Origin of the sequence: Curtobacterium sp. PhB78, assembly GCF_003751685.1 — a bacterium.
Taxonomy (GTDB): domain Bacteria; phylum Actinomycetota; class Actinomycetes; order Actinomycetales; family Microbacteriaceae; genus Curtobacterium.
Genome location: NZ_RKIA01000009.1, coordinates 1 through 57,671, shown reverse-complemented (window position 1 = coordinate 57,671; position 57,671 = coordinate 1). Strand labels below are relative to the sequence as shown.

Annotated in this window: 45 protein-coding genes and 1 other RNA gene (1 of these 46 running past the window's edge); 29 read left to right on the top strand and 17 right to left on the bottom strand. The window is 71.1% G+C overall.

Annotated elements, in window-relative coordinates; translation table 11 throughout:
* The 3 genes in view from EDF53_RS17810 to EDF53_RS17800 are tightly spaced (at most 25 nt apart) and all read left to right on the top strand, a layout consistent with a single transcriptional unit that may run on beyond the window.
* Positions 1 to 872, top strand: the 3' portion of a protein-coding gene (locus EDF53_RS17810; RefSeq protein ID WP_123294792.1) for a YifB family Mg chelatase-like AAA ATPase. The gene continues 652 nt to the left of window position 1, outside the view; only the last 872 of its 1,524 coding nucleotides appear in the window; the start codon falls outside the window, past its left edge; its stop codon occupies positions 870 to 872.
* A 5-nt stretch (positions 873 to 877) separates the two neighbouring features.
* Positions 878 to 2,116, top strand: a complete 1,239-nt coding sequence (gene dprA, locus EDF53_RS17805; protein WP_185021102.1) for a DNA-processing protein DprA — start codon at positions 878 to 880, stop codon at positions 2,114 to 2,116.
* A gap of 25 nt (positions 2,117 to 2,141) precedes the next feature.
* Positions 2,142 to 3,080, top strand: a complete 939-nt coding sequence (locus EDF53_RS17800; protein ID WP_123294790.1) for a tyrosine recombinase XerC — start codon at positions 2,142 to 2,144, stop codon at positions 3,078 to 3,080.
* A gap of 99 nt (positions 3,081 to 3,179) precedes the next feature.
* Here EDF53_RS17800 and EDF53_RS17795 read toward each other — a convergent pair whose 3' ends face one another.
* Positions 3,180 to 3,770 (bottom strand): M23 family metallopeptidase, encoded by a 591-nt coding sequence (locus tag EDF53_RS17795; RefSeq protein ID WP_123294789.1) that lies wholly within the window; start codon positions 3,768 to 3,770, stop codon positions 3,180 to 3,182.
* 380 nt (positions 3,771 to 4,150) lie between these two features.
* Between EDF53_RS17795 and EDF53_RS17790 the strand changes: the two genes are divergently transcribed.
* The 10 genes from EDF53_RS17790 (at position 4,151) to EDF53_RS17745 (ending at position 12,935) form a co-directional block, all read left to right on the top strand.
* Positions 4,151 to 5,593 (top strand): sugar porter family MFS transporter, encoded by a 1,443-nt coding sequence (locus tag EDF53_RS17790; protein ID WP_235035896.1) that lies wholly within the window; start codon positions 4,151 to 4,153, stop codon positions 5,591 to 5,593.
* Between the two features lie 312 nt (positions 5,594 to 5,905).
* Positions 5,906 to 6,832 (top strand): 30S ribosomal protein S2, encoded by a 927-nt coding sequence (gene rpsB / locus EDF53_RS17785; protein WP_111086086.1) that lies wholly within the window; start codon positions 5,906 to 5,908, stop codon positions 6,830 to 6,832.
* A gap of 82 nt (positions 6,833 to 6,914) precedes the next feature.
* Complete coding sequence (gene tsf / locus EDF53_RS17780; protein WP_111086087.1) at positions 6,915 to 7,742, top strand: translation elongation factor Ts; 828 nt, start codon at positions 6,915 to 6,917, stop codon at positions 7,740 to 7,742.
* A 126-nt stretch (positions 7,743 to 7,868) separates the two neighbouring features.
* Positions 7,869 to 8,588: a UMP kinase gene (pyrH, locus tag EDF53_RS17775; protein ID WP_111086088.1), complete on the top strand. Its 720-nt coding sequence runs from the start codon at positions 7,869 to 7,871 to the stop codon at positions 8,586 to 8,588.
* Positions 8,589 to 8,635: 47 nt separating this feature from the next.
* Positions 8,636 to 9,190, top strand: a complete 555-nt coding sequence (gene frr / locus EDF53_RS17770) for a ribosome recycling factor (RefSeq protein ID WP_111086089.1) — start codon at positions 8,636 to 8,638, stop codon at positions 9,188 to 9,190.
* Between the two features lie 65 nt (positions 9,191 to 9,255).
* The gene (locus tag EDF53_RS17765) at positions 9,256 to 10,200 is read left to right on the top strand and encodes a phosphatidate cytidylyltransferase (RefSeq protein WP_123294841.1); all 945 of its coding nucleotides are present in this window, start codon (positions 9,256 to 9,258) and stop codon (positions 10,198 to 10,200) included.
* Positions 10,201 to 10,290: 90 nt separating this feature from the next.
* Positions 10,291 to 10,839 carry a DivIVA domain-containing protein gene (locus tag EDF53_RS17760; protein ID WP_111086090.1) on the top strand — a complete coding sequence of 183 codons (549 nt, stop codon included), beginning with the start codon at positions 10,291 to 10,293 and terminating at the stop codon, positions 10,837 to 10,839.
* Between the two features lie 60 nt (positions 10,840 to 10,899).
* Positions 10,900 to 11,877 (top strand): lytic transglycosylase domain-containing protein, encoded by a 978-nt coding sequence (locus EDF53_RS19755; RefSeq protein ID WP_248703182.1) that lies wholly within the window; start codon positions 10,900 to 10,902, stop codon positions 11,875 to 11,877.
* Between the two features lie 12 nt (positions 11,878 to 11,889).
* Positions 11,890 to 12,192 (top strand): hypothetical protein, encoded by a 303-nt coding sequence (locus EDF53_RS17750; RefSeq protein WP_235035894.1) that lies wholly within the window; start codon positions 11,890 to 11,892, stop codon positions 12,190 to 12,192.
* On the top strand, positions 12,189 to 12,935 hold the full coding sequence (locus EDF53_RS17745; RefSeq protein ID WP_123294787.1) for an alpha/beta hydrolase: 747 nt from the start codon (positions 12,189 to 12,191) through the stop codon (positions 12,933 to 12,935). The genes EDF53_RS17750 and EDF53_RS17745 overlap by 4 nt, the downstream gene beginning before the upstream one ends.
* A gap of 91 nt (positions 12,936 to 13,026) precedes the next feature.
* Here the strand turns inward: EDF53_RS17745 and EDF53_RS17740 are convergent, their stop codons facing one another.
* Positions 13,027 to 14,865: a hypothetical protein gene (locus tag EDF53_RS17740; protein ID WP_123294786.1), complete on the bottom strand. Its 1,839-nt coding sequence runs from the start codon at positions 14,863 to 14,865 to the stop codon at positions 13,027 to 13,029.
* Between the two features lie 184 nt (positions 14,866 to 15,049).
* Here EDF53_RS17740 and EDF53_RS17735 point away from each other — a divergent pair, with 184 nt between their 5' ends.
* Both EDF53_RS17735 and EDF53_RS17730 read left to right on the top strand, forming a co-directional pair.
* A complete protein-coding gene (locus EDF53_RS17735; RefSeq protein ID WP_148058385.1) occupies positions 15,050 to 16,792 on the top strand; it encodes a hypothetical protein in 1,743 nt (580 codons plus the stop codon).
* A complete protein-coding gene (locus tag EDF53_RS17730) occupies positions 16,789 to 17,796 on the top strand; it encodes a tetratricopeptide repeat protein (RefSeq protein WP_123294784.1) in 1,008 nt (335 codons plus the stop codon). The genes EDF53_RS17735 and EDF53_RS17730 overlap by 4 nt, the downstream gene beginning before the upstream one ends.
* Before the next feature lie 90 nt (positions 17,797 to 17,886).
* Here EDF53_RS17730 and glgB read toward each other — a convergent pair whose 3' ends face one another.
* The 3 genes from glgB to EDF53_RS17715 form a co-directional block, all read right to left on the bottom strand.
* Entirely contained in the window at positions 17,887 to 20,454 is a 2,568-nt protein-coding gene (gene glgB, locus EDF53_RS17725; protein WP_221181234.1) for a 1,4-alpha-glucan branching protein GlgB, read from the bottom strand.
* Positions 20,451 to 22,451: an alpha-1,4-glucan--maltose-1-phosphate maltosyltransferase gene (locus EDF53_RS17720; RefSeq protein WP_185021101.1), complete on the bottom strand. Its 2,001-nt coding sequence runs from the start codon at positions 22,449 to 22,451 to the stop codon at positions 20,451 to 20,453. Before EDF53_RS17720 ends, glgB begins: the two co-directional genes overlap by 4 nt.
* Positions 22,452 to 22,622: 171 nt before the next feature.
* Positions 22,623 to 24,686: a glycogen-debranching protein gene (locus tag EDF53_RS17715; RefSeq protein WP_123294783.1), complete on the bottom strand. Its 2,064-nt coding sequence runs from the start codon at positions 24,684 to 24,686 to the stop codon at positions 22,623 to 22,625.
* A gap of 59 nt (positions 24,687 to 24,745) precedes the next feature.
* On the opposite strand from EDF53_RS17715, the gene EDF53_RS17710 reads away from it, so the two are divergent.
* The 8 genes from EDF53_RS17710 (at position 24,746) to EDF53_RS17675 (ending at position 32,642) form a co-directional block, all read left to right on the top strand.
* Positions 24,746 to 25,927: a cysteine desulfurase family protein gene (locus tag EDF53_RS17710; protein ID WP_123294837.1), complete on the top strand. Its 1,182-nt coding sequence runs from the start codon at positions 24,746 to 24,748 to the stop codon at positions 25,925 to 25,927.
* Between the two features lie 60 nt (positions 25,928 to 25,987).
* A complete protein-coding gene (gene prfB / locus EDF53_RS17705; RefSeq protein WP_111086442.1) occupies positions 25,988 to 27,097 on the top strand; it encodes a peptide chain release factor 2 in 1,110 nt (369 codons plus the stop codon).
* 61 nt (positions 27,098 to 27,158) lie between these two features.
* Complete coding sequence (ftsE, locus tag EDF53_RS17700) at positions 27,159 to 27,914, top strand: cell division ATP-binding protein FtsE (RefSeq protein WP_111086441.1); 756 nt, start codon at positions 27,159 to 27,161, stop codon at positions 27,912 to 27,914.
* Positions 27,911 to 28,825: a permease-like cell division protein FtsX gene (gene ftsX / locus EDF53_RS17695; RefSeq protein WP_111086440.1), complete on the top strand. Its 915-nt coding sequence runs from the start codon at positions 27,911 to 27,913 to the stop codon at positions 28,823 to 28,825. The genes ftsE and ftsX overlap by 4 nt, the downstream gene beginning before the upstream one ends.
* Before the next feature lie 89 nt (positions 28,826 to 28,914).
* Entirely contained in the window at positions 28,915 to 29,391 is a 477-nt protein-coding gene (smpB, locus tag EDF53_RS17690; RefSeq protein ID WP_123294782.1) for an SsrA-binding protein SmpB, read from the top strand.
* A gap of 101 nt (positions 29,392 to 29,492) precedes the next feature.
* Positions 29,493 to 29,869, top strand: a transfer-messenger RNA (tmRNA) gene (ssrA, locus tag EDF53_RS17685).
* A gap of 160 nt (positions 29,870 to 30,029) precedes the next feature.
* Positions 30,030 to 30,845, top strand: a complete 816-nt coding sequence (locus tag EDF53_RS17680; RefSeq protein WP_123294781.1) for a hypothetical protein — start codon at positions 30,030 to 30,032, stop codon at positions 30,843 to 30,845.
* A gap of 129 nt (positions 30,846 to 30,974) precedes the next feature.
* The gene (locus tag EDF53_RS17675; protein WP_221181233.1) at positions 30,975 to 32,642 is read left to right on the top strand and encodes an APC family permease; all 1,668 of its coding nucleotides are present in this window, start codon (positions 30,975 to 30,977) and stop codon (positions 32,640 to 32,642) included.
* 36 nt (positions 32,643 to 32,678) lie between these two features.
* On the opposite strand, the gene EDF53_RS17670 is transcribed toward EDF53_RS17675, so the two are convergent.
* Positions 32,679 to 33,983: an LLM class flavin-dependent oxidoreductase gene (locus EDF53_RS17670; RefSeq protein ID WP_123294780.1), complete on the bottom strand. Its 1,305-nt coding sequence runs from the start codon at positions 33,981 to 33,983 to the stop codon at positions 32,679 to 32,681.
* Between the two features lie 3 nt (positions 33,984 to 33,986).
* A complete protein-coding gene (locus EDF53_RS17665; RefSeq protein WP_111086437.1) occupies positions 33,987 to 35,384 on the bottom strand; it encodes an O-acetylhomoserine aminocarboxypropyltransferase/cysteine synthase family protein in 1,398 nt (465 codons plus the stop codon).
* Positions 35,385 to 35,519: 135 nt separating this feature from the next.
* Here EDF53_RS17665 and EDF53_RS17660 point away from each other — a divergent pair, with 135 nt between their 5' ends.
* Entirely contained in the window at positions 35,520 to 36,806 is a 1,287-nt protein-coding gene (locus EDF53_RS17660) for an amidohydrolase family protein (RefSeq protein ID WP_123294779.1), read from the top strand.
* Positions 36,807 to 36,897: 91 nt separating this feature from the next.
* Here the strand turns inward: EDF53_RS17660 and EDF53_RS17655 are convergent, their stop codons facing one another.
* The 5 genes from EDF53_RS17655 to EDF53_RS17640 all read right to left on the bottom strand — a co-directional run bounded on the left by EDF53_RS17655 (position 36,898) and on the right by EDF53_RS17640 (position 43,458).
* A complete protein-coding gene (locus EDF53_RS17655) occupies positions 36,898 to 37,431 on the bottom strand; it encodes an NUDIX hydrolase (RefSeq protein WP_123294778.1) in 534 nt (177 codons plus the stop codon).
* Between the two features lie 132 nt (positions 37,432 to 37,563).
* Complete coding sequence (locus EDF53_RS17650; protein WP_185021100.1) at positions 37,564 to 38,277, bottom strand: M50 family metallopeptidase; 714 nt, start codon at positions 38,275 to 38,277, stop codon at positions 37,564 to 37,566.
* Positions 38,278 to 38,408: 131 nt separating this feature from the next.
* Complete coding sequence (locus tag EDF53_RS19750; RefSeq protein WP_240347339.1) at positions 38,409 to 38,522, bottom strand: Rax2 family protein; 114 nt, start codon at positions 38,520 to 38,522, stop codon at positions 38,409 to 38,411.
* Entirely contained in the window at positions 38,522 to 40,336 is a 1,815-nt protein-coding gene (glmS, locus tag EDF53_RS17645; RefSeq protein ID WP_123294776.1) for a glutamine--fructose-6-phosphate transaminase (isomerizing), read from the bottom strand. Before glmS ends, EDF53_RS19750 begins: the two co-directional genes overlap by 1 nt.
* A gap of 425 nt (positions 40,337 to 40,761) precedes the next feature.
* A complete protein-coding gene (locus EDF53_RS17640) occupies positions 40,762 to 43,458 on the bottom strand; it encodes a LuxR family transcriptional regulator (RefSeq protein WP_123294775.1) in 2,697 nt (898 codons plus the stop codon).
* Between the two features lie 486 nt (positions 43,459 to 43,944).
* On the opposite strand from EDF53_RS17640, the gene EDF53_RS17635 reads away from it, so the two are divergent.
* Positions 43,945 to 45,435, top strand: coding sequence for an MFS transporter (locus EDF53_RS17635; protein WP_123294774.1), 1,491 nt, complete (start codon positions 43,945 to 43,947; stop codon positions 45,433 to 45,435).
* A 59-nt stretch (positions 45,436 to 45,494) separates the two neighbouring features.
* On the opposite strand, the gene hisN is transcribed toward EDF53_RS17635, so the two are convergent.
* The 4 genes from hisN to aroA form a co-directional block, all read right to left on the bottom strand.
* Positions 45,495 to 46,277, bottom strand: coding sequence for a histidinol-phosphatase (gene hisN, locus EDF53_RS17630; protein ID WP_123294773.1), 783 nt, complete (start codon positions 46,275 to 46,277; stop codon positions 45,495 to 45,497).
* 18 nt (positions 46,278 to 46,295) lie between these two features.
* Positions 46,296 to 47,468 (bottom strand): hypothetical protein, encoded by a 1,173-nt coding sequence (locus EDF53_RS17625; protein ID WP_131879779.1) that lies wholly within the window; start codon positions 47,466 to 47,468, stop codon positions 46,296 to 46,298.
* 360 nt (positions 47,469 to 47,828) lie between these two features.
* The gene (gene rsgA, locus EDF53_RS17620; protein WP_123294771.1) at positions 47,829 to 48,902 is read right to left on the bottom strand and encodes a ribosome small subunit-dependent GTPase A; all 1,074 of its coding nucleotides are present in this window, start codon (positions 48,900 to 48,902) and stop codon (positions 47,829 to 47,831) included.
* Between the two features lie 3 nt (positions 48,903 to 48,905).
* On the bottom strand, positions 48,906 to 50,285 hold the full coding sequence (aroA, locus tag EDF53_RS17615) for a 3-phosphoshikimate 1-carboxyvinyltransferase (RefSeq protein WP_123294770.1): 1,380 nt from the start codon (positions 50,283 to 50,285) through the stop codon (positions 48,906 to 48,908).
* A gap of 111 nt (positions 50,286 to 50,396) precedes the next feature.
* Between aroA and EDF53_RS17610 the strand changes: the two genes are divergently transcribed.
* From EDF53_RS17610 to EDF53_RS17600, 3 genes are read left to right on the top strand one after another with little or no spacing between them, the layout of a single operon-like run.
* On the top strand, positions 50,397 to 51,164 hold the full coding sequence (locus EDF53_RS17610; RefSeq protein ID WP_123294769.1) for a sigma-70 family RNA polymerase sigma factor: 768 nt from the start codon (positions 50,397 to 50,399) through the stop codon (positions 51,162 to 51,164).
* Positions 51,161 to 51,403, top strand: coding sequence for a zf-HC2 domain-containing protein (locus EDF53_RS17605; RefSeq protein WP_111086426.1), 243 nt, complete (start codon positions 51,161 to 51,163; stop codon positions 51,401 to 51,403). The genes EDF53_RS17610 and EDF53_RS17605 overlap by 4 nt, the downstream gene beginning before the upstream one ends.
* 51 nt (positions 51,404 to 51,454) lie before the next feature.
* Complete coding sequence (locus EDF53_RS17600) at positions 51,455 to 51,895, top strand: GNAT family N-acetyltransferase (RefSeq protein ID WP_123294768.1); 441 nt, start codon at positions 51,455 to 51,457, stop codon at positions 51,893 to 51,895.
* An 18-nt stretch (positions 51,896 to 51,913) separates the two neighbouring features.
* Here the strand turns inward: EDF53_RS17600 and EDF53_RS17595 are convergent, their stop codons facing one another.
* Positions 51,914 to 55,654 carry a multifunctional oxoglutarate decarboxylase/oxoglutarate dehydrogenase thiamine pyrophosphate-binding subunit/dihydrolipoyllysine-residue succinyltransferase subunit gene (locus EDF53_RS17595; protein WP_185021099.1) on the bottom strand — a complete coding sequence of 1,247 codons (3,741 nt, stop codon included), beginning with the start codon at positions 55,652 to 55,654 and terminating at the stop codon, positions 51,914 to 51,916.
* Positions 55,655 to 55,820: 166 nt separating this feature from the next.
* Here EDF53_RS17595 and EDF53_RS17590 point away from each other — a divergent pair, with 166 nt between their 5' ends.
* Positions 55,821 to 57,260 carry a GuaB1 family IMP dehydrogenase-related protein gene (locus tag EDF53_RS17590; protein WP_123294767.1) on the top strand — a complete coding sequence of 480 codons (1,440 nt, stop codon included), beginning with the start codon at positions 55,821 to 55,823 and terminating at the stop codon, positions 57,258 to 57,260.
* Positions 57,261 to 57,671: the final 411 nt, after the last annotated feature.

Sequence of the window (57,671 nt, the reverse complement as noted above, 5' to 3'; positions counted from 1 at the left end):
CGCTCCTGCTCGGTCCACCCGGTGCCGGCAAGACGATGCTCGCGGAGCGCCTGCCCGGACTCCTGCCCGACCTCGACGACGCGACCGCGCTCGAGGTCGCCGCCGTCCGGTCCGTCGCCGGACTCGGACCGGCGTCGTGGAGCACGAAGCCCCCGTGGGAGGCCCCGCACCACTCCGCGTCGGCGATCTCCCTGATCGGCGGCGGCTCCAGTGTACTGCGCCCCGGAGCAGTGTCGCGGGCGACCGGCGGCATCCTGTTCCTCGACGAAGCACCGGAGTTCCCCCGTGCGGTGCTCGACGCGCTCCGCCAGCCGCTCGAGTCCGGTCGGATCACCATCCACCGGGCTGCGGGCGCCGCCGAGTTCCCCGCGCGGTGCCAGGTCGTGCTCGCTGCCAATCCCTGTCCGTGCGGCAACGCCGGCGGAGCGCACGGCCAACCGTGTGAGTGTCCGCCGAGTGCGGTCCGGCGCTACCTCGGGCGGATGTCCGGACCGCTGCTCGACCGGATGGACATCCGGGTGCTCGTGCCCCGGGTGACGACCGGGAAGATGCGTGGTGCCGACGGGAGCACGCCGACGACGGCCGAGGCCCGCGCCGGCGTCGCCGCGGCCCGCGCTCGGATGGCGGAACGCCTCCGGGACACCGGGTGGACGAAGAACGCCGAGGTCACCGGAGCCTGGCTGCGGGCGGACGGTCGGATCGAACCCGGTTCGACCACCGAGCTCGACCGGGCGCTCGACCTCGGCACCCTGACCATGCGGGGATGGGACCGGGTGATGCGGCTCGCGTGGACCCTCGCCGACCTCGAAGCGGTCGACCGTCCGAGCAGAGCACACGTCCGGGGTGCTCTTGCCCTGCGGAGCGCACTGTGAGCGGCGTGGGGCCCGGCCACGGCAGCGAACTGCTCGCCGGGATCCGTCGGGTCCTCGGGACTGACGGGGCGTCGGACCCGGTCCAGACCGCCGCTCGGGTCGCGTGGTCCGTGATCGTGGAGCCGGGGGACTCCGTCGCCGGTGAGCTCATGGCGGCCCTCGGGTCGGAGCGCGCCCTCGGCTCGGTCCTGCTGGCAGCCGACGGTGCGTTCGAGGATCTGCTCGACGGGTGTGTGGAGGCCGGCGTACCCGGTGCGGAGGATCCCGATGCGTTCGCCGGTGTCCTGCACACGGCCATCGACCGGTGGCGACCGCGCTTGGTCCGGTCCGACGTGGCCGACGTCGTCGCCTCGGCCGAAGCCGTCGGGGCACGACTGCTCGTGCCCGGGTCCGCTGGGTGGCCGACGGCGATCGACGACCTCGGCCCCCACGCACCACTCGTGCTCTGGACGCGCAGCGCCACGGCGGGTGTCGGCGACGGGGCACCCGCCCTGGCCGTGGTCGGGTCGCGGGCGAACACCATCGCCGGGGCCGAAGCAGCCGCCGAGATCACCTCGTCCGCCGCGGACGCCGGCTGCACGATCGTCAGCGGCGGCGCCTACGGGATCGACGCGGTCGCACACCGGGTGGCGATCGCCGCAGGGGTCCCGACGATCGCGGTCCTGGCCGGGGGGATCGATCAGCTCTACCCCGCCGGCAACGTCCAGCTGCTCCACAACGTCGCTCGGCAGGGCGCCCTGGTGGCGGAGTCGGCGCCGGGGACCCGCCCGACCCGGTGGCGCTTCCTGGCCCGGAACCGGTTGATCGCCGCCCTCGCCGATGCTGCGGTCGTCGTGGAGGCCGGTGCGCGGTCCGGTGCGCTCAACACCGCGCACCACGCCGGGCAGCTCGGTCGCCCGGTGTTCGCCGTCCCGGGAGCGTTCGCGTCCTCGGCGTCGGTCGGGTGCCACCGGCTCGTGGCGCAGGGCCGGGCGCAGCTCGTCGTGCACCCGGGGGACCCGGTCGCCGCGATGCGTCCCGTGCCCCCATCCGCTGCGACCGCGGCGTCGGACGAACCCCTCGTGTCGGTCCAGCGCGATCCCGAGGTCGTCCGGGTCCTCGACGCGCTCGGCCGTCGTGCCCTGCCAGAGGCCGAGATCGCTCGACGGTCCGGGCTGTCCGGAGCTGCGGTGGCGGACGCCCTCGCGCTCGCGCAGTTGCAGGGGCTCGTGGCGCACAGCAGCGGCGGGTGGGGCCGCGCATGACGTCGGCCAGCCGTACGCTGACGACGTGGCGGACCGAGCAGAGCAGAAGGAAGAGCGACTCGTGGCAGCGGTCGACTCGTTCCTCGGGCACGCTCGACACGCCAGGGGGCTCAGCGAGCAGACGCTCCGCGCGTACGCGAACGACCTCGAGCAGTTCGTCGAGTTCGCCGCGCGACGCGACGTCGTCGGCATCGACGGGGTCGACCTCGAACTCCTCCGCGACTGGTTGTGGGAAGCCGACCAGCGGGGGCTCGCACGGTCCACGATCGCCCGCCGGTCGTCGTCGGTGCGGGCGTTCACCCGGTGGGCGAGCGAGACCGGGGTGACCGCGACGGACGCCGGCGTGCGGCTCCGTGCACCGAAGGGCGGCTCACACCTGCCGCGGGTGGTGTCGGCCGACCAGGTCCGTGGGTTGCTCGACGGCCTCGCGGCCCGTGCAGCGACCGACGATCCCGGTGCGCTGCGGGACCTGGCGCTCGTGGAGCTGCTGTACGCCGCGGCGATCCGGGTGAGCGAGCTCGTCGGCATCGACGTCGCCGACGTCGATCGCGGGCGGCTCACGGTCCGCGTGCTCGGGAAGGGCGGGAAGGAGCGGGTCGTGCCGTTCGGCCTCCCGGCCCGTGACGCACTCGAGGCGTGGACGTCGCGGGGGCGTCCGACCCTCGCGGCGCGGGCCGACGTACCGAGCACGGCACTGTTCCTCGGCGACCAGGGTGGTCGGCTCGGGGTGCGGAGTGCGTACCGCGTGGTGGCTCGGCTGCTCGGGGACCTTCCCGGCGAAGGGCCGAGCGGACCGCACACCTTCCGGCACACCGCGGCGACGCACCTGCTCGACGGGGGAGCGGACCTGCGGGCGGTTCAGGAACTGCTCGGGCACGCGAGCCTCGGGACGACGCAGATCTACACGCACGTGTCCTCGGCACGGCTGCGCGAGGTCTACCGGACGGCCCACCCGCGCGCCTGACGGCGCGACCGCCGCGCCTGACGTTCGGCCACACACCCGTCCAGCCACCGGGCCGTCGCACGTGGACGTCGCCCGTCGCCCACCGCTCGTCGCCGACGCTCACCCCGGCCAGGCGGACTCCGGCAACAGGACGGGCCACTCGGCCGCGGGAAGGTACGACGTCGGGTCCACGTAGCGGCCGTCGACCCGCGCGCCGAGGTGCAGACACGGTGCCGAGGCCGGGCAGTGCCCCACGGACACCCGGCCGACCGGATCACCCTGTCGGACGTCGTCCCCGGCAGCGACGAGCGGCTGCACCGAGTCGAGGGTGCTGACGAGCCCGCCGCCGTGATCGACCGTCACGACGCTCCTGCCGCCAACGGGTCCGGCGAACGCCACCGTGCCGTCGTCGACCGCCGCCGCACTCGTGCCGAGCGGCGCCGGCACGTCGATCCCGCGGTGACCGGCGGCGTAGTCGTCGGACGGCGGCTCCCACCCGCGCTCGACCACCCGCGTGTCGGTCGGCCAGACCCACGGCTCGGCAGCACGAGTCGCCGCCGAGCGATCCCGGTGGTCGCGCAGGTCCTCCGGCGCGGGCACGGGTCCGGGCAACGACGCGGTGGCCGTCCAGAGCGCCCCGAGCATCCCGATCACCACCACCATCGCGGCGACCGGAGGGAGCCGAGTGCCGGAGCCGGGGAACGGGAGCATGCCGCCACTCTGTCCGCCACGAACCGGCCACACGACCGAGGTGAGGCGGTCCGTGGAGGGTGGGGCGGGCCTCCCGGCCTGTGGAGGGACGACGCGACCGCAACGAACGAGCATGCGGACGCGTCTCGCGACGAAGCACGAGGTGATCACCGCGTGGACTGTCGGAACGGTCGTGCGCAAGCCCACGCCCACACCCAGACCACCCCGCCCGCGCCCCGCGCCCCGCCCCGCGCACCGAGCGCACCCGGTTATGACCACATCCACCACGAGGAGTACAGTCGGGGCCGCTCCGGACCACGCAACGCCGCACGGACGGCGAACGAGCCGACCGCCGGGGCACCGTGCCCACAGCAGCACGGCCGGCAGAACCCAGGAGCATCGTGTCCAACACAGCCACCGGGCACGGCGAGGACCGTGCGTTCAAGGGGAAGGTCACCGCGTTCGCCATCGCAGCAGCGGTGGGCGGTTTCCTCTTCGGCTTCGACTCGTCGGTCATCAACGGCGCCGTCGAGGCCATCAAGGGCGAGTTCGGCCTGTCCGAGGCGGCGAGCGGCTTCGCCGTCGCGTCCGCCCTCATCGGCTGTGCGTTCGGCGCCTACTTCGCCGGTCGACTCGCTGACCGCTGGGGTCGCACCCGGGTGATGTTCTGGGCCGCGGTGCTGTTCCTGGTGAGCTCGATCGGCTCCGGCTTCGCGTTCGCCACGTGGGACTTCGTCCTGTGGCGTCTCGTCGGCGGCCTCGGCATCGGTACGGCCTCGGTGATCGCGCCGGCGTACATCTCCGAGGTCTCGCCGAAGGCGATCCGCGGGCGCCTGGCCTCATTCCAGCAGCTCGCCATCACGCTCGGTATCTTCGCCGCGCTGCTCTCCGACCAGTTCTTCGCCGTCACGGCAGGCAGCGCGTCCGCCGAGGTCTTCGGTCTGCCGGCCTGGCGCTGGATGTTCCTGGTCGGCGTGATCCCGTCGGTGGTCTACGGCATCCTGGCGATCACGCTGCCGGAGTCGCCGCGCTACCTGCTCGCCAAGGGGCGGACGGAGGACGCCCGCGCGGTCATGACGAAGATCGTCCCGCGCGACACGGTGAACACGAGCCTGGAGGAGATCCAGGACGGCATCAAGAAGGAAGCCAACGAGAAGAAGGGCTCCATCCGGGGCAACCGCTTCGGCCTGCAGCCCATCGTCTGGGTCGGCATCATCCTGGCCGTGCTGCAGCAGTTCGTCGGCATCAACGTGATCTTCTACTACTCGACGACGCTCTGGCAGGCGGTCGGGTTCAAGGAGAGCGACTCCTTCCTCATCTCCACGATCACGTCGGTGGTCAACGTCGCGGTCACGTTCATCGCGATCTTCCTGGTCGACAAGGTCGGTCGGAAGCCGCTGCTCGTCACCGGTTCCGCCGGCATGTTCGTGTCGCTGGCGATGGTCGCGATCGCGTTCTCGCAGTCGACGATCGTGGACGGCAACCCGAGCCTGCCCGGCGCGTGGGGCGTCATCGCGCTTATCTTCGCGAACCTGTTCGTCGTGTCGTTCGGTGCGACGTGGGGTCCGCTCATGTGGGTGCTGCTCGGCGAGATGTTCCCGAACCGCATCCGCGCCACGGCGCTCGGCATCGGCTCGGCTGCCAACTGGGTCGCGAACTTCATCGTCACGATCACCTTCCCGGTGCTGTCCGGCTTCAACCTGACGGTCACGTACGGCATCTACGCGCTGTTCGCGCTGATCTCGTTCTTCTTCGTCATCGCGAAGATCCCGGAGACCAAGGGTCGCTCGCTCGAGGAGATGGGCATCTCCGCCGAGGGCGACACGGTGAACGCGAAGGCGTGATCAGTCGCGTCTGAGACACCCAGAACACCGGACAGGAGGCCCGGATCACTTCAGCCGGTCGGCGCGCGTGATCCGGGCCTCCTGTCTGCTAGCATTTCTCCAGCAGTGCGCTGATGCGCGCTGACTTCGCGTGTCCACAGGGTCGTCAACGGTTCGCCGTCTCCGACCCGGCACCCGACCACCGGTCCCGCTCTCACGAGCGGGCGGTCGCGTGCCAGGACACCAGGGATCACGACCTCCGGTCGTGCTCGACACAACCGCAACAGGGGCACAGCACAGCTGCGCTCCGAGAACACAGAAGGAGGACGGCACATGGCCGTCGTCACCATCCGCCAGCTGCTCGACAGCGGCGTCCACTTCGGACACCAGACCCGTCGGTGGAACCCGAAGGTGAAGCGCTTCATCCTCGCCGAGCGCTCGGGCATCCACATCATCGACCTGCAGCAGTCGCTGGCCTTCATCGACCGCGCGTACGACTTCGTCAAGGAGACGGTCGCGCACGGTGGCACGATCCTCTTCGTGGGCACCAAGAAGCAGGCCCAGGGCTCCATCGCCGAGCAGGCGACCCGCGTCGGCCAGCCGTACGTCAACCAGCGTTGGCTCGGCGGTCTGCTCACGAACTTCCAGACGGTCTCCAAGCGCCTCGCGCGCATGAAGGAGCTCGAGGAGATCGACTTCGACGACACGACGAAGGGCTTCACCAAGAAGGAGCTCCTCATCAAGAAGCGCGAGCTGGACAAGCTCCACAAGACCCTCGGTGGTATCCGCAACCTCACGCGGACCCCGAGCGCGCTCTGGATCGTCGACACCAAGAAGGAGCACCTCGCCGTCGACGAGGCGCAGAAGCTCGGTATCCCGATCATCGGCATCCTCGACACCAACTGCGACCCCGACGAGATCACGTACCCGATCCCGGGCAACGACGACGCGATCCGCTCCGTCGGTCTCCTCACCCGCATCGTCGCCGACGCCGCGGCCGAGGGCCTGAAGACCCGCCACAACGGTGGCGACGACGAAGAGGCCGCAGAGCCTCTCGCCGAGTGGGAGCAGGAGCTCCTCGGTGGCGACGCCGCGACGCCGTCCGCCGACGCCGCTCCCGAGGGTGCGACCGTCGAGGAGAACAACGCTGACGCGCAGGTCGCCGCGAAGGAGATCGGCGAGCCGATCGCCGACGACGCGAAGAACGCGGAGCCGACGGCCGAGGCCGAGGCAGCCGCGGAGACCACCCCCGCCGAGTGACCTGTCGCAGGCGCCGGACCCGATCGGGTCCGGCGCCTGCGTCACCACTCTCCACACACGTACCGTCCAGAAAGGACAGTCAATGGCAAACTTCACCGCTGCTGACGTGAAGAAGCTCCGCGAGGACCTCGGCGCCGGCATGATGGACGCGAAGAACGCGCTCGTCGAGGCCGACGGCGACTACGACAAGGCCGTCGAGCTGCTCCGCATCAAGGGTGCGAAGGCCGTCGCCAAGCGCGACGACCGTGCCACCTCCGAGGGCGTCGTCGTCGCGAGCTCCGAGAACGGCGCCGCCACGGTCGTCGAGCTCGCGAGCGAGACCGACTTCGTCGCGAAGAACGAGAAGTTCACGACGCTGGCCGACAAGGTGCTCGGGGCCGTCGCGGCCGCCGGTGCAGCTGACGTCGCCGCCGCGAACGCCGCCCCCGTCGACGGCAAGACCGTCCTCGAGGTCGTCAACGAGTCGGCCGCCGCACTGGGCGAGAAGCTCGAGGTCCGCACGGTCCGCCGTGTCGAGGGCTCGGCCTTCGAGATCTACCTGCACAAGACCAGCCAGGACCTGCCGCCGCAGATCGCCGTCGTCATCGCGTACGAGGGTGACAACGCTGCCGAGGCCCGCTCGATCGCCCAGCACGTCGCGTTCGCGAACCCGACGTACCTGACCCGCGACGAGGTCCCGGCCGACGAGATCGCCAAGGAGCGTGCGACCGTCGAGGCGATCACGCGCGAGGAGGGCAAGCCCGAGGCTGCGCTCCCGAAGATCGTCGAGGGTCGGGTGAACGCCTACATCAAGCAGGTGTCGCTCCTCGACCAGGACTACGCGAAGGACAACAAGATCTCCGTCGCGAAGGCCGCCGAGAACGCCGGCATCACGATCCAGGGCTTCGCCCGCGTCAAGGTCGGCGCGTAACGAACCCGTGACGGGGTCAGGAACCAACCAGGTTCCTGGCCCCGTTTTTCGCGCCTCCGGGCGCGACACACACGCGACACATCCGCGAGTACATTTCCACGAGACCACGACGAAGGGTGCGATCAGATGACCGACGAGAAGACCGGACGACGCCGCGTACTGCTGAAGCTGTCGGGAGAGGCCTTCGGGGCCGGATCGCTCGGCGTGAACCCCGACGTGATCGGGGCCATCGCCAAGGAGATCGCCGTCGCCGCGCGCGAGGTCGAGATCGCGATCGTCGTCGGCGGGGGCAACTTCTTCCGCGGCGCCGAGCTCTCGCAGCGCGGGATGGACCGCGGCCGTGCCGACTACATGGGCATGCTCGGCACCGTGATGAACGCGCTGGCGCTGCAGGACTTCCTCGAGCAGGCCGGGGCCGCGACACGCGTGCAGTCGGCCATCGCGATGACCCAGGTCGCCGAGCCGTACATCCCGCGGCGCGCCGAGCGGCACCTCGAGAAGGGCCGCGTCGTCATCTTCGGCGCCGGCGCCGGTCTGCCGTACTTCTCGACCGACACGGTGGCCGCGCAGCGAGCACTCGAGATCAAGGCCGACGAGGTCCTCGTCGCCAAGAACGGTGTCGACGGCGTGTACACGGCGGACCCGAAGAAGGACGCCACGGCCGAGAAGCTGCACCACGTGACCTACCAGGACGCGCTCCTGAAGGGTCTGAAGGTCGTCGACGCCACCGCGTTCTCGCTCTGCATGGACAACGGCATGCCGATGCACGTCTTCGGCATGGAGGGCGACGGCAACGTCCAGGCCGCCATCCGTGGCGAGCGCATCGGCACCGTGGTCAGCAACTGACCCGCACCGCTGACTAGACTCGACGCCAGTACCGAAGGAGTAACACCGTGATCAGTGATGTCCTGACCGAAGCCACCGAGAAGATGGCGAAGGCTGTCGAGGTCGCCAAGGACGACTTCTCGACCGTCCGCACCGGCCGCATCAACGCGGCGCTCTTCCAGAAGATCCCGGTCGAGTACTACGGCACGCCGACGCCGCTCGCGCAGCTCGCGTCGCTGCAGACGCCCGAGGCCCGCACGCTCATCGTGACGCCGTACGACAAGACGGCGCTCAAGGAGATCGAGCGCGCCATCGCGACGTTCCCGAACCTCGGCGCCAGCCCGACGAACGACGGCGACATCGTCCGCGTGACGATCCCGGAGCTCACCAAGGACCGCCGCAAGGAGTTCGTCAAGCTCGTGCGGACGAAGGGCGAGGACCACAAGGTCGTCATCCGGAACATCCGCCGCAAGGCCAAGGACGACCTCGACGCACTCAAGGGTGAGATCTCGGACGACGAGATCTCGCGCGGCGACAAGGACCTCGAGGCCCTGACGAAGAAGCACGTCGACCAGATCGACGAGTCGCTGAAGAAGAAGGAAGCCGAACTCCTCGAGGTCTGATGCGCCGCCCGGACCAGGGCGGTGAACGCCCCACAGCAGAGCACGGACCCGACCACACCGGGCCCGTGAAGAAGGGGCTCCGCCAGGACTTCGATGCGCGTGCCCGAGCGGCCCGCACCGACTTCGAGGCGCAGCTCCGGCAGCGCAAGGCCGACTTCGGTGCGCGCAACGAGGCCCTGACGGCGCGCACCGGGCGCAACCTGCCGGCGGCGATCGGCATCGCGCTCGCGTTCGCCGTGGTCATGCTCGGCACGCTCCTCATCTGGCCGCCGTCGTTCATGGTCGTGGCGGCGTTCCTGCTCGGCGTGGGCGTCTACGAGCTCACGAGCGCCATGCGCTTCGCCGGCCGGGACGTCCCGCGGATCCCGAGCGTCGCCGTCGCGATCGCGATCGTGCCGGCGGCGTTCCTGCTCGGGCAGGTCGCGGCACTCTTCACGCTGCTCGGCGGCATCGTCCTGATCAGCCTCTGGCGTCTGGTCGAGGTCGCGCTCTCGCGGCAGAAGCCGTCGGCCGGCGACGTGTTCCGCGACGTCACGAACGGTCTGTTCGTGCAGGCGTACATCTCGCTGCTCGGCGCCTGTGTCGTCCTGCTCTCCGCGCAGTCGCAGGGCAACCTGTGGGTGATCGGCTTCATCCTGGTCGTCGTCGCCGTCGACACCGGTGCGTACGCCACCGGGTTGAACCTCGGCAAGCACCCGATGGCGCCGCGGATCAGCCCGAAGAAGACGTGGGAGGGCTTCGCCGGATCGGTCGCAGCGAGCATCATCGTCGGCATCCTGGTCGCCTGGCTCATGCTCGGCCTGCCGTGGTGGACCGGCGTCGTGCTCGGCGTGCTGATCTCCGGGTCCGCGACCCTGGGTGACCTCACCGAGTCGATGATCAAGCGCGACCTCGGCATCAAGGACATCTCGTCCTTCCTGCCCGGGCACGGCGGACTGCTCGACCGCATCGACAGCATCTTGCCGTCGGCCGCCGTCGCCTACGTGCTGTACCTGATCGTCAACCACTGACCGACCTCGATCGACCTCGTCGGCCCACCCTGAGCGCCACCCTCAGCGCGTCCAGGTTGTGCCACGGGTCGGGACTGGCAGAATGACGCCGTGGCCACCACCTTCCCGACCGCAGCCCGCTCCGCCCTCGGATACGACGTCGACGAAGTCGAGCGTTTCCTCGAGGACGCCCGTCGTGCGTACTCCGCCGACGACAGCGCCCCCGGCATCGAGGCTGCGAAGATCCGCGCCACCGCGTTCTCGATGCGCAAGGGCGGCTACTCCACCTCGCACGTCGACGCAGCGCTGGAGCGCCTCGAGGACGCCTTCGCGGCCCGGGAGCGCGAGCGGGAGATCGGGGACGCCGGACAGAAGGCCTGGTACGCCGAAGCCCGCACGAAGGCCTCCGACGTCGTGGCCCGCCTCGAGCGCCCGGACGGACAGCGGTTCAACCGGGTGAGCGTGCTCGGCACCGGCTACCACCCGAAGGACGTCGACGCGTTCGCGGCCCGCCTCGGTGGCTACTTCCGCGAGGGCAAGCCGTTGAGCCTCACCGAGGTGCGGTCGATCGTGTTCCGCCCGAAGCACGGCGGCTACCGCGAGGGCCAGGTGGACGCGCTGCTCGACGCCGTCGTCGAGGTCATGCTCGCCGTCCGCTGACGACGCGCTGCACCCAGGTGCTTCGCTTTCCGTGATCGTTCCGTTACCCTGGTCCTACTCATGGGCAGGCACACGGCAGACCACAGCTCCGACCGCGATCCCCGCGAGCACCTCAGCCTCCAGGCTTCGGGTGAGCGCCGCGCGGCACTGAACCGAACCCGTACGGCGGACACCTCGGTGCTCCCGGCGAACCCGCAGGTCCTGCCGGAGACCGGTCCCGTCGCGACGCCGAAGTCCGTCGCAGCGAACCGCGTGTCCGACGAACGCATCGTCGCGTTCGCGCACGAGGCCCCCGCGGCCCGGGTGGACCCGCGTGCCGCGAAGCAGCGCACCGCGACGGCGCAGCAGCCGAGCCGTGGCGCAGCCGCCGCGGTCAACGCCTTCGCACGGAAGCGTTCCTCGGTTCCGGCGTTCTCGTTCGTCGGGGTCTTCCTCTTCGTCGGGGCGTCGCTCTTCAACCCGCTCCAGGCCGACGTCGCGCAGGCCGCGGTCGACACCCCGGTGCTCGTGAAGACGCCGCAGGCCCCGCAGCAGTACACCGCGCACGGCACCTACGGCGACGCCGCTGCCGACCGTGACGGCTACGGCGTGACCGTGCCGGCGCCCAAGGTCGTCAAGCCCGTCGTCGAGGAAGAAGCCGACGACGCCACCACCGACGAGACGACCGACGCCGCCGCGACCGAGACCGAGACCGTCTCCGCCGCGAACACGCTGGCCGCCGTCGCCGCGACGCCCGACGCGGGCAGCGCACAGGCGATCGCCCTGCAGCTCGTCACGGCCCGGGGCTGGGGCACCGATCAGTACAACTGCCTCGTCTCGCTGTGGAACAAGGAGTCCGGCTGGCGGGTGAACGCCTACAACCCCAGCGGTGCGTACGGCATCCCGCAGGCACTCCCTGGCAGCAAGATGGCGACCGCCGGTGCCGACTGGCAGACGAACCCCGCGACGCAGATCACGTGGGGTCTCAACTACATCGCCGGTGTCTACGGCACGCCCTGCGGCGCCTGGGGCCACAGCCAGGCGAACAACTGGTACTGATCGGCAGTTGGGGTGCCGCGCAGCAACCGGCCGCGGCGTCCCCGTGGTCGCGACGTCGAGCCTGACGAGGACACCGGCCTCGACCGGCTGATGAGCTCGTGGAAGCGCACCGAGGTGCGCCGCGGGCGGGAGTACCTCGTCCAGCCCGTCTCCGCGGCCTCGGCGCAGAAGGAGTACGTCTGCCCCGGGTGCGGCGGTACGGTCCTGCCCGGCACCGCACACGTGGTGGTCTGGCGTTCCGACGGGGTCCTCGGCGACGCTGCCGACCTGGCATCACGCCGTCACTGGCACAACCACTGCTGGAGCATCGCATGAGCGAGCACACCGAGCCCGACGGCGAGATCCGCTCCGCCACGCAGCTGCCCGCTCGCCGCACCGACGTCGAGCTCGTCACCGACGACCACCTCACCCTGGTCGGGGAGCTCGCCGAACCGGAGTCGCGCCCGGCACGGGGCACCGTCGTGACGCTGCACCCACTGCCGACCGCGCACGGCTTCATGGATTCGCACGTCCTCAAGAAGGCCGCCGCGCGTCTGCCGGCCCTGGCGGACATCGCGGTCCTGCGCTTCAACTTCCGGTCGGTGACGTCACCACGCGGCACGTCCGAGGGTGTGTTCGGCGAGGGCGTCTCCGAGGGCTTCGACCTGCGAGCCGCCGTCGCCGAGGTGGTCGACCGTGGTCTGCCGACGCCGTGGTTGGTCGGGTGGTCCTTCGGCACCGAGGTGATCCTCAAGCACGCGCTGGAACACGTCGAGGCCGGCACCGTGGCGGGCGTGGTCCTGCTCTCGCCGCCGCTGCACCGCACCACGGAGGACGAGCTCGCGCGCTGGGCAGCCGTGGACGTCCCGGTGGTGGCCCTGGTGCCCGAGCACGACGACTTCCTGCAGCCCGACGAAGCGATCGCCCGGTTCGCCGTCGCCCCGAACGTCCGGGTCGTCCCGATCGAGGGCGCGAAGCACCTGTGGGTGGGGGAGCGCTACGTCCGGATCGTCCTCGACGCCGTCGCCGACCTCGTCGTGCCGGGCAGCGCGCCGCTGCCGACCCACTGGCCGGTCTGACGGCACTCGCCGGTCCGACGCACGGTGCGTGCCCACCTCGGTGCGGTGGGCCGACCAGGAGGCGCGACCCGCGCCTCCTGGTCGGCTCGCGTCAGCGTTCGGTCGCGTCCACTGCGTCGTCGGCCGCTCCGGGCGCGGTACCGGGTGCGGTCCCGAGCAGGCCGGTCGCGTGCGTGAGCACGCCGCGCAGGTTCTCCAGGTAGCCAGCCACGGCCTCGCGCTCGGTGCGGATCGCCGACAGTCGGTCCTCCGCCTCGGCGGTGATGGCAGCCGTGCGCTCCTCGGCATCGGAGACCATCCGGTGCACGCGGTCCTGGGCATCGGCGACGATGGTGCGGGCGTGCTCCTGCGCGTCGGCGGTGCTGGTGCGCTCGAGGTCGTCGGCTTCCTGCTGGAGCCGCTCGGCTCGCTCGCGGGCCTCGGTGGCACGGCGCGTGGCCTCGGCGAGCTGCAGGTTCGCCTCGTCGAGGTACTTCTGCGTCTCGGTGACGGTCTCGTGGTGCTTCTGCAGGTAGTCCTGCTCGGCGTCGTCCCGGCGTGAGGCGAGCTCGGACTCGAGCGTCGTGCGGGCCTCGTCACGCTCGCGGGCGACCTCGGCACGGGCCTCGTCACGTTCCTTCGCCAGGTCGGCGCGGGCGGTGTCGATCTCCTGACGGAGGGCGGTGCGCTCGGACTCGAGCGTGTCGAGCTCGGCGGAGCGGCGGTCGGCGATCTCGGTGTCGACCTCGGCGTGCTCGCGTTCGCGGCGGGCGGCGAGCGCGTTCTCGTGCTCGCGGTCCGCGCGTTCGGCAGCGGCGTCGGCCTCGGCGCGCTCCCGCTCGATGCGGGTGTCGTGCTCCTCGAGCTCGCGTGCGATGCGGTCGGCGGTCTCCTGCACGAGGCGCTCGTTCTCGACGCGCGTCTGTTCCTCGTCGACGCGCAGCTGCGCACGCGACGCTTCGGCCTCCTGTGCCAGGGCGGTGCGAGCGGAGGCGAGCTCCCGGTCCCACTCGGCACGGGTTGCGGCGAGTTCCTCGTCCACGACACGGCGGCGGTCGGCGAACTCGCCGTCGATCTCGGCGCGACGTCGGTCGACCTCGGCCTGCAGCTCGGCGCGGCCGGTCTCGATCGCCAGGGCGTGCGCCTGCTGCTGCTCGTCGCGCTCGCGGTGCCACGCAGCACGCCCCTCGGCGACCTCGCGCTCGAGTGCCTGACGGCGGGTGGACTCCTCGTGGTCGAGGTCCTCGACCCGGCGGGCGTGGTCGGCCTCGAACACCGAGCGGCGGTGCTCGGTCTCGCGGTCGAGGTCGGCCGCGGCGGTGCGGGAGTCGGCCGACTCGCGCTGGGCGATCTCGCGCAGCTCGGCGACCTCGTGCTCGACCTGGGCGCGCAGGGCGTTCGTCTCACGGATGGCGACGGAGCGGACCTCGGCGGCCTCGGTCACCGCGGCACCCCGGATGGCCGCGGCCTCGTTGCGGGCGTCCTGGGTCAGCAGGCCGGCTTCGGCACGGGCACGCTCGACGGTGTCGGCGGCCTCGGCACGAGCACGGGTGAGTTCGTTGGTGGAGCGGGTGCGCGCGTCCTCGAGGGTGTCGCGGGCCTCTTCCTGTGCCTCGCGCACGGTGCGGTCGGACTCGGCCCGGCTCGACGCCCGCAGGCGCTGTGCGTCGATGTCCGCCTGGCTGATGAGACGGGTGGACTGCTCCTCCGCCACGCGCAGGGTCGACTCGAGTCGCGTGCCCAGGCCGCTGTAGGTGGGGGTGCCGGCCTCGTCGAGTTCGCCCTGGAGCTCGGAGACGCGGGACTGCAGGAGACGGATCTCCTTCGCGGCGTCGGCACGGTCGGTGTTCGACTTGATGAGCTCACGGCGCAGGTCGTTCAGTGAGCGGTCGACGTCGTCGCGGCGGTACCCGCGCAGCTCGGTCCCGAACTCTGCCTCGTCGTTCGCCACGTGTCGCTCCTGGGTGCTCGGCGGAGGGCCCGATCCGGCCCGCGGTCGATTGTAGTGGTGGCCCGACGGGGTCGTCTGAGTCCGACGACAGCCCGGATGGATGCGCTGCTCAGCCATGCTCGCTATCCTGAGTCGCTGATTCGCGCGCCGACATCCCCACCCCGGCGCGGTAGGGAGAGTGTTCGTGCGATTCGTCCTGGCGATCGTCAGTTTCGTCATCGGCCTGCTGCTCGTCGCGTTGGCGGTCGGACAGCGGACCGTGTTCGCTCCGCCGTCCTCGCTCGTCGCGGACAGCTCGACCACCAGCTCTGCTCCGGTCACCGTGATCCCCGGTTCGACGCTCAACGCGAACCCCGGCTACCAGCGCATCAACGTGTCCGGCTCCGGCAAGGTCTTCGCGGCGTACGGCAAGACGGCCGACGTCGACGCGTGGGTCGGTGACGCCGAGCACACCACGCTCCGGTTCGACGCCGAGAGCGCGAAGCTGGTGGGCAAGACCACCGGCTCCGAGGCGTCCGTCCCGTCGCCGAAGGGCAGTGACCTCTGGTACCAGGAGTACGACGGCTCCGGGCAGTTCACGGTCCGCCTGCCGCAGGACGTCTCGGTCCTCATCGTCAGCGACGGCACCGCCGCGGCCCCGAGCGACGTCTCGGTCACCTGGCCGAAGGACACCGCGACGCCGTCCGTCGGGCCCCTGCTGGTCGCCGGTGGCGTCTTCGCACTCGGCGGCATCGTGCTGTTGATCCTGGCGTTCCTGCACCAGCGCCGCGGTCGTGGGCCGCGTCGTCGCAGCGGTGGCACCCGACCGCCGCGCGTGCGGGCCTCGCGTCGCGCCGCCGCCGCCGGCGCACAGGTCCCGACCCGGGGCCGCCGCGGATCGCGCGCGTTCATCGCGGTCCCCGTGGTGCTCGTCGGCACGCTCGCCCTGGCCGGCTGCTCCTCCGACTACTGGCCGCAGGGCGGGGACCCCTCGCTCGCGACCCCGACCCCCACGGCCAGCGCGACCGGCGCGGCGGAGACCACCGAGCCCACGGCGGCGACCAAGCAGCAGATCACCCGGGTCGTCGAGCGGATCGCCACGGTGGCGAAGCAGTCCGACGGCGCCCGCGACCGTGACCTGGCGAAGACCCGCTTCACCGGTGCCGCGCTCGACCTGCGCCTGGCGAACTACTCCATCCGCGGCAAGGACTCCGACGCCAAGGCACCGCCGGCGATCTCGGCCGGTCAGGTGTGCGTCGCGTTGCCCCAGCAGACCGACACGTGGCCGCGCACGGTCTTCGTGATCGTCGCCGAGGACTGCGACGCCAAGTCGGCACCGCAGGCCCTGACGCTCGTGCAGGACACTGCGCGCGACCCGTACAAGGTCGCCTACGACGTCTCGCTCGAGGCCGACGCCAAGATCCCGAGCCTCGCGCCGACGTCGATCGGAGCGGCGCTCCTGGCTCCGCAGTCGAAGCTCCTCGCGATCGCCCCGGACCAGGTCGCGACCGCCTACGGCGACATCCTGTCCAAGGACTCGAAGAGCGAGTACGCCGACCTGTTCGCCACCGAGGGTGACGGCCTCCGCACCACCATCGGCAAGGCGTACAAGGACAAGAAGGCGAAGTCCCTGCCGGACACGGCGAAGATCGAGTACTCGTCCGAGGCCCCGGAGGACTCCGCCGTCGCGATCGCGACCGACGACGCCGGCGCGCTCGTCTCCGCCGACCTCAACGAGATCGAGAAGGTGACCCCGACCGCCTCCGGCGCCGAGGTCAACACCGAGGGTGCCGTCAAGGCACTGTCCGGGGTCGACACGAGCAAGAAGGGCATCAGCGCCACGTACGGCGTCCAGCTGCTCTTCTACGTGCCGCCGGTCGCCTCGGATGACAAAGTGGTCCTGCTCGGGTTCACGCAGGGCCTGACCGCAGCGAGTGAGGTGCAATGAGCAACATCCCCCCGACCCCGTCCGGGCTCCGCGGAGCCGTGGACCTGTCGTCCCTCGTCGACCGCGCACAGCGGCCGCCCCAGCCGCCCGCCGGTGCTCCGGCGCAGGCGGGAAGCCCGACCGGTGCAGCAGCGCCGGGCACCGAGACCGGCGGCGACCTGACCGTCCCGTCGCTCGTGCTCGACGTCACCGACGACACGTTCCAGGACGTCCTGGAGCTGTCGTCCGTTGTGCCCGTCATCGTCGACATCTGGGCCGAGTGGTGCGGGCCGTGCAAGCAGCTCTCGCCGATCCTCGAGCAGCTCACCGCCGAGTACGGCGGGCGCGTGCTGCTCGCCAAGGTGGACGCCGACACGAACCCGCAGCTCGTGCAGGCGTTCCAGGCGCAGTCGATCCCGACCGTGGCCGCGCTGATCGGCGGGCGCCCGCTCGGGCTCTTCGTCGGCGCGCTGCCCGAGGCGCAGGTCCGCGACGTGTACGAGCAGGTCCTCCAGGCAGCCGAGCAGAACGGCGTCTCCGGTCGCGTCACCGTGGACGGTGCTGCCGCGCCCGAGGACACCGCCGAGCAGGGCGAGCGGGAGCCGGAAGCGCTGCCGCCGCACCACCAGGCCGCGTACGACGCGATCGAGCAGGGCGACTACGCCACGGCGATCACCGAGTACAAGACCGCGATCCTGCAGGACCCGAACGACCAGATGGCCGTCGCGGGGCTCGCGCAGGTGTCGCTCCTGGACCGGCTGAACGGTCACACCGCCGACGACATCCGTGCCGCCGCCGGTGCGGGTCCGAAGGACGTCCAGGCGCAGCTCGCGGTCGCCGACCTCGACATCTCCGGTGGCCACGTCGAGGACGCCTTCGGGCGCCTGCTCGACCTGGTGCCGACGGTGTTCGGCGAGGACCGTGAAGCCCTGCGCGTCCGCCTGGTCGAGTACTTCGAGCTCATCGGGACCGACGACCCGCGCGTGGTCGCGGCCCGCCGTCGCCTGGCGAGCGCCCTGTACTAGACGCCTGCAACGAGCAGACGGGAGGCCCGGTGCCAGCTGGCACCGGGCCTCCCGCCTGTCTGCCGGCCGCGTCCAGGACGCGGGCCACAGCTAGCGCTCGAGCTTGAGCCAGACGGCACCGAGCGGCGGCACCACGAGGTGCGCCGACGCGGGGCGGCCGGCCCACGGGGTGTCCTCGGCGGTGACGACTCCGAGGTTGCCGACACCGGAGCCGCCGTACTCCGCGGCGTCGGTGTTGAGCACCTCGTGCCACTCGCCGGCGCTCGGCAGGCCGAACCGGCGCTCCACGGGCACGCCCGAGAAGTTCACGAACACCGCCAGCCGGTCGTCGCCGTCCTTGCGCAGGAACCCGAGCGTCGAGTGGGGTGCGTCGCCGCCCTCGATCCACTCGAAGCCGTCGGCAGTGCTGTCGTGCGTCCAGAGCGCGGGCGTGTCCTTGTACACCCGGTTCAGGGCGGCGACGAGGTCCTGCACGCCGCGGTGCCCGGGCTGGTCGAGGAGCCACCAGTCGAGCCCCTTCGCCTCGGACCACTCTGCGGGCTGGGCGAACTCCTGCCCCATGAAGAGCAGCTGCTTGCCGGGGTGCGCCCACATGAACGCCAGGTAGGCCCGGACGTTCGCGAGCTTCTGCCACTCGTCGCCGGGCATCTTGCCGTAGAGGGAACCCTTGCCGTGCACGACCTCGTCGTGGCTGATCGGCAGGGTGAACTGCTCACTGAAGGCGTAGACGAGCGAGAACGTGATCTCGTCGTGGTGGTAGCTGCGGTACGCGGGGTCGCGCTGCACGTACTCGAGCGAGTCGTGCATCCAGCCCATGTTCCACTTCTGGCCGAAACCGAGACCACCTGCGCTCGTCGGCTGGGTCACGCCGGGCCACGAGGTGCTCTCCTCGGCGATCATCACGATGCCCGGGTAGCGCTTGTAGGCGGTGGCGTTCGTCTCCTGCAGGAACGCGACGGCGTCCAGGTTCTCGCGGCCGCCGTGGATGTTCGGCAGCCAGTCGGTGCGGGAGTAGTCGAGGTACAGGATCGAGGCGACGGCGTCGACGCGCAAGCCGTCGATGTGGAACTCCTCGAGCCAGTACAGGGCGTTGGCGACCAGGAAGTTCCGGACCTGCGGCTGCCCGAAGTCGAACACGTAGGTGCCCCAGTCGAGCTGCTCGCCGCGGCGGGGGTCCGGGTGCTCGAACAGCGCGTGGCCGTCGAAGCGTCCGAGCGCCCACTCGTCCTTCGGGAAGTGTCCGGGGACCCAGTCCATGATCACGCCGATGCCGGCCGAGTGCAGGCGGTCGATCAGGTAGCGCAGGTCGTCGGGGGAGCCGTAGCGTGCGGTCGGGGCGTAGTACCCGGTGACCTGGTAGCCCCACGAGCCGCCGAACGGGTGCTCGGCGAGCGGCAGGAACTCCACGTGCGTGAAGCCCGTGTACTGCACGTGCCCGATCAGCTGGTCGGCGACCTCGCGGTACGACAGCCCGGGACGCCACGAGCCGAGGTGGACCTCGTAGACGCTCATCGGCTGGTCGTGCGTGGTCGTCTCCGCGCGGCGTTCCATCCAGGCGCGGTCGCCCTCGGACCACGTGTAGCTCGACTCGGTGATGACCGAGGCGGTGGCCGGGGCGATCTCGGCCTCGCGGGCGAACGGGTCCGCGCGCTCGACCCAGCCCGAGTCGGTGAGGATCTGGAACTTGTACCGCTGTCCGGCGACGGCTCCGGGCCAGAACAGCTCCCAGACGCCGAGGTCGCTCAGGCGCCGCATCGCGGTGGTCCGGCCTTCCCAGCCCTCGAAGTCGCCGATCACGCGGACGGCCGTCGCTCGGGGTGCCCACACGGAGAACGCGACGCCGTCGACGCCGTCGATCGTGCGGACGTGCGCGCCGAGGTGGTGCCAGAGCTGCTCGTCGCGGCCTTCCCCGAACAGGTGCAGGTCGAGCTCGCCGAGCGTCGGGGCGAACCGGTACGCGTCGTCGGTCGTCCAGGTGGCGTCGTCCTCTTCCGAGGACTCGTCGAAGTCGTAGTCGGCCTCGACCCGGTAGCGCCCGAGCTCCTCGGTGGTGGCACCGGCCCAGAGACCGTCGCCCTCGTGGGTCAGCTCGACGTCGTCGCCGTCGAGCCGGACGAGCCGGACCGCCTGTGCCAGGTGACGCACCACGCGGACGCTCGTGCCGCCGTCGACGGCGTGCGGGCCGAGGACGTCGTGGGGCTGCGACCAGCGGCCCTCGGCGACCTGTTGGCGCAGCCACTGGTCGACCGGTGCCGGACGCGGGCCGGTGCCGTCGGCGGTGGCGGGCTCGGGATCCGATGGCGTCGGGAGGGCGGTCGACGGCGCGACGGTGGACGCGTCTGCCGCGTGGCCGACGGCGGGAGTCCGAGCGGACGAGACGGCGTCGACGGACGGAACCCGCGGGTGCGTCGCGTCGGCGGCGTGCCCCGCCAGCGTGGCGGACTCGGCGACCCCGCGGTCGGGCGCCTCGCGCGGTGCAGCAGGCGCACCGGGCAGGTCCTCGTCGGGGGCGGAGACCCGCGGCTCGTACCGCGGCTCCGGCTTCGCGTCGGACGGCGTCCGCGCGGGCACGGGTGGCGGCGGAGGCGGCACCGGCGGCACGGCGGGCCCACGGCCCGAGGCTGGGGGCGGCTGGGGTGCGGTCGGGTCGTTCGTCATCGGTGCAGTCCTTCCACGACGAGCAGGTGCACGGGTTCCTGGAACGCGTCCAGGCGGACGTAGTTCGACGCGCCCCAGACCCAGCGCTGCCCGGTCACGACGTCACGGACGTCGAACCGGCTGTCGGCCGGCAGGCCGAGCGCAGCGAGGTCCAGGTGCACGGTGGTCTCACGTGCCGAGTGCGGGTCGACGTTCGCGACGACGATCACGGTGTCGGCGTGCCCGGAGCGGATGAACTCGCCGGACAGGTGCTTCGAGTACACGACGGTCGCGGGGTCGTCGGCGGCGTGCACGTGCAGGTTCCGCAGCTGGCGGAGCGCGGGGTGCGCGGCACGGAGCCGGTTGAGCATCGTCACGTACGGGGCGAGCGACGCGCCCTCGGCCTCGGCCAGGGCGAAGTCCCGCGGCTTGTACTCGTACTTCTCGTTGTCGATGTTCTCTTCCGAGCCGGGTCGGGCGACGTCCTCGAACAGCTCGTACCCGGAGTACATGCCCCACGTCGGGGCGCCCGTCGCAGCGAGCGCGGCACGCACCTTGTAGCCGGCGCGGCCGCCGAACTGCAGGTACTCGGTGAGGATGTCCGGCGTGTTCACGAACAGGTTCGGGCGCAGGTAGTCGCTCGTCTCGTGCGACAGCTCCTCGAAGTAGGACTCGATCTCTTCCTTCGTGTTCCGCCACGTGAAGTACGAGTACGACTGCTGGAACCCGACCTCTGCCAGTGCGCGCATCATCGCCGGACGGGTGAACGCCTCGGCCAGGAACACGGCGTCCGGGTGCTCGTCGCGGACTTCGCGGATCACGCGCTCCCAGAACCAGAGCGGCTTGGTGTGCGGGTTGTCCACCCGGAAGATCCGGATGCCGAAGTCGATCCAGTGCCGCAGGACGCGCAGGACCTCGGCGACCAGACCCTCGGGGTCGGAGTCGAACTGGATCGGGTAGATGTCCTGGTACCGCTTCGGCGGGTTCTCGGCCGTCGCGATCGAGCCGTCGGCGCGCTGCGTGAACCAGTTCGGGTGCTCGGTGACCCAGGGGTGGTCGGGGGAGCACTGGAGCGCGAAGTCGAGCGCCACTTCCATGCCGGTGTTCTTGGCGGTCTCGACGAAGTCGCGGAAGTCGTCTTCCGACCCGAGGTCGGGGTGGATGGCGTCGTGCCCGCCCTCGGGGGAGCCGATCGCCCAGGGGCTGCCGGGGTCGTGCGGCCCCGGGGTGAGCGTGTTGTTCGGGCCCTTGCGCGCGGTCGTGCCGATCGGGTGGATCGGCGGCAGGTAGACGACGTCGAAGCCCATCCGGGCGACGGCGGGCAGGCGGCGGGCCGAGGTGCGGAAGTCGCCGCTCTTCCACGAGCCGTCCGGGTTCTTCTTCGCGCCTTCGCTGCGGGGGAAGAACTCGTACCAGGCACCGACGCCGGCACGGGTGCGTTCGACGTCGAGCAGCTGCGTCGGGGAGTGCGTCCGGAGCGAGGTGAGCGGGGCTTCCTCGACCTCGGCCACGATGCGCGGGTCGTCGACGGCGGCCAGGCGCTCGGCCGGGTCGAGGTCGGTGTCGCGCACCTTGGCTGCCGCACGGGTGGCGGCGGGGGAGTCGGTCTCGTCGGCCAGTCGGTCGAGCAGCAGGGCGCCGTCGAGGAGCGTCGCCTCGGTGTCCACCCCGGCCGCGATCTTCAGCCGTGCGGCGTGCAGCCACGTGGCCCAGTCGTCGGAGTAGGACTCGACGTGCCAGGTCCAGACGCCGACGTGGTCGACCTGGACGGTCACCTCGTACCGGTCGGTCCCGGGCGCACCGAGGGCCAAGGGGACGGTCCTGGTGCCCCCGTCCGGGCGTTCGAGCAGGAGGTCGGCCCCGATGATGCCGTGTCCTTCTCGGAAGACGGTCGCACCGAACGTGATCACCTCGCCGTCGAACGCCTTGCCGGGGAAACCGTTCGGCGTCCTCGGGGCGAGTTCGGTGATCGGGATGCGCCCGATCTTCGGTCGGCGGGGTCGGTCTGCGGTGGCCACGGAGGCGACGCTACCCGGCGAGCGCCTCCGCGTTCCCCGGAATCCGCCCGCTGTGGACGGTCGGGCGCGCCGTGGACCTGTGGAGGAACCGGACGGGAGGCCCATTGCGGGGCCGCCACGGGCCTCCCGTCCGCCCGCTGGTCGCGTTCCGGGCGCGGGCCGGATCGCGCGCTACGCCGGCTCGAACAGGTGGATGCCGGGGCCGTAGGCGGTGAACACCTGACCGGCGGGGCGGAGCCGCTCGTGGTCGCGGTGCTTCTCGCTCGACCACGCGAGGCGGTAGCCGAGCACGTCCTCGCGCACCGGCAGCGTCAGGTCACGTGTGCGCCCGCTGCCGTGCACCACGACCAGCACGCGGTCGTACGGCTCGTGCTCGGGCGTCGACTCGGCGAAGTACTGCAGGACGCGGTGCACCGGCTGGTCCCAGCCCTCGACGGTCATCGGGTGCCCGTCCGGCCCGTACCAGGACATCCGTGAAGCCCCGGGGGTCTCCTGCCCCTCGATGCCGAACCGTGTCGGCCGCAGCGCCGGGTGCGCGGCGCGGAACCGGGCGAGCGCGGCGACGGCCTCGGTCATCGACTCGGCGTCCTCGTCGTCGGACCAGTCCACCGGGGTGAGGTCGTCGGAGACCACGTAGGCGTTGTTGTTGCCGTGCTGCGTCCGGCTCCGTTCGTCGCCCGCGGTGAGCATCGGCACGCCGGCCGAGAGCAGCAGCGTCGCGGCGAGGTTCCGCATCGAACGGCCGCGCGCCGCCCGGACGCCGCGGTCGGCCGTGTCGCCCTCGATGCCGTGGTTGAACGAACGGTTGTCGTTCGAGCCGTCGCGGTTCTCCTCACCGTTCGCCGCGTTGTGCTTGCCGTCGTACGACACCAGGTCGAGCAGGGTGAACCCGTCGTGGGCCGTCACGAAGTTGACGCCCGCGAGCGGACCCCGGTCGGCGCCGAACAGGTGTCGGGAGCCCGTCAAGGCGCCGGCGAGCGCGCCGATGCCCGTGTGCGGCATGCCGTTTCGGCGTTCCTCGGCGATGTCGGTGAGCCAGAACTGCCGCACGGTGTTCCGGAACCCGTCGTTCCACTCGCTGGTCCGGGCGCCCGCCGCGCCGAACGAGCCGGTCTTCCAGCCGTCGGGGCCGACGTCCCACGGTTCGGCGATGACCAGGGTGTCCTGCAGGTCGGGGTGGTTCCGGATCCGTTCGAGCAGCGGGTGCTGCGGGTCAAACACGTGGTGGGCGTCGCGGGCGAGCGCGGCCATCAGGTCGAAGCGGAAGCCGTCGACCTGCACCTCGCGGGCCCAGTAGACCAGGCTGTCGACGATCAGGTCGGCGGTGGACTCCACCGAGGTGTCCAGGGTGTTCCCGCAGCCGGTGGTGTCGTAGTAGGTGTCCCGGAACGGCGGTTCCCCCGTGGCCCACCGGTACCGGTTCGCGCCGTCGATGCCGCGCAGGCTGGTGGTGGGTCCGCCGAGGCCCTCCTCCGCCGTGTGGTTGTAGACGACGTCGAGCACCACCTGGATGCCCGCTTCGTGCAGCAGTCGGACCATGCCCTTGAACTCCCGCAGGACCGCGGACGCGCCCTCGGCCCGTGCGGGTGCGGAGGCGTGCGCGGCGTGCGGCGCGAAGAACCCGAGCGTGTTGTAGCCCCAGGCGTTCTCGCGACCGGCGTCCCGCAGCCAGTTCTCGGTGTCGAAGGCCTGCACCGGCAGGAGCTCGAGCGTCGTGACACCGATGCGGTGCAGGTGCGCGATGGTGCTCTCGTGCGCCACCCCGGCGTACGTGCCGCGGAGGTGCTCCGGCAGGTGCGGGTTCGCGGCGGTCAGGGTGCGGACGTTCGCCTCGTAGACCACGGCGCGGTCGAGCGGGACCGTGGGCTTGACGACGCCGCCCCAGTCGAAGGCGTCGTCCACGACGACGCTCGTCCAGCGGGGCGTCCCGGGCCCTGTCGGTGCGATGCCGCGGGCGTACGGGTCGAGCAGGGGGCGTGTCGGGTCGAACTCGTTCCGCGGTCCGACGGGCCCGTCGACGAGCAGGTGGTAGCGGTCACCCGGGGCGGCGCCGGGGGTCTCGGCCGTCCACAGGTCGGTCGCCGGCAGCCGCTCGAGCGGGTACCGGACCGGCTGCCCGTCCGCTCGCTCGACGACCACGACGACGGCCGTGGCGGTGGCGGACCGCAGGGAGAACCGCGGGACGTCGGCCCCGAGGTCGAACCCCGGGGTGTGGTCGATCGCTGTCTCGTGCACCCGACAAGGGTACGAGGACCGACGCGTATCCTGGACACCGCTCGTTCCAGGGGGTGCAGATGCCGGTCTACCTCGACCACGCCGCGACGACGCCGATCCTGCCGGAGGCGCTCGCCGCGTTCACCGACGCGCTCGGAACCGTCGGCAACCCGTCCTCGATCCACAGCGCCGGGCAGCGCGCCAAGATGCTGCTCGAGGACGGCCGCGCCGCCGTCGCCCGGTCGCTCGACGCCGACACCGTCGAGGTCGTGTTCACCTCCGGCGGCACCGAGAGCATCAACCTCGCCGTGAAGGGCCTGTTCTGGGCTCGTCAACGCGACCGTGCCCGCCCCCGCATCGTCGTCCCGGGTGGCGAGCACCACGCCACCGTCGACACCCTGACCTGGTTGGAGACGCACGAGGGCGCCGTCATCGACGTGGTCCCGTTGGACGCGCAGGGTCGCGTCGACCTCGTCGGACTGGAGGCACGACTCGCCTCCGCCGACGACGTCGCCCTGGTCACGTTCCTCTGGGCGAACAACGAGGTGGGCACCATCCAGCCCGTGTCACGGATCGTGGAGCTGGCGCACGCCGCCGGCGTGCCCGTGCACAGCGATGCCGTCGCCGCCTACGGCCAGGTGCCGGTGTCGTTCGCCGCGTCCGGCCTCGACGCCCTGAGCGTCTCCGCGCACAAGGTCGGCGGACCGGTCGGCATCGGTGCGCTGGTGCTCGGGCGGAAGGCCACCGTCGAGCCCCTCATCCACGGCGGCGGGCAGCAGCGGCAGGTGCGGAGCGGCACCCAGGACGCCCCCGCTGCAGCATCGTTCGGCGTCGCGGCCACGATGGTCGCCGCCGAGCCGATGCCGCACCCGTCGCTCGTCGCCCTGCGCGACCGGCTCGTCGCCGGAGTCCGTGCGGCCGTGCCGTCCGCCGTGCTGATGGGCGACCCCGACGACCGGCTGCCCGGCAACGCGCACTTCACGTTCCCGGGCTGCGAGGGCGACTCGCTGCTGTTCCTGCTCGACGCGGCCGGGGTCGCGGTGTCGACCGGGTCGGCGTGCCAGGCCGGCGTGCCCGAGGCGTCGCACGTGCTGCTCGCGATGGGCCTGTCGGAGCAGGACGCCCGCGGTGCGCTCCGGATCACGCTCGGACACACCTCGACCGATGCGGACGTCGACGCCTTCCTGGCGGCGTTGCCCGACGCGGTGGCGCGGGCCGGGGCTGCGGGCATGGCGTCGCGGGAGCCGTTGCTGGGGCGGTAGCGCGCCCGCCGGCGCGGGTGCGACGCCGACCGGCCTGCCGCGCCGGTAGGATCGGTGACCATGGTCGAACTGGACTTCACCGAGCAGCTCTCCGCCCTCCGAGAGACCTTCGGCAACATCCGCTCGGTGGTCGACGTCGACCGCCTGCAGCGTGAGATCGCCGACCTCAGCGAGCAGGCGGGCGCCCAGGACCTCTGGGACGACGTCGAGCACGCGCAGCAGGTGACGAGCGCGCTCTCGCACCGGCAGTCGGAGCTCAAGAAGATCACCGACACCGAGCGTCGCATCGACGACCTCGAGGTGCTCGTCGAGATGGCGAACGAGGGCGACGACCAGGACTCGGCCGACGAAGCCGTCGCCGAGCTCAAGGCGATCCAGAAGACCATGGGCGACCTCGAGGTGCAGACGCTCCTCGACGGCGAGTACGACGACCGCCCCGCCGTGATCACCATCCGCGCCGGGGCCGGCGGCGTCGACGCCGCGGACTTCGCCGAGATGCTCATGCGCATGTACCTGCGGTACGCCGAACAGCACGGCTTCAAGACCACCGTGATGGAGACGTCCTACGCCGAAGAAGCGGGCATCAAGTCCGCCACGTTCGAGGTCGACGCCCCCCACGCATTCGGCACCCTGTCGATCGAGGCCGGCACCCACCGACTCGTCCGCATGTCGCCGTTCGGCGCAGCGGGCAAGCGGCAGACCTCGTTCGCCGCGGTCGAGGTCATCCCGCTCATGCCGGAGACGATGGTCATCGACATCCCCGAGAACGACATCCGCGTCGACGTCTTCCGTTCGTCGGGCCCCGGCGGGCAGTCCGTCAACACGACCGACTCCGCGGTGCGCCTGACGCACATCCCGACCGGCACCGTCGTCTCCATGCAGAACGAGAAGTCGCAGATCCAGAACCGTGCGGCCGCCATGCGCGTGCTGCAGTCGCGCCTGCTCCTCCTGAAGAAGGAAGAGGAGAACGCGAAGAAGAAGGAGCTCGCCGGCAACATCACGGCGAGCTGGGGCGACCAGATCCGGTCCTACGTGCTGGCGCCGTACCAGATGGTCAAGGACCTGCGGAGCGAGCACGAGGTGAACAACCCCTCAGCCGTGTTCGACGGCGACCTGGACGGCTTCATCAACGCCGGCATCCGCTGGCGCAAGCAATCCGTCGACGCGTAGGGGTTCGTGAGCCGCGCGCCTCGCTTGCTTTCCAAGCGGGGCGACCTACCCTGATCCGGTCATGATCAAATTCGACCAGGTCACCAAGGTCTACTCGGGCAACCCGAGTCCGGCGCTCGACAACCTCACCCTCGAGATCCTCAAGGGCGAGTTCGTGTTCCTCGTGGGCGCCTCGGGTTCCGGCAAGTCCAGCTTCCTGCGCCTCGTGCTCAAGGAGGAGAAGCCCTCCCGCGGCCAGATCCACGTGCTCGGGCAGCGCCTCGGGTCCCTGGCGTCGCGGAAGGTCCCGTACTTCCGGCGCAACCTCGGCGTCGTGTTCCAGGACTTCCGACTCCTGCCCAACAAGAATGTCTTCGACAACGTCGCGTTCTCACTGCAGGTGATCGGCAAGAGCAAGGGCTTCATCAGCGAGGCCGTCACCGACGTGCTGAAGCTCGTCGGACTCGCGGGCAAGGCGACCCGCATGCCGCACGAGCTCTCCGGTGGTGAGCAGCAGCGCGTGGCGATCGCCCGCGCCGTCGTCAACAAGCCGGCGATCCTGCTGGCCGACGAGCCCACCGGCAACCTGGACCCCACCACGTCCGCCGGCATCATGGCGCTCCTCGAACGCATCAACCAGGGAGGCACCACCGTGCTCATGGCGACCCACGACGCCAGCATCGTGAACCAGATGCAGCGTCGGGTCATCGAGCTGTCGAACGGCACGGTCCTCCGTGACGAGCAGTCCGGCGGCTACCAGACCCAGGCGGTCCCGATCCAGCGCGGCACCGTGTCGAACACCACCGGCATCCAGACCATCCCGGGGCTCATCCGATGAGGCTCGGGCTCGTCATGTCCGAGGTCGGCTCGGGCCTGCGGCGCAACGCGTCGATGGTCGTCTCCGTCGTCCTCGTGACCTTCATCTCGCTCACCTTCGTCGGGACCGCGATCCTGCTCCAGATGCAGATCAACCAGATGAAGGGGTACTGGTACGACCGGGCGCAGGTCGCCGTCTACCTGTGCACCGACACCGACACCACCGGCAACTGCACGGGTGCCAAGGCCACCGAGGACCAGCGGAAGCAGGTCCAGGCCCAGCTCGAGTCGTCCACCCTCAAGCCGTACATCGAGAAGACGTACTACGAGGACCAGGACCAGGCGTTCACCCGCTTCAAGGAGCAGTTCAAGGACTCCGCGGCGACCGAGTTCGTCAAGCCCGAGTACCTGAACGAGACGTTCTGGGTGAACCTGAAGAACCCGTCGCAGGCCGACGTCCTCGTCGAGAGCCTGTCGAAGGTCGCCGGTGTGCAGAGCGTCGTCGACCAACGCGGCTACCTGCAACCGATCTTCAACCTGCTCAACGCGTCGTCGTACACGGCGATCGGCATCGCGGCGCTGATGCTCGTCGCCGCCGTGCTCCTCATCGCGACCACGATCCGGTTGTCCGCCTTCAGTCGCAGGCGAGAACTCGGCATCATGCGGCTGGTCGGTGCGTCGAACCGGTTCATCCAGACGCCGTTCGTGCTCGAGGGGGTGATCGCCGCCGCCATCGGAGCCGTCCTGGCGGGTGGCGCCATCACCGCGGTGGTGTGGTTCTTCGTCCGGAACTTCCTGGCCGAGCGCTTCACCGGCACGGCGTTCATCGGCATGGGGGATGCGGCCATCGTGGTGCCGTCGGTGATCGTCATCGGGGTGTTGCTCGCCGCGGTGTCGGCGTCGATCGCCATCCGCCGCTACCTCAAGGTCTGATCCGCCGCGCCGGGAAGGTGCGTGAGGCGCCTGCTGTTGGGTAGTCTGTAGGGCTGCGCAGCGCAGTGCCCGGAACGAGAGGAGTCGTCATGGCGAAGGAACGCGGTGAGAAGATCGTCGCGACGAACCGTCGCGCCCGACACGACTACCTCATCGAGGACACGTACGAGGCCGGCATGGTCCTGTCCGGCACCGAGGTGAAGTCCCTGCGCATGGGACGTGCCTCTTTGGTCGACGGGTACGCCTACATCGACCGGGGCGAAGCCTGGATCGATGCGGTGCACATCCCCGAGTACACCGAGGGCACGTGGAACAACCACGCACCTCGGCGCAAGCGCAAGCTGCTCCTCCACAAGCAGCAGATCGTGAAGATCTCGCACAAGACGGCCCAGGGCGGCTACACCCTCGTGCCGCTGCAGATCTACTTCCACGACGGTCGGGCCAAGATCGAGATCGCGGTCGCCAAGGGCAAGCGCGAGTTCGACAAGCGTCAGGCCATGCGGGAGAAGACCGACAAGCGTGAGGCCGAGCGGGCCATGCGCACGAAGAACCGCGTCGGCGAGTAGCGGCCTCGTACCTCGGTCAGCTAGACTGAGGGACTGCTCCGATCGGAGCAGTCGCAACACAACTCAACAGCGTGACAGCGGCTCGCACGTCCGGCCCGCATGGGGATGATCGGTTTCGACATTGCCTGTGTGCCGACGGGAAGCGGGCCGAGGACCCACGGTTATCTCGTGAACGATCCGTGGAAAACAACAAGTGCCAATTCCAAGCGCACTGACTTCGCTCTCGCTGCGTAAGCAGCCCAGCACATGAAGTCCGTCGGCCAGGTGACCGTCCCCTAACCTGATCCCGGCGTCATCCAGAGGACTTGCTGCACGGTTGCGCCTCAGGGCCGTGCGGGACTTGCACTGAGACTGGGCCCGTCGTCCTAGAAGCCGGTAGCAAAGGACGGGGCCGAGCAGAACGAACTATCCGGATACGCCCGTAGAAGACGTCGAATTGCAGCGATGGACGGGGGTTCGATTCCCCCCATCTCCACCATTCGCCGGTCGTCGAGCCGCTGTCACCACGTGTTGCACGAACGCCCCGTCACCGTCCCTGGACGATGCCGGGGCGTTCGCTGTCTCGCCACGTCCGGGGACTACGCTCCGGAGGAGGCGCAGGGAAACGCCCGCGCCGACCCCGAACGGAAGGCCCCCACGTGGTGCAGGAGATCGCGATCCGAGTCCGTCTGCGCGAGCAGGAGCGAGTGGTGCTCGCCGACTACGAGCGGATCGTGGGGTCCGTCGCGACCGTCGCTGCCCTCGCCGCCTGGCTGCCCACGCCCGACGCCCGCCTGGTCGTCCGCGGCCGGGGTGCCGAACCCGTCCGCCTCGAGACCGTCACCTACGGCTCGGTCGTCGAGATGCTCGTCGTGCTCGACCAGCGTTCGGCTGCTGTCGAACGGGGTGCAGCAGCGATCGCGGCGCTGATCGAGTCGGTGCGGCACGAGCACGTCGCCGATGACGTGGCCGGGGTCGCCGGTGAGCTGGACCGCCTGGACCGCGCTGCACCGCGTGGACGGTCGGTCGTCGAGCGCACGCTCCGCACGTTCCTCGAGGGTGCGCGCGCCGACGTCCTGGCACGCAAGACCACGACCCGGGTGCGGACCGCGCAGGCGCTGTTGCGGCTCGCCGAGGATGACGCGGTGCTCACCGTGGAGCGGGTGACGGACGCGCTCGCGCCCGTGCTCGAGGAACACGCGGTCGACGTCGCGCTGGACACGGGTTCCGCCGTGGTCGTCGAGCCGATCGACGGGGTCGAGTCGCCGGAGCTGACCCCGGTCCTCCCGCTGCCCTCGGGGGGAGCGAAGCCGAAGAAGTCGGACGAGAAGCCGTCCAAGAAGCAGGACGACGGCAAGAAGCAGAAGAAGGACGCCAAGAAGCCGTCCAAGAAGAAGGACGACGGCAAGAAGAAGTCCGACAAGAAGAAGTCGGACAAGAAGGCCGACGGCAAGAAGAAGAAGTCCAAGAAGTAGCAGCCTGAGTACTTATACAGCACAATTGTTTCCGGCATGTTAAAGAATCCGGCCAACCCGCTGTCCCGGTGCCAGAGTCGATGAGCGCGACCCCCGTTCGTGGGGCCCGCTCACTCGACGGGAGCAGCAGTGGCTACAACGACGACGCCGGCGTTGCCGGACTCCGGCCTCAAGCGGAACGTGGGCTTCATCGGGCTCATCTGGGCCTCGACGGGGTCGATCATCGGCTCCGGTTGGCTCTTCGGGTCGCAGGAGGCCCTGAAGACCGCCGGCCCGGCCGCGATCATCTCGTGGCTCATCGGCGGTGTGGCGATCCTCGTCCTCGCCCTCGTGCACGCCGAACTCGGCGGCATGTTCCCGATCGCGGGCGGGACGGCACGGTTCCCGCACATCGCGTTCGGCGGCATCGCCGGCGCGTCGTTCGGCTGGTTCTCCTGGTTGCAGTCCGTGACCGTCGCCCCGATCGAGGTCGAGGCGATGATCAAGTACGCGCAGCACTGGCAGTTCGCGCACCCGTGGCTGCACACGACGACGGTGGACGGGGAGACGCAGCAGCTGCTCACCGGCGCCGGCATCGCGGTCGCCGTCGTCCTCATGGCGGTGGTCACCGTGATCAACCTGCTCAGCGTCCGGATCCTCGCGAACACGAACTCGGCGGCGACGTGGTGGAAGGTCGCCATCCCGCTGCTGGTCATCGTCGTGCTGGCGTTCAGCGGGTTCCACGGCTCGAACTTCACGGCGGCTGACGGCTTCATGCCCGAGGGTGCCAAGGGGGTCCTGGCGGCGGTGTCCACCTCCGGCATCATCTTCGCCTTCCTGGGCTTCGAGCAGGCCGACCAGCTCGCGGGTGAAGCGAAGAACCCGCGGCGGGACATCCCGCGTGCCGTCATCGGCTCGGTGCTCATCGGGCTGGTGATCTACCTGCTGCTGCAGGTCGTGTTCCTCGGGGTGCTCCGGTCGGATGCGATCCAGGGGTCCTGGGCCACCGCCGACTTCACGAAGTACACGGGGCCGTTCGCCGACATCGCGATGGCCGCGGGCATCACGTGGCTGGCGGTGGTCATCTTCATCGACGCGATCATCTCGCCCGCGGGGACCGGGCTGATCTACGTGACGGCGACGAGCCGCATCTCCTACGGACTCAGTCGCAACGGGTACTTCCCGAAGGCGTTCGAGTGGACGACGAAGCAGGGCGTGCCGTGGGTCGGGCTCGTCGCGGCGTTCGTCGTCGGTTGCGCGTGCTTCGCACCGTTCCCCTCGTGGCAGGGGCTGGTGAGCCTCATCACGAGCGCGTCGGTCCTGATGTACGCCGGTGCCCCGTTGGCGCTCGGTGCGTTCCGGAAGCGGATCCCGGAGATCGAGCGCCCCTACCGGATGCCCGCCGCAGCGGTGCTGTCACCGATCGCGTTCATCGTCGCGAACCTCATCATCCTGTGGACCGGGTGGGACACCGACTGGAAGCTCGGCGTCGCGATCCTCATCGGTGCCGTGGTGATCATCCTGAACAACGTGTTCCGCGGTGCCTCGAGCGTCCGGCCGCGCTGGGACTGGAAGGCGGCGCAGTGGCTGCTGCCGTACCTGATCGGCATGGGGCTCATCGTGTTCCTCAGCGACTTCGGTCCGCTGACGCACCCGGTGTTCCCGCTGTGGATCGACATCGTCGTGGTCGCGGTGTTCTCACTGGTGATCTACTACTGGGCGATCAACTCCGCGTCGGACCGTGCGGAGATCCTCCGCACGGCCGAGGACGTCCGTGACGTCGAGGAATCAGGCGTGGTCGAGCCGGTCCACCACTAGTCGAGCCGGTCCACCACTAGTCGAGCCGGTCCACCACTAGAAGTCGAACAGGTTCGCCCGGATGCCCCCGGCGCCGTACTCCCGCCGCAGGAGCCCACGGCGCCGGAGCACCGGCACCAGGTCGCCGAACATCCGGTGGATCTGCGCCGGGTGCAGGTCGCCCGAGAAGATGATGCCGTCGTTGTCGGCGTCCGACCCAAGCTCCTCGATGAAGTCGGCGAACTCGTCGGCGGTCCCGACGAAGCCCTCGCGCGAGGAGACCCGCCCCTTGCGGGCCTTCCGCTCCAGGAGCGAGCGCAGGGGAGCGTCCGGGGTGTCGCCGAGCAGCCCGCGGATCGTGCCGGCGGAGACGTGGTCGCCGAAGGTCCCGTCCGGCACGGGTGCGTCGAGGTCGAGCGCGAGCAGGTCCGTCTCGGAGTCGCTCGACCACGCGATCGCCGCGGTCCGCAGGTCGTCGTCGGACGGGTGCCGGGACGCTTCGACGATCCGGTCGGCCTCGTCGGACGACGAGACGATCTCGGGCTTGAGGACGAACAGGATGCGCAGGTCGGCGGCCGTGCGTCCGGCGGCCTGCGCTGCGGCGATCACGCGACCGCGGTAGTCCACCACCGCGGCGGCCGACAGCGGCGCGAGCGCGAGTTGCACGTCCGAGTGGGTCCCGGCGAACGCGAGGCCCCGACCGGAGCCACCGGGGGAGACGACCACCGGGTCCGAGTCGAGGGGCAGCGCGTTGAGCGGGCCGTCGGCGGTGAAGTACGCGCCCTCGTGGTGGAAGGCGTCGAGCGCGTCCCCGTCGGCGAAACTCCAGTCCGATCGGTTCCCGATGAACCCGGACCCCCACGACCCCCAGAGCCGGCGGAGCAGCGTGATCCACTCCTCGGCCCGGTCGTACGCCTGGTCGTGCGGCAGCGGCGGCAGACCGGCGTGCCGGGCACTGCCGACGTCGGTCACGACGTTGATGCCGAGCCGCTCGGAGGACAGGTGCGCCAGCGTGGCGAACTGTCGTGCAGCCAGGTACGGCGGCGTGAACCCGGCGTTCACGGTCGGCGCGATGCCGATGTGCGAGGTCGCCGCGAACAGGTACGGCGCGAGCAGCAACGGGTCGTGCTTCGGGCCGCCGTACGCCTGGCGGATGCGCAGGTCGAGCGTCGACGGGTTGCCGAGCGAGATGGCGTCCTCCGCGATCACCAGGTCCATGCCGGCCTGCTCGAGCGTGCGGACGGACTGCTGGTACAGGTCGGGCTTGGTCCAGTCGTGGCCCCAGTCCCAGTCCGAGCGCCCCCACGCCTGCGGGCCGAACCCGCGTGAGAAGAAGTACCCGAAGTGTTGCGGTCGTGCCATCGTCTAGAGCTCCTCCGAGATCACGTGCGTGCCCGGGACCGAGTGTTCCAGGGACGCGCGCTCCGCGTCGGACGCGCCACGGGCCTCCAGACCGACTCTGCCGTCTGCAGAACGCAACGCGGCGAACCCGCGTTCCAGGTCGCGGAGCAGGTCCGCGACGTCCTCGATGCCGACCGACAGTCGGATCAGGCCGTCGTCGATGCCCTGGTCGGCGCGCTCCGCGGCGGTCTTGCCGGCGTGCGTCGTCGTCGCGGGGTGCAGGATCAGCGAGCGGACGTCGCCCAGGTGGGTCATCCGGCTGAACAGCTGGACGCTGTCGATGAAGGTGTGCGCGGCGGCTTCGCCGCCCGCCAGCGTGAACGCGAAGACGGAGCCGGCTCCGCGCGGCAGGTAGCGCTGGGCGAGATCGTGGAACGGACTGGAGGCCAGACCCGCGTGGTCGACGCTCGTCACCTCCGGCTGTGCTTCCAACCACTGCGCCACCGCCAGCGCGTTCGCGCTGTGGCGTTCCACGCGCAGGCTCAGCGTCTCGATGCCCTGGCGGATCAGGAACGCGTTGAACGGCGACGGGGTGGGCCCGATGCGCGAGGCGACGACGTCACGCGCGAAGACGACGAACGCCCGGTTGCCGTAGCGCTCGACGTAGCTGTCGCCACCGAGCGACCGCTCCGGGCTGGTGAGGTGCTGCCAGCGCTCGGGGGAGGCGGACCAGTCGAACGTACCGCCGTCGACGACCACGCCGCCGAGGCCCGCGCCGTGGCCGGACAGGAACTTCGATGCCGAGTGGATGACGATGTCGGCACCGTGCTCGACCGGGCGGACCAGGTACGGCGTCGCCAGGGTGTTGTCCACGATCAAGGGGACCCCGGCACGGTGCGCGGTGTCGGCGACGCCGGTGATGTCGAGGACGTCGTTCTTCGGGTTCGGGATCGTCTCGGCGAAGAACGCCTTCGTGTTCGGGCGGACGAGCCGTGCCCACTCGTCGAGGTCGCGCTGGTCGGCGACGAAGTCGACCTCGATGCCGAGGCGGCCGAGGTTCTGCACGAGCAGCCCCTTGGTGCCCTCGTAGATGCTGCGGGCGGCGACGACGTGGTCGCCCGCCTGCAGGAGCCCGAGGAACGCGATGGTGGCGGCTGCCTGGCCACTGCCGACGAGGATCGCCTCGACGCCCCGCTCGAGCAGGGCGACGCGGCGCTCGACGTCGGCGTTCGTCGGGTTGCCGAGGCGGGTGTAGGTGTAGCCGTCCTCGGTGCCGGCGAAGCGGTCGCGCGCCTGGTCGAAGTCGTCGAAGAGGAAGCCGGAGGACATGTGGATGGCCGGGATCCGTGCGCCGTGCCCTGCGTCGGGCACGAAGCCGCCGTGCACCTGTTCGGTCGAGAAACCGTGATCGTCGTTCGCCATGGGACACCTCCGGGAGTCGTCTGGCGGTAGCCTCGCAGCCTTCGCTGCGTGGACAGGCGATTGCGGCGTTCCGTTACGCGGAACCGGGGTGCGGTGGGGTCGCGGCGGGGCCCTGGCGGCTGCCACGATGGGAGCATGGCGACCGACGAAGCGACCCTGATCATCCGCGATGTCCGTCCGTGGGGTGGTGCACGGTCGGACATCCGGGTGGCGGACGGCCGCATCGTCTCGGTCACCGCGACCGGAGCGGGCGACGGCGTCGCGGGCGGTGCCAGTGCCAGTGCCAGTGCCAGTGGCGGTGCCGGTGCCGGTGCCGGTGCCGGTGCCGGTGCTGGTGCTCGGGTCGTCGACGGGCGCGGCCAGCTCGCGCTGCCGGGGCTCGTCAACACGCACGCCCACGTCGACAAGAGCTGGTGGGGGCACGAGTGGGAGTCGTACGGCGGCGAGCCCGGCACGCAGGGGCGCATCGCGCACGAACGGGCTCGGCGTGACGCCCTCGGGATCCCGAGCGAACCCGTCGCCACGCGGGTGCTGCGCGAGGGGCTGCGCACCGGCACCACCCGGGTCCGCACACACGTCGACGTCGACCTCGGCGTCGGGCTGCGGGGGATCGAGGCCGTGCATGCGGCGGCCGACGCGCTCGACGGTGCGGTCGAGGTGTCGATCGTCGCCTTCCCGCAGGACGGCGTGCTGCGGCGGCCCGGTGTGCTCGACCTGCTGCGGCAGGCGGCGACGGCCGGAGCGGACCACATCGGCGGGCTCGACCCGTCGCTCATCGACCGCGACCCGGTCGGGCAGCTCGACGGCCTGTTCGCCATCGCCGCCGACACCGGGTGCGGCATCGACATCCACCTGCACGAGCCCGCCGAGCTCGGTGCGTTCGCGTTCGACCTGGTGCTCGACCGGGTGGAGCGGCTCGGCATCGCACCGGGCAGGGTCAACATCGCCCACGGGTTCGCGATCGTCGACGTCGATCCCGTGCGTCGCCGCGACCTGCTCGCCCGGATGGCGTCGCTCGGCGTCACGATGACCACCGTCGCCCCGGTGCGGATGCGACAGCTTCCCCTGCACGAGTTCGACGAGGCCGGCGTGCGGTTCGGCTTCGGCACCGACGGCATCCGTGACCTGTGGAGCCCCTACGGCGACGGCGACCTGCTCGGCATCGCGTGGCAGTACGCGCGGGCCGGCGGTGTGGTGCGGGACGAGGACCTGACCCGCGTGGTGGAGCTCGCCACGCGCGACGGTGCCCGGTTCGTCACCGACGAGGCGCACGACCTCGTGGCGGGGGCGCGTGCCGACGTGGTGCTGCTCGACGCCGAGAACCCGATGGACGCCCTGGTGCGACGGGTGCCGCGGTCGCTCGTCGTCGCCGGCGGCCGGGTGTTCGACCCCGCCGAGCTCGCGCAGCGCCCCTGGGAGTAGGCGCGGGGCTGCGCACCCGTTCTGCGACATTGCACCAGTCGATCACCGTGTGGATCGTCGCGGACGTGGTGCGAGCAGGATGCGCGAGGCGTCAGCCGCGGTAACTGACCGATGCGACGGCCGCCGACAGCCGGCCCGGCAGCCCCGGCGGGATCTCGGCCGGCAGGTCGTCGAGCGCGAACCAGCGGACGTCGTCACTCTCGTCGCTGACGGCCGTCACCGCCGACGGGTCGGCGAGGGCGACGAAGCCGACGTCCCAGTGCGCCGCGCAGGCGAACCCGGCGCCGAGCTCGTGCCGGTCCAGGTCCGCGATGCGGTCGTCGACGAGCTCGAGGTCGGTGATGCCGGACTCCTCGCGCGCCTCGCGACGAGCGGCGTCGGCCAACGAGGCATCCGACGGCTCGAGGTGCCCGCCGAACTGCACCCAGAAGCCGCCCTTGCGGTGCAGGCAGAGCAGCACCCGGACCAGGTCGGGCGAGAACACGAAGCACGACGCGGTGAGGTGCTCCGGGCCGCCGTCACGCCACAGGGAGGCGTCCCGTCGGGCGGCGACGAACGCGGCGAACCCATCGCGGTGCCGATCGTCAGCGGTGGCGAGGGCGGTGGTGACGGTGTCGAGCAGCACCGCACCATCCTCCCAGGTGTGGTGAGGGGGACGCGGTGGTGGCGACGACGCGGTGGTGGCGACGACGCGGAACGACGAGGTCGACGTCGTACGACATCGAGGGCGTCGTTCCGGGTCGACCACGGCACCCTGTCAGAAGAGCGCGCGCACGCCCGCCACCACGGTGTCCCAGACCTCGAGCAACGGGACCCGTGCGAGCCACACCGCCAGGCCGTTCACCAGCACGAACAGCACGAACCAGACCCCGGCCGGCACCCGCGTCTCGGCTGCGGCGATGTGGAAGTCCGTCTGCACGCGGGCGCCGGTGAGCAGCCACCGTGCGACCTGCACGACGGACCGCAGTCCGTCGACGACGAAGAACGCCCCGACGGCGGCGACCACGAGCACCGTGGTCTCGGACGGACGCAGTGCCACCCACAGCGCCAGGACGTCGAACCCGAGGACGACGAGCAGCCCGAACCAGTTCCGCACGAACACCAGCGCCACGAGCCCGATGACCCCGAGCACGGCGACGGGCAGCCACCGCGAGCCGTGCAGCACCCCGGTCACCAGGAGCACCCCGGCCCAGAGCGGCGCGCTGTACCCGGCGTAGAGGTTGAGGATCCGGACGAGCCAGCGGATGCCGCCGGGGACCCGACCGAGCTGGACCCAGGCCTCGCCGGAGCCGTCCGGGTGCAGGTCGATGCGCTGGATGCGGCCGCCGAACGGGACGACGACGATGCAGTGCCCGACCTCGTGCGCGATGGTCGCGGCGATCCGTGCGACGCGTCCGACGAGCGGCAGGAACGGCAGGAGCGCGCCGACGACGAGCGCGACGAACACGAGGGGCGGGGCTGCGGTGGTCAAGGGACCAGCATCGCAGCCGTGTCCCGCGAACTGCCCGAGACCCGGCGTCGAGGACGATGTGGAACGACACCCTCGACGTCGTACGACATCGAGAACGTCGATCCGAGTCGGCGCCCGCCCGCGCGCCCGGCTCAGCCCAGGACGGTCGGCCCCGCCACCACGACGACGAGCACCGTCGTCATGGCGATCGCGAACGCCGTGAGCACGACCAGGAACGTCGTCAGGTGGTTCATCCGACCGCGCATCACTCGACCGTCACCGACTTCGCCAGGTTGCGCGGCTTGTCGACGTCGCAGCCGAGCTGCAGCGCGAGTTCGCGGGCGAGCATCTGCAGCGGCACGACGGCCTCGAGCGGACCCCACGGCGCCGCCATGGCGCCCCAGGCGAGTCCGCCGGTGCCGCGGCTGCCGAGCGCCGGGATGTCGGAGCCTTCGCCGCCGATGGTGATGACGAACCCGCCGCGGGCCCGGACCTCGGCGATCGCCGACTGGATCTTCGGCTCGCCGTGGTCGATCACGACGACGGGGGTACCTTCGTCGACGAGTGCGAGCGGACCGTGCTTCAGCTCGCCCGCGGGGTACGCCTCGGCCCAGCGGTAGCTGAGCTCCTTGAGCTTGAGCGCGCCCTCGGCGGCGTACGGCAGGCCGGCACCGCGGCCGAGGAACAGGAAGCCGGTGGCCTCCTTCACGCTCGACACCAGGAGCGGCATCCGGTCGGCGGACACCTGCGTGGCGTGCTCGATGCGTGCCGGCAGGTCGAGCAGTTCGTCGACGAGCGCGTGGGCACGTGCGACCTCGATGCGGCCGGACGCCACGAGCGCGGAGATCACCGCGGCGACTCCGACGACGACCTGCGCGGTGAACGTCTTCGTCGCGGCGACGCCGATCTCCGGACCGGCGTGGCAGTCGAGCACGGCGTCGGCGCGACGGGCGAGCGAGGAGTGCATGTTGTTCGTGAGCGCGAGCACCGGGTGGCGGTCCTCGAAGCGGTCGAGCGCGCGGAGGACGTCGGCGGTCTCGCCGGACTGGCTGATCGCGACGACCAGGGTGTCGGGGCCGAGGACGGCCTGGTCGGCCTCGCTGGCGACGACGATGTCGGTGGGGACGCCGCCGATGCCGCGCAGCGCGGTGGCGATCACCTGGCCGGCGTTGAGCGAGGTGCCGCAGGCGACGATCGCCAGGCGCTGGAAGGCGGGCAGCCCGAGGCCGACCCACATGCTGCCGTCCGCGGTGCGGCGGGCGATGCGGTCCAGGATCGTGCTGACGACGTCGGCCTGCTCGCCGATCTCCTTCGCCATGTGGTCGGGGTGGTCGCCGAGGTCCAGCGCGGTGGCGGCGAACGGCGACGGGGTGGGGAACGGCACGGGGACGGTGATCCCGTTCGACGACCAGGTCCAGGCCTCGCCGAGCTCGACGACGTCACCGTCGCGGAGCGCGACGAAGGTCTCGCACCACTCGGCGATCGCGCCGATGTCGCTCGCCACGAAGTCACCGCGGGCGGACCGGGCGACGACGAGCGGGGAACGGTCCGCGGCAACGACCATCCGGCCGTCGCGGGCGTCGAGGACGACGATCGCCCACGACCCCTCGAGCTGCGCGGTCGCGATCTGCACGGCGAGCATCAGGTCCGGGTCGACGGCCAGGGCGCGCTCGACGAGGTGCGCGATGACCTCGGAGTCGACCTCTGAGCGGAACCGATGGCCCTGCGCCGTGAGCATGTCGCGCAGGCGGTCGGCGTTCTCGATGATGCCGTTGTGCACGATGCTGATCCGGCGCGAGCAGTCGGCGTGCGGGTGGGCGTTCGCCTCGCGCACGGCACCGTGCGTGGCCCAGCGGGTGTGGCCGATGCCGACGCCGGTCAGGGCGTCGCCGGACCGGGCGGCGACGAGCGTGCGCAGGTCCCCGACGCGGGAGACCGAGCGGATCGTCTCGGTGCGTCCGGCGGCGGTCCGGACGGCGATGCCGGCGGAGTCGTAGCCGCGGTACTCGAGTCGTTCGAGTCCGTCGAGCAGGTAGGGCGTCGCGTCGTCAGACACGCGGGCCGCGATGATGCCGCACATCGGCTGTCCCTTCGGGGGAACGGGGTGGGGGAGTGGAGCGGGGTTCGGCACCGACCGCCGTCGGGTCTGCCGCGCGTCCGGGCCCTCGCGGTCCTGACCGGCGCCCGTCCTCGGATCAGGCGAGGACGGACGACGGAGTGGGTGGGCCACGAGGTTCGGGTACCGGACGGGGTACCGCGGTCTGGCCCCTCGGGAGGGGCACGGCGGTCGGTGCATGAGAAGCCTCACCCGGCGACGCCGCCACGGCAACAGTCGTCGGCTGCTCTTGCGGTTCCCCGCGTGCGGGGGACGCCGCGGTGCGGTCGCGTGCGGACTCCCGCAACGTGCGCGCGCGACGCACGCCGCGTCCTGGACAGCGAAAAGGCGGACGGGAGGCCCGGTACCAGCTGGTACCGGGCCTCCCGTCCGCCTTGTGCTCGCGTCGACTACGTGAGCAGCGCGACCAGGTGGGAGCGCGACCGCGCGCCCACCTTGCGGTAGATCTGCGTGAGCCGCAGCTCCACCGTGCGCTGCGACATGAACAGCGACGACGCGATCTCGCGGTTGCGGTAGCCCTCCGTCACCTTCTGCACCACGGCGCGCTCCTCGGCCGTGAGCGAGGTGAGCACCGCAGAGGCGTCCGGAGCGCTCCGGGGCGTCCCCGGCATCGACGCGGACAGCACCGGTGCGGACCGGAGCGACGGCCCCGTGCCGAACTGCGGCATGGCCGCTGCCGGTGCGGGGGTGACGAGGGGACGGCGCATGCCGGCCGCCTCGTACGCCGCCGCTGCTGCCGCACCGAGACGCGGACGCTCGGCGGGGTTGCCGACCGTCGCGAGGGCCGCGAACGTCCGTGCCCGCTCGAACTGCGAGTCGTGCGGCTGGAACAGCTCCAACGCGCGGCGACGGGCGGTGTCCCGGGTGGTGTCGTCAGCGACGAGCGCGAGGCTCCTCGCCAGCACGAGCGCACCCCAGCGACCCGGTCGGGCGTGGTGGTCCGCAGCGAGCCGCGCGGTGATGGTGCGGGCGTCGTCGATCCGTCCGAGGCGTGCGTACGCCTCGACCAGGTCGCCGAGGTGCCGGAGCACCGCGGGGTTCCGCAGGGACCGGCCGATGGCGTCCGCCGCTTCGAGTGCGGCGGCTGCCTCCTCCAGTCGGCCGTCGAGCAGCAGGACCCGACCGCGGAGCGCGTGCAGCTTCGCCGTCGCACCCCACAGGCGGCTCGTCGAACGGTGCTCGAGGCACCGGTCCACGACCGCCAGGGCATCGGCGGAGCGCCCCTCGGCGAAGTGCCGCCAGGCGATCGCGATGGCCCGCGACGGCTCACGGAGCCGTTCGACCACCGAGGAACCGGCCTCCCACACGTCGATCGCGCGGAGCGCCTGCCGGAAGTTCCCGGAGCGCACCTCGTTCTCGGCGGTCAGGTAGCGGGCTGCCTCGGTCCACACCGGCGCCGTCTGCGGGCCACGGGCGAGGACGAGTGCGAACACCCGACGCGCGCTCCGGTACCGCTCGGCGATGCTCAGCGCGTGGGCGAGGAGCAGCAGGGCCGGGTCGGACATCGCCAGCAGCACCGACGTCGCGAGCCCGTCGTGCAGGTCGGTGTCCGACGGCAGGGTGCCGTCGATCGCGGCGATGAGCTCCCGCGCGGTCGTCGTGATCTCCAACGTGTGCGGAGACGCCGACGCCTCGAGGGGCTCGACGCGGTGCAGCAGGTCCTTCGCCTGGTCGAGCTCCCACGCCTCGGCACGGAAGCACGCCACCATGGCCATCAGCCCGGCGACCGCGTCCACGTCGGCCGGCTCGGTCGCGTCCACCGACACGAGGAGTTCGTCCGCGTGCACGGCGTCGCCACTGAGGTACTGCGCCGAGTACTGCAGGCGCAGCCGGCGGACCTCGTGCGCCGTCGTCCGGAACGGACGGAGCGCGGCGAGGTAGCGCGCGGCGAAGCCGAGCAGCCGGTTGCCGAGCAGGGGCTCAGCGACCCCGAGCAGCGCGACGAGCTCGTCCTCGGTGCCACCACCGACGTGCAGGGCACGCTCGGTGAGGGCGATCGCGGCGTGCACGTTGCCGTCCACCACGTAGGACCGTGCGGCGCTGAGCAACGCGACCACGTCGGGGACGTCGTCGACGAAGCTCCGGTGCCACGCGGCTGCCCGCGGGTCGGACTCGGCGCTCGCCGTGGCCAGCGCGGCGTGCGCCGCGCGGCGGTCACGGGCGGGCATCCGCCAGTACAGCGCGGACCGGACCAGGGGGTCGCGGACCGTCACGCTCTGGCCCCGCACGGTGGCGAGGCCTGCTCCGACCAGGTCGTCCAACTCGTCGCGGTCCCAGGCCGTGGTCTTCGCGACCGGCACCAGGGCGAGTTTCGCGAGGACGTCCAGATCTCGTCCCGCGGCGGACCCGAGTGCGAGGGCTGCGAGGGCCTCGGTCGTCGGAGTGGGTCGGAGCGGGAGCACGATCGGCTCCGCGCCGGTGAGCTGCTCGCGGCTGAGCACCGCGAGTTGTTCGCGGAGCGCGCCGGGGTTGCCACCGGTCTCCGCGGCGAGGACGGCGAGGACGCCGTCGTTCGCTTCTTCCGGTGCCATGGTCCGGGCGAGGATGAGTGCCTCGTCGGACGGCAACGGCTCGATGCGGAGCGCCGGCAGGGCCGCGAGCGGACCGTCCGACGGCACCGAACGGACCGTCGCCACGACGCGCAGGGCGGTGCCTGCGAGTCGGCCGGCGAGGAACGCGATGAGCTCCTGGCTCTCGACGTCCATGCGGTCGAGGTCGTCGATCAGCACGAGCGTCGGCGGCAGGGTGAGGGCGTGCACGGCGTCGAGGAAGTCGTGCGCCGCCGCCAGTCCGGCGGTCACGGGGACCGCCGTCTCACCCGTCTGCAGGAGATGGGCGATGTGGGCCGTCGCACGAGGGTCGTCGAGCGCGGTGAACAAGGAGGTCACGCCGGCCAGCGGCCAACGGGATTCACTCCCGTTGACACCGACCCGCACGACGGGGAGGGAAACGCGGTTCGAGACCGCGTCGAGGACGCTGCTGCGTCCGGAACCAGGGTCGCCGACCACGACCATCGCGGACTCCCGAGGGAGTACAGCGAGGGTCGCGATCCGGTCGACCTCGAGGCGTCGACCGGTGAGTGCCATGACTCACCGGCCTCCGGGCCCGGAAGCGGATCCTGCGGAGAGGTCGTCGGCGAACGCTGCGAGCGCTGCGACGGGGCGCCGTGAGGCGGACCGGACTGCTGCACGGTGGGTGGCCGTGTCGGAGTGCGGACGGATGGCGGCGACTGCGCGCGCGCCGGAGCTGTCGTGGATTGGATGCGGTCGACGAGTGAGGGTGCACTCGGTTCCGCTCGGGAACGATGATGTCATCGTCTGTATCACCCCTCGGGTTAGGGTCTTCGGACGAACACGGGAGGCCGTGCACGTGCACTCGGATCTAGGGAATCCAGGTGCTTGCGTGACCTTCCGTACGAGCACGATAACTCAGGTCCTGACCATCTGAGCCGCCCCGCGCACCGCGTATCCGGCAACGGTGCCCCCAGTCCGGGGGGCCACGACGAGGGGGTGTCACCCACCCGGGGGTGGGTCTCGCCCGCCCGGAGGCCGGTCGGTGTACGAACGATGGTGATGTCCAGCGCTGACCCGACCGACGCCCGCCTCGACGACCGCACGCGTTGGAGGGCCTTCGCCGTGTGCGTCGCGGTGGCCGCCCTGACGATCCTCGACCTGTCGAAGGTCAACGTCGGGCTGCCGTCGATCGAGAAGTCCCTCGACGCCACCAGTTCATCCCTGCAGCTCATCGTGGCGGGGTACGCGCTGGCGTTCGGTCTCGCCCTCGTGCCCGCCGGTCGGCTCGGCGACCTGAAGAGCCGCCGTGCCCTGTTCATCATCGGACTCGTCGCGTTCACCGTGTCGAGCCTGCTCTGCGCCGTGGCGCCGAGCATCGAGGTGCTCATGGTCACACGGATCCTGCAGGGCTTCGCCGCCGGCACCCAGATGCCGCAGGTGATCGGACTCGTGCAGCAGTTGTTCCGGGGCCCGGAGCGCGGACGGGCCTTCGGGCTGTTCGGCGCCATGATCGGCATCTCGACGGCGCTCGGCCCGACGATCGGCGGTGGCCTCATCGCGATCGGCGGCGAGGAGAACGGGTGGCGGCTGCTGTTCTGGATGAACGTGCCGCTCGGACTCGTCGCGCTGTTCTTCGCGATGCGGCTGCTGCCCAAGGGGGCGCAGGGACAGGCGAAGGACCGCGAGCTGGACATCGTCGGCATCCTGCTGCTCGGCGCCGCCATCATCACGCTGATGCTGCCGTTCGTGCTCACCACGGGTGCCGGCGACTCCGGTGCCCGGTGGCTCTGGCTGATCGCCTTCGTCGTGTTCCTCGGCCTGTTCGTGCTCTGGGAGGTCCGGTACAAGCAGCAGGGCAAGTCACCGGTGGTGCACTTCGAGCTGTTCCGGCTGTCGTCGTACCGCAACGGGCTGTCGATCGTGGCCGTCTACTTCGCGGCGATCCCGGCGTCCTTCCTGATGGTGACGCTGTTCCTGCAGGAGGGGCTCGGGCTGTCACCGCTGTTCGCCGGCATGGTGAGCATCCCGTTCGCGGCCACGAGCGCCGTGGGGTCCTACATCGGCGGACGGATCGTCGACCGGGTCGGACGGGCCCTGGTGGTCTTCGGGCTGTTCATGGTCGTCGTCGGCTTCGTGCTCCTCATGCTCGCCGCGGTGCTGACCCCGCCGGAGGTCACGCCGTGGGCGATGGCCGGGGCGTTCCTGGTCGGCGGGCTCGGCGGCGGGTTCGTGGTGTCGCCGAACCAGACGCTCACCCTGGCCGAGATCCCCGTGGAGCAGTCCGGGGTCGCCGGGTCGATGCAGCAGCTCGGGCAGCGCGTCGGGACCGCGATCGGGACCGCGGTGGCGACGAGCATCTTTTACGGGATCGTGCGGGGTGCTGCTGCCGGCGACTCCGGCGGGAGTCGGCTCGATGCGTACCACGACGCGTTCCGGAGCGGCACGACGTTCACGGTCTCGCTGATGGCCCTCGCGCTCGTGCTGGCGGTCGGGGACCTTATGGTGCGGCGGCGTGCGGCTCGGCGTGAGGCGGCGGCTGCGGCCGCCTGATCGACTCGGAACGACACCCGCGACGTCATCCGACGTCGAGCGTGTCGTTCGGGGTCGTGCTAGCGGCGGATGACCTCGACGACGGCGTCGTGCACCAGGCCGTTCGTCGCGAGTGCACTGCCGTGCCAGGCCCCGGGGTCGCCGTCGAGCGAACTGAAGCGCCCGCCGGCTTCCTCCACGATGGGCACGAGGGCCGCGATGTCCCACGGCTTCAGGTCGGGTTCGCCCGCGATGTCGATGACCCCCTCGGCGACCAGCATGTACGACCACATGTCGCCGTAGGCGCGCGTCCGCCAGACCTTGCGGGACAGGTCGACGAGGGACTCGAGCCGGTCGTCGTCGTCCCACTGCTGGATGCTGTTGTAGCTCAGGCTCGCGTCGGACAGGTCCGCGACGCCGGAGACGCGGAGGTCGCCGTCGAACGAGTGCGCGCCGAGGCCCTCGGCCGCCCACCAGCGCTTGCCGAGCGCGGGGGCGCTCACGACGCCGAGCACGGGGCGGCCGTCGACCGCCAGGGCAATGAGCGTCGCCCACACCGGCACGCCGCGCAGGTAGTTCGCGGTGCCGTCGATCGGGTCGATGACCCACTGACGGTGCCCCTCGCTGGTCGCCTCGGCACCGGTGTCCGCCGTGGTCTCCTCGCCGAGGAACGCGTCGTCGGGGCGTTCGGTCGCGATCCGCTCGCGCAGGGCGTGTTCGACGGCCTGGTCGGCGTCGGTCACGTGCGTGCTGTCGGCCTTCTTCGACACGTGCAGGTCGGCGGCGCGGAACCGCTCGAGGCTGATCGTGTCGGCGATGTCGGCGAGCGAGCGGGCGAAGTCCAGGTCGGCGCTGAGGTCCACGGGTCGAGCGTAGCGGGGCTACGCGGCGACGACCTCTTCCTCTTCGAGGCGGGTGACCTCACGCTCGCGAGCGATGCGGGTGCGGCGGGCGACGAGACCGTGCACGACCACGCAGAGCAGGACGGCCGCGGCGAGCCAGAGCGCGAGCACCAGGGACGACCGGCCGAGCGAGGCGTCCGGGAAGTACTGCAGGTCCTGTGCCGCCTGCAGCCACGCGGCGCCGCTCCAGAAGGAGTGGAGCGCGGAGAAGAACCCGGGCACGAACGACGCCTGGAAGATGCCGCCCGACGACGTGAAGTTGAGCATCACGAACAGCATGGTGAGCACGGGGGTCGTCCACCGCCCGAGGACCGGGTGCAGGCCGACGCCGATCGCGACGATGATCGCGTCGTACAGCCAGGCGAACAGGAACACCTGCCAGTGGTGCGTGGTGATGACGCCGTAGATCGGCCCGGCGACGATGATCCCGATGCCGGCGACGACCCCGGCGGTGGCGAGGCCGACCACCGCGGTCCACACCGCGCGGAGCTTCGTCGCGACGGACGCCACGGCGATGGCCGATGCGTAGCCGCCGACGCTCAGGGCGACGAGCAGGAAGAACAGCCCCTGGCCGGTGCTGTCCTGTTCGCCCGTGGGGACGACGTCGACGACCCGGAACGGCACGTGCTGCTCGTACGCGATCGGCAGGAAGACCTTCTGTGCGGCGCTCGCGGTCGTCTCCGATGCCGCGGTCGAGACGTAGAGCGTCGCGCCCGTGGTGGTCGGGGCGTACACGGCGGCCAGGTCGCGGTCGCGGATCTGCCGCTCGGCGTCCTTGGTCGAGGCGACGACGTGGGCGACGAGGGCCCCGTCGGACTCGTCGGTGACGGTCTGGGCGAACACCTGGGTGGCGGCGGACTGCCCGACGATGCCGACCGGCAGCTCCTTCGGCGCGGGGGCGTGGAAGGCACCGAGGTACGCCAGGCCCATGCCGGCGGCGAGGAACAGCGGCACGAGGATGTGCGTGGCGAAGGTCAGGAGCACCCGTCCGAGGCCGGCCGGGCGCAGGACGCTGTCGGTGCGCTGCGGTCGCGGTGCTCGGGAGGACTTGTGGGTGGGGGAGTGGTGCGCGTGCGACGTCGTTGTCGTGCTCGAGGACGGGGCGTCGACGGCGGGGGTCGGCGCAAAGTTGTACTTTGCAACTTCAGACACGAGGGTTCACTGTACAACACCGCTGCACACTTGTCGACGCGTGCTGGGTGGGGGTGCGGTCGGGCCGGGCGCGGTGGGACGAGGCGCCACGCCCGAGCGCTCTCCGCCGAGGTTCCACAACATGCCGCACGCGGTTCGCCGAGGTTCCACGAACGGCCCGAACCACCGCCGAGATGTGCAGATTTCGGAACCTCGATGGGGCGGGTCGGGGCGCCGGAGTGGTCACGACATGCCGTGCGTCGGAGGTCGAGCGGCCACGAACCGTTGAATGCTGCTCCGTCAGGCGACAGTTCGTGACCCATCGGCGCACGCCGATGGGCGCGGGCGCGACGGGGCGCGGGCGCGGGAGCGCGCCGCGGGCTACTCCAGGCCGGGGTCGGAGGCGCCCATGCCCGTCAGGAGCGCGCGGAACGAGTCGAGCCGTTCGACGCCGGTGACGCCGAGCTCGCCGTCCTGCACCCGGTCGACGATCTCCCAGTCGTGGGCCTGCGCCAGGGGGATGCCGTCCCGAGCGGGGCGCACCGGGATCGCGTGCGAGGCGAACGCGCGGAACACGTTCGCGGGATCGACGTGCCCGAGGCCGAACGACCGCACGCCGGGGGTGTCGATGATCCACCCGCCGTCACGGACCCGCAGCGCGATCGACGACGACGAGGTGTGCCGCCCGCGCCCGGTCACCGAGTTCACGACGCCGATCGCCCGGGTCGACCCGGTCAGGGCGTTCACGAGCGTCGACTTGCCGACACCGGAGTGCCCCACGGTCACGGTGACCTTGTCGTCGAGCAGGTCGTGCAGGGCCTCGAACGGGACGTCGTCGGACCGGCTCGTCACGATCCGGAGGTCCAGGCACGCGAAGTGCGCCAGGAACGGTGCCGGGTCGGCGAGGTCCGTCTTCGTGATGCAGAGGATCGGGTCGAGCCCGGCGTCGAACGCGGCGACCAGGTACCGGTCGATGAGCCGGGTGCGGGGCTCGGGGTCGGCGGCCGCCACGACGATGAGCATCTGGTCGGCGTTCGCCACGATGACGCGCTCGACCTCGTCGGAGTCGTCGGCACTGCGGCGGAGCAGCGTGGTGCGCTCGGCGACCTTCACGATGCGCGCCAGTGACCCGGGGTCACCCGAGACGTCGCCGACGAGTGACACGTGGTCGCCGGTGACGACCGACTTCTTGCCGAGCTCGCGGGCCTTCGTCGCCGTGATGACGTGCTCGGATCCGGAATCGGAGCCGGAGCCCGTCCCCACCAGCACGCCGAAGCGCCCACGGTCGACGTTCGTGACCCACCCCACGGGCGCGTCGTCGTACGTCGGCCGGGTCTTCGTGCGGGGCCGGTTGCCCTTCGGGTTCGGACGCACCCGCACGCTCGACTCGTCGTACTGTCCGTACGGTTCGTCCGCGTCGGAGTCGTCACCGTCGACGTCGTCCCACCAGCTCATGCGTCAGGCCCCCGCGTCCCCGGTCGAGACCAACGCCGCCCACAGCTCGGGGAACTGCGGCAGCGTCTTGGCCGTGCACCCGATGTCGTCGACGGCGACGCCGTCGACGACGAGGCCCACGACGGCGCCGGCCGTCGCCATCCGGTGGTCGTCGTACGCGGCCCAGCCGCCGCCGTGGAGCGCGGCAGGCTCGATGCGCAGGCCGTCGTCGAGTTCGTGCACCGCGCCTCCCGACCGGTTCACGTCCGCCGCGAGCGCGGCGAGACGATCCGTCTCGTGCCCACGCAGGTGGCCGATCCCGGTGATCTCGGTCGGCCCACCGGCCAGCGCGGCCAGCGCGACGAGCGCCGGTGCGAGCTCGCCGCCGCGGCTGAGGTCCAGGTCGAGACCCGGCAAGGAGGCCCCGCCCCGGATCCCGACGCCGCCGTCGACGACCAGGTCGTCGCCGTCACGGGCCACGGTCGCGCCCCACAGGGGCAGGAGCGTCTCGAGGTCGGCGCCGACCTGCGTGGTCTCGCGCGGCCAGGTGCGGATGCGGACGGTGCCACCCGCGACGAGCGCGGCGACCGCGAACGGCGCGGCGTTCGACAGGTCGGGCTCGATCGTGACGTCGCGCGCGCCGATCGGACCGGGGTGGACGACCCACTCACCGACCGCGGGTTCGTCGACGGTCACGCCGCGGGCACGGAGCGCGGCGACGGTCATCTCGATGTGCGGCAGGCTCGGCAGGCGCTCCCCGACGTGGGTGAGGTGCAGGCCCTCGTCGAAGCGGGGCGCGGAGAGCAGCAGGCCCGACACGAACTGCGACGACGCCGATGCGTCGATCGACAGGGCGCCACCGCGCACCGAACCGGTGCCGGTGAACGCGAACGGCATCGAGCCGTCGCCGTCGTCGGTGACGTCGACGCCCAGGTCGACGAGCGCCCCGATGATCGCGTGCATCGGACGCTTGCGGGCGTAGGGGTCGCCGTCGACGACGACCGGGCCGACCGCCAGGGAGGCCAGCGGCGGCAGGAACCGCATCACGGTGCCGGCGAGGCCGCAGTCGACGCGGACGTCGCCGTGCATCGGTGCCGGGGTGATCCGGAGGTCCGGGCCGTAGGGGTTCGGCTGCGCGCCCGGTGCCGGCTCGACCTCGTCGATCCCGACGCCGAGCTGCCGGAGCGCCGCGATCATGAGCGCCGAGTCGCGCGAGTGCAGCGGCAGGCGGATGACGGAGGGGCCGTCGGCAAGGGCGGCGAGCACGAGCTCGCGGTTCGTCAGCGACTTCGAGCCGGGCAGCGCGACGTCGCCACGCAGGGGACCGCGCGCGAGCGGGGCGATCCAGGGGGCCGGGTCCGCGGCGGCCTGTGCACCGCTCTGGGAATGCGTCGTGTCTGCCATCGGTTCACAAGACTACTGAAACGATCGGGAGGACCCTTGGCGACAGCACTCGCACCCTCGCGGACGCGCCTGCCCGGCGTGTCCACGTCGCTCGCTCTAGACTGGCCCGCGATGACGACCGACGAGCCGCAGGCAGCACCGCACGACCTGGTCGAGGAGACCGAGGAGCAGCTCGACGCGGTCGAGGCGGAAGAAGCGGACGACGAGTCCTTCGTCGACGCCAAGACCGTGTCGGCCGACGAACTCCGGGCCCTCTTCGAGACCCAGGCACTGCCCTTCATGGACCAGCTCTACGGTGCGGCGATGCGGATGACCCGCAACCCGGCCGATGCGTCGGACCTCGTGCAGGAGACCTTCGTCAAGGCGTTCGCCGCGTTCCGCCAGTTCAAGCAGGGCACCAACCTGAAGGCCTGGCTGTACCGGATCCTGACGAACACGTTCATCAACACGTACCGCAAGAACCAGCGGAACCCGTACCAGGGCACCATCGACGAGCTCGAAGACTGGCAGCTCGGCGGCGCGGAGAGCGTCACCCAGTCGATCTCCGCACGGTCCGCCGAGGCCGACGCGATCGACCACCTGCCGTCGTCCGCCGTCAAGGACGCCCTGCAGGCCATCCCCGAGGACTTCCGGATGGCCGTGTACTTCGCTGATGTCGAGGGCTTCTCGTACCAGGAGATCGCCGACATCATGAAGACCCCCGTGGGGACGGTCATGAGCCGTCTGCACCGTGGTCGCCGGCTCCTCCGGGGGCTCCTGGCGGACCACGCCCGTGAGACAGGCATCGTCCCGGACGCAGCGTCGACGGCGACGATGCGCGGACGAGGCCGGAAGACTGCCGCGACCGAGGGTCGCGTCGATGGGAAGGAAGCACGATGAGCGGCTGCGACTGCTCCAAGGCGAAGGCCGAGCTCGAGGAGTTCCTGCACGGGGAGCTCTGCCGCGAGGACGCGGCGGACATCCGTGAGCACATGGACGACTGCGAGGACTGCACGACCGAACACCGCGTCGGCGTCGTCCTGATCGAGACCGTGCGCCGCGCGTGCAAGGAGACCGCTCCGGAAGAACTGCGTGGCGAGATCCTCGCGCGCATCCGGCTGGAGCAGTCGACCCACTGAGGTCCTCGGCTCCGTCGTCACACGGCGGGTCGGGTCGGTAGTGTCACGGACATGACCCTCCTCGTCGAGTCGATCACCACCTGGTCCGACACGGACGTCTCCGACGTCGCTGCCCTCGTCCGCCTGCTCGGCCACGAGGTCGACGACGCCGCGATGCGCGCACGCCTCGAACGGCTCACGCCCGAGGCCGGACACCGCACCTGGGTGGTGCGCGGCGACGACGGTCGCGCGGTCGCCGTCGCCGGCGCGCAGGTCACCTGGGCGTACGCGAGCGACGAGCCGACGGCGCAGCTCCTGCTGCTGGTGGTCGATGACACGGCCAGGAGGCTCGGCACCGGTTCGGCGCTCATCGGCACCTTCGAAGCGTGGGCCGTCGAGCAGGGCGCGCGTCGCCTGAGCGCCGTCAGCGCGGCCGCGACGGACAGCGCGCACCGGTTCTACCAGAAGCGCGGGTACCACGACGCGGGTGTGCGCTACACGAAGATCGCGTAGCGCACCCCGGCGTGGGGTCTAGCCGAGCGCCTTGGTGATGACCTCGGTGGCTTCCTGTGCGGAACGCTTCGACGACCCGGTGGCCGGCGCGGCGCTCGCGGCACGGGCGGCGACGGACAGCGGTCGACCGTCGAGGTGCGGCGACAGGTTCATGCAGACGAACGGCCAGGCGCCCTGGTTCTCCGGCTCCTCCTGCGCCCACACGACGTCGGCGTCCGGGTAGCCGGCCAGCACCTCGAGGATCCGCTCGAGGGGGAGCGGTGCGAGCTGCTCGAGCCGGACGAGGGCGACGTCGGTGACCCCGCGCTTGTCCGCCTCGGCGCGCAGGTCGTGGTGCACCTTGCCGGAGTGCAGGACCACGCGACGCACCGCCGCCTTGTCGGCCACGCGGTCGTCGTCGATGACTTCCTCGAAGGTGCCGTTCGTGAAGGCCTCGACCGCGCTCGTCGCCTGGCGCAGGCGGAGCATGGCCTTCGGGGAGAACACGATCAGCGGCTTCTGCGGACGCTCCCACGCCTGACGACGCAGCAGGTGGAAGTACGACGCCGGAGTGGACGGGCGGGCGACGACCATGTTGTCCTCGGCGCACAGCTGCAGGTAGCGCTCGATGCGGGCGGACGAGTGGTCCGGTCCCTGGCCCTCGTAGCCGTGCGGCAGCAGCAGGACGAGGCCGGAGCGCTGCCCCCACTTCTGCTCGGCCGACGAGATGAACTCGTCGATGACGGTCTGGGCGCCGTTCGCGAAGTCACCGAACTGCGCCTCCCAGAGCACGAGGGCCTCGGGACGCTCGACCGAGTAGCCGTACTCGAACGCCATCGCCGCGTACTCGCTGAGCAGCGAGTCGTAGATGGTGAACCGGGCCTGGTCCTCGGTGAGGTTCGACAGCGGCAGCCACTCCTGGCCGTTCGACCGGTCGTGGAACACCGCCTGGCGCTGGACGAAGGTGCCGCGGCGGGCGTCCTGGCCGGCGAACCGGACGGGCTTGCCCTCCACCAGCAGCGAACCGATGGCCATGAGCTCGGCCATCGCCCAGTCCACACCGCCGTTGCGCGTCATGTCGGTGCGCTTCGACAGCAGCTGCTGCAGCTTCGGGTGGATCGAGAAGCCGGCCGGCGGGTTGCTGTGCGCGTCACCGATGGAGCGGACGAGCTCTTCCGACACTGCCGTCTCGCGGACCTCGACCTCGGAGTCGTCCTGCTGCGCCGCCGGGCGTTCGAGCCCCTGCACGGCACCGTCGTCGTCGACCTGGATCACCGGGATGGTGCCGGTCTGCGCCTCGTGCGTCTCGGCGAAGGCACGCTCCAGACGGTCCTGGAAGTCGCGGTGCGCCTCGTCGTACTCTTCCTGCGTGATGTCCCCGCGGCCGACGAGGGCCTCGGTGTACAGCGTGCGGACGGACCGCTTCGCCTCGATCAGGTTGTACATGAGGGGCTGGGTCATCGAGGGGTCGTCGCCCTCGTTGTGCCCGCGGCGGCGGTAGCAGATGAGGTCGATGACGACGTCACGGTGGAACGCCTCGCGGTACGCGAACGCCAGGTCGGCGACGCGTGCGACGGCTTCGGGGTCGTCGCCGTTCACGTGGAAGATCGGCGCCTGGATCGTCTTCGCGACGTCGGTGGAGTACACCGAGCTGCGCGCCGACTCGGGCGGGGTGGTGAACCCGACCTGGTTGTTGATGACCAGGTGCACGGTGCCGCCCGTGCGGTAGCCGCGGAGCTGGGACATCTGCAGCGTCTCGACGACCACGCCCTGACCGGCCATCGCCGCGTCGCCGTGCACGAGCACCGGCAGGACGTTCGTCGAACCGGGGCCCTGCTTGTCCTGCTTGGCGCGGACGATGCCCTCGAGCACGCCGTCGACGGCCTCGAGGTGGGACGGGTTCGCCGCGATCGTCACGGGGATGCTCGAGCCGTCCGAGGTGCGGAACAGCCCCTCGGTGCCGACGTGGTACTTCACGTCGCCGGAGCCCTGACCGGACACCGAGCCCGGCAGGGACGAGCCCTCGAACTCACGGAAGATCTGGCCGTAGGTCTTGCCGGCGATGTTCGTCAGGACGTTCAAGCGACCGCGGTGGGCCATGCCGATCGCGACCTCGGCAAGGCCGACAGCGGCAGCGTGCTGGATGAGCGTGTCGAGGAAGGCGATGGTGGACTCGCCGCCCTCGAGCGAGAAGCGCTTCTGCCCGACGTACTTGGTCTGCAGGAAGGTCTCGAACGCCTCGGCCTCGTTGAGCTTGCCGAGGACGCGCAGCTGCTCGTCCTTCGACGGCTTCGAGTACGGGACCTCGATGCGTTCCTGCACCCAGCGGCGCTGCTCCGGGTCCTGGATGTGCATGTACTCGATGCCGACGGTGCGGCAGTAGGCGTCGCGCAGGATCCCGAGGACGTCGCGCAGCGGAGCACTGGTCGTGCCGGCCAGCCCGCCCGTGACGAACTCGCGATCGAGGTCCCAGAACGTCAGCCCGTGGCTCTCGATCTCGAGGTCGGGGTGCGTGCGCTGGCGGTACTCGAGCGGGTCGATGTCGGCCATCAGGTGCCCGCGGACGCGGTAACTGTTGATGAGCTCCTGCACGCGGGCGGTCTTGTTGACCCGGTGCGCCAGGTCGACGTTGATGTCGTTCGCCCACTGGATCGGCTTGTACGGGATCCGGAGCGCCGCGAAGATGCCGTCGTAGAAGCCGTGCTCGCCGATGAGGCGTTCGTGCACCTGCTTGAGGTACTCGCCCGAACCGGCGCCCTGGATCACCCGGTGGTCGTAGGTGCTCGTGAGGGTGATGGTCTTGCCGATGCCGAGCTCGACCAGGGTCTTCGACGCCGAGCCCTGGAACTGCGCCGGGTACTCGAGGGCTCCGGCGCCGATGATCGAGCCCTGCCCCTTGGTCAGGCGGGGGACCGAGTGCACGGTGCCGATGCCGCCCGGGTTCGTGAGCGAGATCGTGGTGCCCTGGAAGTCGGCCGGCGTCAGCTTGTTGTCGCGGGCCCGCTTGACGAGGTCTTCGTAGGCCGACAGGAACTGGCCGAAGGTCAGGGTCTCCGCACGCTTGATGCTCGGCACGAGGAGCGACCGGGTGCCGTCCTTCTTCGGGACGTCGATCGCGATGCCGAGGCCCACGTGCGCCGGGGCGACGACGAACGGCTTGCCGTCGCGCTCCTCGTAGAACACGTTCTGGCTCGGGAAGTCCTTGAGTGCCTGCACCATCGCCCACCCGATGAGGTGGGTGAAGGAGATCTTGCCGCCGCGGGCACGGCGCAGGTGGTTGTTGATGACGATCCGGTTGTCGATCATCAGCTTCGCCGGGATCGTCCGGACACTCGTGGCCGTCGGGACCGTCAGCGAGGCGTCCATGTTCGACGCCAGGGTCTTCGCCATGCCCCGGAGCGGGGTCGCCACGTCCTCGTGGGTCTCCTCGTGGTCGTCGGCGGCGTCGTTGGCCTCGGCCGGGATCGGCGGCGGGGTCGGCTGGCGCGACGTGGTCTTCGCCTGGATCGGACCACCCTGCGCTGCCGCCTGCTGCTGCGGGGCCGGCGCGTCACCGGTCGCGGGCTGCTGCGTGGTCGACTGCGCGGGCGTCGAGGACTGCTGGTCAGCTGCCGGAGCGCCGCCGACCTGCGTGCGGTGGTAGCTCTCGAGGACCGGCCACCAGGACTTGTCGACCGACTCCTTGTCCGCGACGAACTGCTCGTAGAGCTCGTCGACGAGCCACTCGTTCGCCCCGAATTCGCCCGCGGTCTCGTCCGTTCCGGTCAGATGGCTCGACACAGCCGATCGCCCACTCTCCGTCGATAGATGCTCGTGTGTGTCGTGCGGCGCAACCCTGCCCCGCACAGGTGCCAAGCCTAGCCGCTCGCACATGTCCGTTCGGTGTCAGCCGTGGCGCGAGTCGGGGCCCGGTCCGGCCTCCGGGCGGAGCCGTACAGTGGGGCCCATGAGGTTCTACGAGACGCGGCCGACACACGACCTGACCTACTCCGACGTCTTCCTCGTCCCGAGCCGTTCCGGCGTGACGAGCCGCTTCGACGTCGACCTCGCGTCGAACGACGGCAGCGGTGCGACGATCCCGATCGTGAGCGCCAACATGAACTCGGTCACGGGTCCGCGCCTCGCCGCGACCCTGGCCCGGCGCGGGGGCCTCGGCGTCCTGCCGCAGGACATGCACCTGCAGGACCTCGACGCCGCGATCCGCTGGGTGAAGGACCAGCCGGTCGACTACGACACCGCCTACGACATGGGCTCGTCCACCACCGTCGCCGAGGCGCTCGAGCAGCTGCTGCCCGTCGCCGGTCGGGGCGTGGTGGTCCGCGACACCGCCGGGGAGTACCTCGGGTGCGTCCCCGCCAGCCGACTGGGCGACGCAGGCCCCGACGCGACGCTCGGCGACCTGCTGCACGGCGCCTCGACCGCGATCGACGCCGAGGACGCCGGCACGCCCCGCCACGTCTACGACGTGTTGAGCGGCGCCGAGGTCGACTTCGCACCCGTCGTGCGGCACGGCAAGGTCGTCGGCACCACGAGCCGGACCAGCGCCATCCGCTCCGACATCTACACGCCGGCCGTCGACGTCTCGGGTCGCCTGCGCGTCGCGGCCGCGATCGGCATCAACGGCGACGTCGCCGCCAAGGCGCAGGCCCTCGCCGCCGCCGGGGTCGACGTGCTCGTGCTCGACACGGCGCACGGACACCAGGAGAGCATGCTCCGCGCGCTCCGCACCGTCGCGGGGCTCCGGCTCGGCATCCCGCTCGTCGCCGGCAACGTCGTCACCGCCGACGCCGTGGCCCACCTCGTCGACGCGGGCGCGGACATCATCAAGGTCGGCGTCGGACCCGGCGCCATGTGCACCACGCGCATGATGACCGCCGTCGGTCGGCCGCAGTTCTCCGCCGTCCTCGAGACCGCCGCCGCCGCACGGTCCCTCGGCGCGCACGTCTGGGCCGACGGCGGGGTCCGGTACCCCCGCGACGTCGCCCTCGCCCTGGCGGCTGGCGCCTCGGCCGTGATGATCGGCTCGTGGTTCGCCGGAACCCTCGAAGCGCCGGGCGTGCTCCGTCGCGACGCCGCCGGCAAGGCCTACAAGGAGAGCTGGGGGATGGCGTCGGCGAAGGCCGTCCGCGAGCGCTTCGAGCGGCTCGACCCGTACGAGCGGGCCCGCAAGGAGCTCTTCGCCGAGGGGATCTCGTCGTCGACGATCTACCTCGACCCGGAGCGTCCGAGCGTCGAGGACCTGCTCGACATGATCACCACGGGCGTCCGGAGCTCCGCCACCTACGCGGGCGCCGCGTCGCTGGCCGAGTTCTCCGAGCGCGCCCTGGTCGGCATCCAGTCCGCCGCCGGCTACGAAGAGGGCAAGCCGCTCCCCGTCAGCTGGTAGCGCGCGAAGGCGGGTGCGGCCCTGGTCGCGACCAGGGACGGACGGGAGGCCCGTGGCGAGACCGCCACGGGCCTCCCGTCCGCCATCGCGAAAGCGACAGATCCCTGCGGAACGTTCGCGGGAATCTGTCGCTTTGGCGGAACTGGCGGCACCGAGTCTCGGGCTGGGCGACCGAATCTGTAGCGCCAACCGTGAGATCGGTCGCTCACGCCGAGTCTCACGGCCGGCCGCGGGGCGGACGGGAGGCCCGTGGCTGCGTTGCCACGTGCCTCCCGTCCGCCATCGCGAAAGCGACAGATCCCTGCGGAACGTTCGCGGTGGATTCAAGTGGTCGGTGCAACACCGCCTGTCAGTGACGCCGAGAGTAGCTCGTCGAGAGCCTCTCTCGGCGTCATGGCGTCGAGGCGTTTG

Coding starts and splice junctions, on each gene's coding strand:
- EDF53_RS17795 (WP_123294789.1), bottom strand. CDS start 3,770: ATGCTCCCGTTCCCCGGCTCCGGCACTCGGCTCCCTCCGGTCGCCGCG.
- rpsB (WP_111086086.1), top strand. CDS start 5,906: ATGGCCGTCGTCACCATCCGCCAGCTGCTCGACAGCGGCGTCCACTTC.
- tsf (WP_111086087.1), top strand. CDS start 6,915: ATGGCAAACTTCACCGCTGCTGACGTGAAGAAGCTCCGCGAGGACCTC.
- pyrH (WP_111086088.1), top strand. CDS start 7,869: ATGACCGACGAGAAGACCGGACGACGCCGCGTACTGCTGAAGCTGTCG.
- EDF53_RS19755 (WP_248703182.1), top strand. CDS start 10,900: ATGGGCAGGCACACGGCAGACCACAGCTCCGACCGCGATCCCCGCGAG.
- EDF53_RS17745 (WP_123294787.1), top strand. CDS start 12,189: ATGAGCGAGCACACCGAGCCCGACGGCGAGATCCGCTCCGCCACGCAG.
- EDF53_RS17730 (WP_123294784.1), top strand. CDS start 16,789: ATGAGCAACATCCCCCCGACCCCGTCCGGGCTCCGCGGAGCCGTGGAC.
- glgB (WP_221181234.1), bottom strand. CDS start 20,454: ATGACGAACGACCCGACCGCACCCCAGCCGCCCCCAGCCTCGGGCCGT.
- EDF53_RS17710 (WP_123294837.1), top strand. CDS start 24,746: ATGCCGGTCTACCTCGACCACGCCGCGACGACGCCGATCCTGCCGGAG.
- prfB (WP_111086442.1), top strand. CDS start 25,988: ATGGTCGAACTGGACTTCACCGAGCAGCTCTCCGCCCTCCGAGAGACC.
- ftsE (WP_111086441.1), top strand. CDS start 27,159: ATGATCAAATTCGACCAGGTCACCAAGGTCTACTCGGGCAACCCGAGT.
- ftsX (WP_111086440.1), top strand. CDS start 27,911: ATGAGGCTCGGGCTCGTCATGTCCGAGGTCGGCTCGGGCCTGCGGCGC.
- smpB (WP_123294782.1), top strand. CDS start 28,915: ATGGCGAAGGAACGCGGTGAGAAGATCGTCGCGACGAACCGTCGCGCC.
- EDF53_RS17670 (WP_123294780.1), bottom strand. CDS start 33,983: ATGGCACGACCGCAACACTTCGGGTACTTCTTCTCACGCGGGTTCGGC.
- EDF53_RS17665 (WP_111086437.1), bottom strand. CDS start 35,384: ATGGCGAACGACGATCACGGTTTCTCGACCGAACAGGTGCACGGCGGC.
- EDF53_RS17660 (WP_123294779.1), top strand. CDS start 35,520: ATGGCGACCGACGAAGCGACCCTGATCATCCGCGATGTCCGTCCGTGG.
- EDF53_RS19750 (WP_240347339.1), bottom strand. CDS start 38,522: ATGCGCGGTCGGATGAACCACCTGACGACGTTCCTGGTCGTGCTCACG.
- glmS (WP_123294776.1), bottom strand. CDS start 40,336: ATGTGCGGCATCATCGCGGCCCGCGTGTCTGACGACGCGACGCCCTAC.
- EDF53_RS17640 (WP_123294775.1), bottom strand. CDS start 43,458: ATGGCACTCACCGGTCGACGCCTCGAGGTCGACCGGATCGCGACCCTC.
- EDF53_RS17635 (WP_123294774.1), top strand. CDS start 43,945: ATGTCCAGCGCTGACCCGACCGACGCCCGCCTCGACGACCGCACGCGT.
- rsgA (WP_123294771.1), bottom strand. CDS start 48,902: ATGAGCTGGTGGGACGACGTCGACGGTGACGACTCCGACGCGGACGAA.
- aroA (WP_123294770.1), bottom strand. CDS start 50,285: ATGGCAGACACGACGCATTCCCAGAGCGGTGCACAGGCCGCCGCGGAC.
- EDF53_RS17610 (WP_123294769.1), top strand. CDS start 50,397: ATGACGACCGACGAGCCGCAGGCAGCACCGCACGACCTGGTCGAGGAG.
- EDF53_RS17605 (WP_111086426.1), top strand. CDS start 51,161: ATGAGCGGCTGCGACTGCTCCAAGGCGAAGGCCGAGCTCGAGGAGTTC.
- EDF53_RS17600 (WP_123294768.1), top strand. CDS start 51,455: ATGACCCTCCTCGTCGAGTCGATCACCACCTGGTCCGACACGGACGTC.
- EDF53_RS17590 (WP_123294767.1), top strand. CDS start 55,821: ATGAGGTTCTACGAGACGCGGCCGACACACGACCTGACCTACTCCGAC.